The sequence below is a fragment of the Umezawaea sp. NPDC059074 genome (assembly GCF_042738955.1).
GTDB lineage: Bacteria > Actinomycetota > Actinomycetes > Mycobacteriales > Pseudonocardiaceae > Umezawaea.
In genome coordinates, this window is the sequence record NZ_JBHYHC010000035.1 from 1 (window position 1) to 57,671 (window position 57,671).

46 protein-coding genes and 1 pseudogene (1 of these 47 running past the window's edge) are annotated in these 57,671 nt (G+C 72.1%); 16 read left to right on the forward strand and 31 right to left on the reverse strand.

The window, feature by feature from the left end; translation table 11 throughout:
* The 3 genes and pseudogenes from ACFWW9_RS18010 to ACFWW9_RS18020 form a co-directional block, all read right to left on the reverse strand.
* Positions 1–306 (reverse strand): hypothetical protein (locus ACFWW9_RS18010; RefSeq protein WP_390378471.1); only part of this gene is annotated, 306 nt, incomplete at its 3' end.
* Positions 307–425: 119 nt separating this feature from the next.
* A complete protein-coding gene (locus ACFWW9_RS18015; RefSeq protein ID WP_390378660.1) occupies positions 426–821 on the reverse strand; it encodes a carbohydrate-binding protein in 396 nt (131 codons plus the stop codon).
* 24 nt (positions 822–845) lie between these two features.
* Positions 846–2,654 (reverse strand): annotated as a pseudogene (locus ACFWW9_RS18020) (glycoside hydrolase family 3 protein); the annotation flags it as partial.
* Positions 2,655–2,792: 138 nt separating this feature from the next.
* Between ACFWW9_RS18020 and ACFWW9_RS18025 the strand changes: the two are divergent.
* The gene (locus tag ACFWW9_RS18025; RefSeq protein WP_390378473.1) at positions 2,793–3,431 is read left to right on the forward strand and encodes a GTP pyrophosphokinase family protein; all 639 of its coding nucleotides are present in this window, start codon (positions 2,793–2,795) and stop codon (positions 3,429–3,431) included.
* 29 nt (positions 3,432–3,460) lie between these two features.
* Here ACFWW9_RS18025 and ACFWW9_RS18030 read toward each other — a convergent pair whose 3' ends face one another.
* The 11 genes from ACFWW9_RS18030 to sbnB all read right to left on the reverse strand — a co-directional run bounded on the left by ACFWW9_RS18030 (position 3,461) and on the right by sbnB (position 26,446).
* Positions 3,461–3,619 carry a DUF4241 domain-containing protein gene (locus tag ACFWW9_RS18030; protein ID WP_390378475.1) on the reverse strand — a complete coding sequence of 53 codons (159 nt, stop codon included), beginning with the start codon at positions 3,617–3,619 and terminating at the stop codon, positions 3,461–3,463.
* Positions 3,620–3,744: 125 nt separating this feature from the next.
* Positions 3,745–4,005, reverse strand: coding sequence for a hypothetical protein (locus ACFWW9_RS18035; RefSeq protein ID WP_390378478.1), 261 nt, complete (start codon positions 4,003–4,005; stop codon positions 3,745–3,747).
* A gap of 159 nt (positions 4,006–4,164) precedes the next feature.
* Complete coding sequence (locus tag ACFWW9_RS18040) at positions 4,165–4,680, reverse strand: flavin reductase family protein (RefSeq protein WP_390378481.1); 516 nt, start codon at positions 4,678–4,680, stop codon at positions 4,165–4,167.
* A complete protein-coding gene (locus ACFWW9_RS18045; RefSeq protein WP_390378484.1) occupies positions 4,677–5,951 on the reverse strand; it encodes a cation:proton antiporter in 1,275 nt (424 codons plus the stop codon). Before ACFWW9_RS18045 ends, ACFWW9_RS18040 begins: the two co-directional genes overlap by 4 nt.
* Positions 5,952–6,090: 139 nt before the next feature.
* Positions 6,091–7,032 carry an ATP-binding cassette domain-containing protein gene (locus tag ACFWW9_RS18050; protein WP_390378487.1) on the reverse strand — a complete coding sequence of 314 codons (942 nt, stop codon included), beginning with the start codon at positions 7,030–7,032 and terminating at the stop codon, positions 6,091–6,093.
* A gap of 19 nt (positions 7,033–7,051) precedes the next feature.
* Positions 7,052–7,270: an MbtH family protein gene (locus ACFWW9_RS18055; protein ID WP_390378490.1), complete on the reverse strand. Its 219-nt coding sequence runs from the start codon at positions 7,268–7,270 to the stop codon at positions 7,052–7,054.
* A 115-nt stretch (positions 7,271–7,385) separates the two neighbouring features.
* Positions 7,386–8,603, reverse strand: a complete 1,218-nt coding sequence (locus tag ACFWW9_RS18060) for a cytochrome P450 (RefSeq protein WP_390378493.1) — start codon at positions 8,601–8,603, stop codon at positions 7,386–7,388.
* A 13-nt stretch (positions 8,604–8,616) separates the two neighbouring features.
* Entirely contained in the window at positions 8,617–9,489 is an 873-nt protein-coding gene (locus ACFWW9_RS18065; RefSeq protein WP_390378496.1) for an ABC transporter permease, read from the reverse strand.
* A complete protein-coding gene (locus ACFWW9_RS18070) occupies positions 9,486–24,377 on the reverse strand; it encodes an amino acid adenylation domain-containing protein (protein ID WP_390378499.1) in 14,892 nt (4,963 codons plus the stop codon). The genes ACFWW9_RS18065 and ACFWW9_RS18070 overlap by 4 nt, the downstream gene beginning before the upstream one ends.
* On the reverse strand, positions 24,374–25,381 hold the full coding sequence (gene sbnA / locus ACFWW9_RS18075; protein ID WP_390378502.1) for a 2,3-diaminopropionate biosynthesis protein SbnA: 1,008 nt from the start codon (positions 25,379–25,381) through the stop codon (positions 24,374–24,376). The genes ACFWW9_RS18070 and sbnA overlap by 4 nt, the downstream gene beginning before the upstream one ends.
* 33 nt (positions 25,382–25,414) lie before the next feature.
* Positions 25,415–26,446 (reverse strand): 2,3-diaminopropionate biosynthesis protein SbnB, encoded by a 1,032-nt coding sequence (gene sbnB / locus ACFWW9_RS18080; protein WP_390378505.1) that lies wholly within the window; start codon positions 26,444–26,446, stop codon positions 25,415–25,417.
* A gap of 329 nt (positions 26,447–26,775) precedes the next feature.
* Here sbnB and ACFWW9_RS18085 point away from each other — a divergent pair, with 329 nt between their 5' ends.
* Positions 26,776–28,368 (forward strand): tryptophan halogenase family protein, encoded by a 1,593-nt coding sequence (locus ACFWW9_RS18085; protein WP_390378508.1) that lies wholly within the window; start codon positions 26,776–26,778, stop codon positions 28,366–28,368.
* A gap of 58 nt (positions 28,369–28,426) precedes the next feature.
* Here the strand turns inward: ACFWW9_RS18085 and ACFWW9_RS18090 are convergent, their stop codons facing one another.
* Positions 28,427–28,990 (reverse strand): hypothetical protein, encoded by a 564-nt coding sequence (locus ACFWW9_RS18090; RefSeq protein ID WP_390378511.1) that lies wholly within the window; start codon positions 28,988–28,990, stop codon positions 28,427–28,429.
* A gap of 122 nt (positions 28,991–29,112) precedes the next feature.
* Between ACFWW9_RS18090 and ACFWW9_RS18095 the strand changes: the two genes are divergently transcribed.
* A complete protein-coding gene (locus ACFWW9_RS18095; RefSeq protein WP_390378514.1) occupies positions 29,113–30,174 on the forward strand; it encodes a sensor histidine kinase in 1,062 nt (353 codons plus the stop codon).
* Positions 30,171–30,773, forward strand: a complete 603-nt coding sequence (locus tag ACFWW9_RS18100) for a response regulator (RefSeq protein WP_390378517.1) — start codon at positions 30,171–30,173, stop codon at positions 30,771–30,773. Before ACFWW9_RS18095 ends, ACFWW9_RS18100 begins: the two co-directional genes overlap by 4 nt.
* Here the strand turns inward: ACFWW9_RS18100 and ACFWW9_RS18105 are convergent.
* Together ACFWW9_RS18105 and ACFWW9_RS18110 are read right to left on the reverse strand one after the other, a co-directional pair.
* Positions 30,757–31,779: an acyltransferase family protein gene (locus tag ACFWW9_RS18105; protein ID WP_390378520.1), complete on the reverse strand. Its 1,023-nt coding sequence runs from the start codon at positions 31,777–31,779 to the stop codon at positions 30,757–30,759. The genes ACFWW9_RS18100 and ACFWW9_RS18105 overlap by 17 nt on opposite strands.
* A gap of 175 nt (positions 31,780–31,954) precedes the next feature.
* The gene (locus ACFWW9_RS18110) at positions 31,955–32,686 is read right to left on the reverse strand and encodes an MOSC domain-containing protein (RefSeq protein ID WP_390378523.1); all 732 of its coding nucleotides are present in this window, start codon (positions 32,684–32,686) and stop codon (positions 31,955–31,957) included.
* A gap of 133 nt (positions 32,687–32,819) precedes the next feature.
* Here ACFWW9_RS18110 and ACFWW9_RS18115 point away from each other — a divergent pair, with 133 nt between their 5' ends.
* The gene (locus ACFWW9_RS18115; RefSeq protein WP_390378526.1) at positions 32,820–33,914 is read left to right on the forward strand and encodes a calcium:proton antiporter; all 1,095 of its coding nucleotides are present in this window, start codon (positions 32,820–32,822) and stop codon (positions 33,912–33,914) included.
* An 18-nt stretch (positions 33,915–33,932) separates the two neighbouring features.
* Here the strand turns inward: ACFWW9_RS18115 and ACFWW9_RS18120 are convergent, their stop codons facing one another.
* From ACFWW9_RS18120 to ACFWW9_RS18160, 9 genes are all read right to left on the reverse strand, one after another.
* Positions 33,933–35,123 carry an acyl-CoA dehydrogenase family protein gene (locus ACFWW9_RS18120; RefSeq protein WP_390378529.1) on the reverse strand — a complete coding sequence of 397 codons (1,191 nt, stop codon included), beginning with the start codon at positions 35,121–35,123 and terminating at the stop codon, positions 33,933–33,935.
* Positions 35,124–35,125: 2 nt separating this feature from the next.
* Positions 35,126–35,803 carry a DUF2786 domain-containing protein gene (locus ACFWW9_RS18125; RefSeq protein ID WP_390378532.1) on the reverse strand — a complete coding sequence of 226 codons (678 nt, stop codon included), beginning with the start codon at positions 35,801–35,803 and terminating at the stop codon, positions 35,126–35,128.
* Positions 35,800–36,645, reverse strand: coding sequence for a hypothetical protein (locus ACFWW9_RS18130; RefSeq protein WP_390378535.1), 846 nt, complete (start codon positions 36,643–36,645; stop codon positions 35,800–35,802). Before ACFWW9_RS18130 ends, ACFWW9_RS18125 begins: the two co-directional genes overlap by 4 nt.
* 2 nt (positions 36,646–36,647) lie before the next feature.
* Positions 36,648–36,932, reverse strand: coding sequence for an acyl carrier protein (locus ACFWW9_RS18135; RefSeq protein ID WP_390378538.1), 285 nt, complete (start codon positions 36,930–36,932; stop codon positions 36,648–36,650).
* A 30-nt stretch (positions 36,933–36,962) separates the two neighbouring features.
* Positions 36,963–38,249, reverse strand: a complete 1,287-nt coding sequence (locus tag ACFWW9_RS18140; protein WP_390378540.1) for a type III PLP-dependent enzyme — start codon at positions 38,247–38,249, stop codon at positions 36,963–36,965.
* Positions 38,246–39,595: an ATP-grasp domain-containing protein gene (locus ACFWW9_RS18145; RefSeq protein WP_390378543.1), complete on the reverse strand. Its 1,350-nt coding sequence runs from the start codon at positions 39,593–39,595 to the stop codon at positions 38,246–38,248. The genes ACFWW9_RS18140 and ACFWW9_RS18145 overlap by 4 nt, the downstream gene beginning before the upstream one ends.
* Before the next feature lie 10 nt (positions 39,596–39,605).
* Positions 39,606–40,535 carry a 3-oxoacyl-[acyl-carrier-protein] synthase III C-terminal domain-containing protein gene (locus tag ACFWW9_RS18150; protein ID WP_390378546.1) on the reverse strand — a complete coding sequence of 310 codons (930 nt, stop codon included), beginning with the start codon at positions 40,533–40,535 and terminating at the stop codon, positions 39,606–39,608.
* A 91-nt stretch (positions 40,536–40,626) separates the two neighbouring features.
* Entirely contained in the window at positions 40,627–41,148 is a 522-nt protein-coding gene (locus ACFWW9_RS18155) for an SMI1/KNR4 family protein (RefSeq protein WP_390378549.1), read from the reverse strand.
* 20 nt (positions 41,149–41,168) lie between these two features.
* Positions 41,169–42,185 carry a LysR family transcriptional regulator gene (locus tag ACFWW9_RS18160; protein ID WP_390378552.1) on the reverse strand — a complete coding sequence of 339 codons (1,017 nt, stop codon included), beginning with the start codon at positions 42,183–42,185 and terminating at the stop codon, positions 41,169–41,171.
* Between the two features lie 229 nt (positions 42,186–42,414).
* On the opposite strand from ACFWW9_RS18160, the gene ACFWW9_RS18165 reads away from it, so the two are divergent.
* From ACFWW9_RS18165 to ACFWW9_RS18195, 7 genes are all read left to right on the forward strand, one after another.
* Positions 42,415–43,173 (forward strand): ABC transporter ATP-binding protein, encoded by a 759-nt coding sequence (locus ACFWW9_RS18165; RefSeq protein ID WP_390378555.1) that lies wholly within the window; start codon positions 42,415–42,417, stop codon positions 43,171–43,173.
* Positions 43,173–45,665: an FtsX-like permease family protein gene (locus tag ACFWW9_RS18170; RefSeq protein WP_390378558.1), complete on the forward strand. Its 2,493-nt coding sequence runs from the start codon at positions 43,173–43,175 to the stop codon at positions 45,663–45,665. The genes ACFWW9_RS18165 and ACFWW9_RS18170 overlap by 1 nt, the downstream gene beginning before the upstream one ends.
* 51 nt (positions 45,666–45,716) lie before the next feature.
* Entirely contained in the window at positions 45,717–47,750 is a 2,034-nt protein-coding gene (locus ACFWW9_RS18175; RefSeq protein WP_390378561.1) for a prolyl oligopeptidase family protein, read from the forward strand.
* Between the two features lie 60 nt (positions 47,751–47,810).
* Entirely contained in the window at positions 47,811–48,422 is a 612-nt protein-coding gene (locus tag ACFWW9_RS18180) for an RNA polymerase sigma factor (RefSeq protein ID WP_390378564.1), read from the forward strand.
* A complete protein-coding gene (locus ACFWW9_RS18185; protein WP_390378567.1) occupies positions 48,415–49,545 on the forward strand; it encodes a CU044_5270 family protein in 1,131 nt (376 codons plus the stop codon). Before ACFWW9_RS18180 ends, ACFWW9_RS18185 begins: the two co-directional genes overlap by 8 nt.
* An 81-nt stretch (positions 49,546–49,626) precedes the next feature.
* Positions 49,627–50,715, forward strand: coding sequence for an LLM class flavin-dependent oxidoreductase (locus ACFWW9_RS18190; RefSeq protein WP_390378570.1), 1,089 nt, complete (start codon positions 49,627–49,629; stop codon positions 50,713–50,715).
* Between the two features lie 4 nt (positions 50,716–50,719).
* Positions 50,720–51,175, forward strand: coding sequence for a MarR family winged helix-turn-helix transcriptional regulator (locus ACFWW9_RS18195; RefSeq protein WP_390378573.1), 456 nt, complete (start codon positions 50,720–50,722; stop codon positions 51,173–51,175).
* A gap of 17 nt (positions 51,176–51,192) precedes the next feature.
* Here the strand turns inward: ACFWW9_RS18195 and ACFWW9_RS18200 are convergent, their stop codons facing one another.
* From ACFWW9_RS18200 to ACFWW9_RS18210, 3 genes are all read right to left on the reverse strand, one after another.
* A complete protein-coding gene (locus ACFWW9_RS18200; RefSeq protein WP_390378576.1) occupies positions 51,193–51,684 on the reverse strand; it encodes a DUF732 domain-containing protein in 492 nt (163 codons plus the stop codon).
* Positions 51,685–51,750: 66 nt separating this feature from the next.
* Entirely contained in the window at positions 51,751–52,683 is a 933-nt protein-coding gene (locus ACFWW9_RS18205) for a pyridoxal-phosphate dependent enzyme (protein ID WP_390378579.1), read from the reverse strand.
* 3 nt (positions 52,684–52,686) lie between these two features.
* A complete protein-coding gene (locus ACFWW9_RS18210; protein ID WP_390378582.1) occupies positions 52,687–53,553 on the reverse strand; it encodes a LysR family transcriptional regulator in 867 nt (288 codons plus the stop codon).
* Positions 53,554–53,673: 120 nt separating this feature from the next.
* On the opposite strand from ACFWW9_RS18210, the gene ACFWW9_RS18215 reads away from it, so the two are divergent.
* Positions 53,674–54,573 carry an SDR family oxidoreductase gene (locus ACFWW9_RS18215; protein ID WP_390378585.1) on the forward strand — a complete coding sequence of 300 codons (900 nt, stop codon included), beginning with the start codon at positions 53,674–53,676 and terminating at the stop codon, positions 54,571–54,573.
* Here ACFWW9_RS18215 and ACFWW9_RS18220 read toward each other — a convergent pair.
* On the reverse strand, positions 54,570–55,346 hold the full coding sequence (locus ACFWW9_RS18220; protein ID WP_390378588.1) for an isocitrate lyase/phosphoenolpyruvate mutase family protein: 777 nt from the start codon (positions 55,344–55,346) through the stop codon (positions 54,570–54,572). The two genes, ACFWW9_RS18215 and ACFWW9_RS18220, sit on opposite strands and share 4 nt — an antisense overlap.
* A gap of 51 nt (positions 55,347–55,397) precedes the next feature.
* Here ACFWW9_RS18220 and ilvA point away from each other — a divergent pair, with 51 nt between their 5' ends.
* Both ilvA and ACFWW9_RS18230 read left to right on the forward strand, forming a co-directional pair.
* Positions 55,398–56,639, forward strand: a complete 1,242-nt coding sequence (gene ilvA / locus ACFWW9_RS18225; RefSeq protein ID WP_390378591.1) for a threonine ammonia-lyase IlvA — start codon at positions 55,398–55,400, stop codon at positions 56,637–56,639.
* Positions 56,640–56,706: 67 nt separating this feature from the next.
* The gene (locus ACFWW9_RS18230; protein ID WP_390378594.1) at positions 56,707–57,345 is read left to right on the forward strand and encodes a dihydrofolate reductase family protein; all 639 of its coding nucleotides are present in this window, start codon (positions 56,707–56,709) and stop codon (positions 57,343–57,345) included.
* Position 57,346: 1 nt separating this feature from the next.
* Here the strand turns inward: ACFWW9_RS18230 and ACFWW9_RS18235 are convergent, their stop codons facing one another.
* Positions 57,347–57,523, reverse strand: coding sequence for a hypothetical protein (locus tag ACFWW9_RS18235; RefSeq protein WP_390378597.1), 177 nt, complete (start codon positions 57,521–57,523; stop codon positions 57,347–57,349).
* An 18-nt stretch (positions 57,524–57,541) separates the two neighbouring features.
* Between ACFWW9_RS18235 and ACFWW9_RS18240 the strand changes: the two genes are divergently transcribed.
* On the forward strand, positions 57,542–57,671 hold the 5' portion of the coding sequence (locus tag ACFWW9_RS18240; protein ID WP_390378600.1) for a hypothetical protein. Its footprint extends 506 nt past the window's final position; the window shows 130 of its 636 coding nt (coding positions 1–130); its start codon is at positions 57,542–57,544; the stop codon falls past the right edge of the window.

Here is a 57,671-nt window from a genome sequence, read left to right on the forward strand (position 1 = left end):
GTTCGCGCGCTCGGTCGCGGTCAGGTCCGCGACGCCGGTTCGCCGCTCCTTCTCCGCCTGGAGGATCGCGCGGGCCTCGTCGACGGTCAGGCCGAGGTCGGCGACGACCTTCCGGTTCGGGATGACCATGAGCGTGCCGATGAGGGCGCCGAGGCCGACGCCGCCGCGAACGGCGAAGTGGACGTCCGTGGCCACGATCAGCACCACGGCGAGGACGCCGAGCACGACGGTGGCGGTGAGGCCGAGCGCGAGGCGGCGGTTGGACCTGACTAATCGGGCGAGCTCGTCGTCGGTCAGTTGTCGCATGGCGGTTTCCCCTCGGTCGGCGGACCTGACGGCGGACCGTACAACGATCATCGCCGCCCCGTCGACACCTGGGTCCACCTGCGTGAACAGGTGGACCCAGGTGGCCTAAGGGGGTGGTGTCAGCGGTCGAACCGGAACCAGTTCAGGTTGGTCAGGTCACCGCTGCCGGAGCCCGCGCGGGCCACGACGTAGAGCCGGTGCACGCCGGTCGCGGCCGCGTTCACGGTCGCCGTCCGGCTCGCCCACGTCTGCCAGCCGCCGGTGCCGGACGTGCCGACCGACGCGACGACCTGGCCGGTCGGGCTGTCGAGCCGGAAGTCCAGGAACCCGGTGGCCGTGGACGCGGACGCGACCCTGGCCGAGAGCGACGCGGGCGGCGTGGCGCCGAAGTCCACGTCCGCGTAGGCGACGTAGTCGCCCGGCGTCAGGCTGCCCACGTTCTGGCCGCAGCCGGAGTCCGTGCACTTCTCCACGGCCGTGCCGCGCTGCTCGTCGTAGTAGCTCGCCCCGATGATCGAGTACGGGCTCTGGGTGGCCGGGTACCGGTTGGTCGTCCCGAAGGCGAACAGCGGGGTCTTGCCGTCGCCGACGTTGATCGGCTGCTGGCTCGCGGACTGCATCCAGGTGGACGGCAGCGAGCCGGTCGGCTGGAAGTCGCCGAACAGGACGTCGGCGACGCCGTTGCCCTCGGTGCCCGGCAGCCACGCGGCGACCAGGGCGTTCCACTTGGACAGCTCGGCCGAGACGTCCATCGGGCGGCCCGACACGAGCACGACGACGACCGGCACGCCGGAGGCCTTGAGCGTGGCCAGGGTCGCGAGGTCCTCGCTGTCGAGGCTCATGCTCCCCTCGCGGTCGCCCGCGCCCTCCGCGTACGGCGTCTCGCCGACGACGGCGATGGCGGCCTGGTAGCTGCCGTCGATCCCGGTGCCGTTGCGGTTGTAGGTGACGGTCGACGTGGACGACACCGCGGACCGGATGCCTTGCAGCACCGTGGTTCCCGTCGTGACCGCGCCGCTGCCGCCCTGCCACGTCATGGTCCAACCACCGCTCTGGTAGCCGATGTTGTCGGCGGACTTGCCCGCCACGAACAGCTTCGACGCGGTCTTCGACAGCGGCAGCACGCCGTTCTGGTTCTTCAGCAGCACCTGCGACTTGCGGACGGCCTCGCGGGCGATGGCGCGGTGCGCCGCGCTGCCGACGGTGGGCGTGAACGTGCGGTCGGTCAACGGCTTCTCGAACAGGCCCAGCAGGAACTTCTGGGTGAGGATGCGGCGGTTGGCGTCGTCGATGCGCGACATCGGCACGCGGCCCGCGTTGACCTCCTGGCGCAGGAACGTGATGAAGTTCCGCCACTCGGTGGGCGCCATGACCATGTCCAGGCCCGCGTTGATGGCGGTGGCCACCTCGGCGGCGGTGAAGCCGGGCTGGCCGTCGATCTGGTCGATGGCGTTCCAGTCCGAGACGACCAGGCCGGAGAAGCCCAGTTCGTTCTTCAGCACGTCGGTGATCAGGTACTTGTTGGCGTGCGTCTTGAGGCCGTTGACGCTGCTGTAGGTGATCATCACCGAGCCGACGCCGCGGGCGATGGCCTCGCGGAACGGCGGCAGGTGCGTGGCGCGCAGCTCGGCCTCGCTGATCTGGGTGTTGCCCTGGTCGTCGCCGCCGGTCGTGCCGCCGTCGCCGATGTAGTGCTTGGCCGTGGCCAGCACCGAGCCGGGGTCGGAGAGCTTCGCGCCCTGGAGGCCGGTGACGAGGGTGGCCATCGACGAGGCGATCTCCGGCACCTCGCCGAACGACTCGTAGGTGCGGCCCCAGCGGTCGTTGCGGGCGACGCACAGGCACGGCGCGAAGTCCCAGTCGATGCCGGTGCCCGACACCTCCTCCGCCGTGGCGCGGCCGATCCGCTGCACGAGGTCCGGGTCGCGGGTCGCGCCGAGGCCGATGTTGTGCGGGAAGATCGTGGCGCCAGCGACGTTGTTGTGGCCGTGCACGGCGTCCACGCCGTAGATCATCGGGATGCCCAGCGGCGTGGCGATGGCCGCGCGCTGGAAGTTGTCGTACATGTTGGCCCACGACGCCGCCGTGTTCGGCGAGGGCGCGGAGCCGCCGCCGGACAGCAGCGACCCGAGGCGGAAGTTGGTCAGGTCGGCCGTCGTGACCGAGTTGCGCTCGGCCTGGGTCATCTGGCCGATCTTCTCGTCGAGCGTCATGCGCCCGAGGAGGTCGGCCACGCGGGCGGCGACGGGTTGGGTCGGGTCCTTGTAGACGGGGTCCGCGGCGGACGCGGTGCCCGTGTCCACCACCAGGGCGGCGAGGAGGATCGCCGCAGCGGCGAGAGTGCGCATGAACAGCCTCCGGTACGTGCAGGGTGGAGGGGTCCGTGGCGGCGGAGGCCCTTTTGTTGCGGCTCACAACATGTTCCCGCGATCGTAACCCGCAGGTCACGTGATGGTCTAGACCAAGATCGCCGGTACCCTTGACCCATGGACAACGGTGTGCGGGCGAGGGTGGTCGAGCCCGTTCCCGTCGAGCTCGCGCAGCACCTGCTGGTGTACAAGTTCGCGATCGACGAGCTCATGACGAAGCTGCGCATTCTGAGCGAGGAGTTCGACTTCGTCCACCAACATGACCCGATCGAGCACATCACCAACCGGATCAAGCGACCCGAGGCGATCATCGAGAAGCTGCGCCGGAAGGGCCTGGAGCCCGAGCCGTCGCTGATCGCCGAGCACCTGCACGACGTCGCCGGGGTCCGCGTGGTGTGCCCGTTCGTCTCGGACGTCTACCGGGTCGAGGCCATGCTGCGCCGCCAGCACGACGTGGAGATCCTGCGGTCCAAGGACTACATCGCGAACCCCAAGCCGAACGGCTACCGCAGCCTGCACCTGATCGTGCGCATCCCGGTGTTCCTGTCCGACCGGGTGGAGCACGTGAAGGTCGAGGTCCAGATGCGCACGATCGCGATGGACTTCTGGGCGACGCTGGAGCACAAGCTGTTCTACAAGTTCGACGACCAAGCCCCGTCGGACTTCCTCGACGAGCTGACCAGCACCGCCCACATCGCCGCACAGCTCGACCACCGGATGGAGTCGCTGCACCAGCGCGTCCGCCGGGAAGGCTGACCGCCCCGACGGACGGAGCACGACCAGCCTCAGACGGCCGACACCTCCGCGTCGTGCAGGAGCAGCATGTCCGCGACGAAGCACGCGACCGCGCCCTCCGCGGTCCGCCCGCCCCAGACCGGGTAGCTGCCGTCACCCCAGCCGCTGCCGAAAGCGACCAGCGTGGCGCCGGACTTCGGGTCGGACACCTCCGCCGCGCGGTCCCGTCCGGGTCGTGCCGGATCTCCACCCGCTCGGCCCGGTCGTCGAACTCCTGCCGCTCCGGGGAGTCGTAGGTCCACCGGCTGTTCCGGAGCTGGAACAGCCGGTCGTCCTAGGTCCTGCGGTACTCCACGGACAGGTGTCGCCTGACGTGCTCGTCGAAGTACCAGCACCGAGCGAAGTGGTGCCGCCACGCGATTTCGACGAGCACGACGGGCAGCCCCGTCTCGGGGTCGACGAGGCAGACCGCGTACTGCTCCCCCGCCCGGTCGCGTTCCCGCGCCGTCGCCACCGCCAACCGTCCGACGACCGTCCGGTTCGACGGATCCCACCCTTCGCAGTACACGACGTTCACCCGCTCGACCTCGCCCATGTCGCGGACCCTACGACCCCGCACCGACAAAACCGGGCGGGGCAACGGGTTCCGGCGGTCGAGCACCGGTACCGCTCCGGCACGCGGACCGGGGGACGTCCGCGTGCCGGGGCGGTGCGAGGGGACCGGGGGCGCGGGGGTCGCCTCCCGGTCCTGGGTTCAGCGGCCGGGCCAGGAGTGGTACTGGCGCAGGCCGTAGACGAGCGGGGCGTGTTCGTGGCGTTCGGCGACGGCGAAGACCTCGCCGAACACGACCACGTGGTCGCCGACCAGCTCGGTGCGGCTCACCCGGCAGTCGGCCATCGAGTGGGCGTCCTCGTGCAGGTGCGGGCCGCCCGCGTCGGGCGGCATCTCCCACGGGATGAGGTCGAAGCGGTCCGGGGCGCCGGAGGCGAACAACTCGGCCACGGTCTGGGCGCGGCCGTGCAGGAAGTTCACCGTGAACGCCGAGCGGTCCAGGATCGCGTCCAGCGTGGGGCTGCCGCCGCGCAGGCACACCAGCAGCGTGGGCGGGGACAGGGTCACGCTGCACACCGACGACACGGTCATGCCGCGCGGCGAGCCGTCGTCGCCGGTCGTGGTGACGACGGCGACCCCGGTCGGGAACCGCGCCATCAGCGACCGGAAGTCGGCGACGGGCAGGTCGGTCGGCGACTGGACGGGCGACTGCGTCACGGCGTTCCCCCTTGCGGTTCGAGTACCGGCGGCAGCGCCGTGCGGCGGGCGCGCAGGTCGATGAGCGACAGCAGCGGCCCGGTGAGGCCCGTGGTGACCAGCGCCATGATCACCAGCGCCAGGAACAGGGCCGCGGACAGCAGCCCGGCGCTGTACCCGGCTTGCAGCACCACGATCTCGGTGAGGCCGCGGGTGTTCATCAGCACGCCGATGGTGACGGCGTCGCGCCGGGTCTCGCCGCCCAGCCGGGCGCCGAGGTAGCCGCCGCCGACCTTGCCGAGGATCGCCAGCGCGGTGGCCAGCACCGCCGCGACCCACGGCAGCGAGGACGACGGGGTGGAGAACAGGCCCATGCCCGCCACGACGAAGAACACCGGCACGAACAGCCGTCCGAGCGACGCGACCGGCCGGGTGACCTCCTCCCAGCGTTCGGCGCCCTCGCCGTTGGGCATCGCGAGGCCGACCACGAACGCGCCGAACACCGCCGTGAGGCCCCAGTGCTCCATCTCGATCGCGACCACCAGCGCGGCGACCGCGACGGCCACCGACAGCAGGCGGGGGAACCGCGCCGCGAGCGTGCCCGCGGTGGCTCCGCGCAGCAGGATCCGGCCGAGCAGGGCGATCGTGACGCCGACGGCGAGCACGGCGAGCGAGCGGACCACGCCGCCCCAGCCGCCGGAGGCGGTGCCCATCGCGACGACGAGCAGCAGCCACGCGGTGGAGTCGGTGAACACGGCCGCGGCCATCGACAGCTTGCCGTTGCGGCCCGCCATCATGTCGCGGTCCTCGAGGATGCGGGCCAGGACCGGCACCGCGGTCACGCTCAGCGCGACGGCGATCATGAGCACGAGCGAGAGGATCGGCGCGGACCCGCGCAGCACCCCGTCACCCGACCACAGCACCCAGCCCGCGAAGACGAACCCCGTGGCGAGCGCCGGGAAGAACGAGCCGATCGTCACCCAGCCGACGGACCGGGACCCCAGTCCCCCGCCGCCGCGCCGCAACTCGTGGGCCACGCCCACGAGGAACAGCACCAGGCCGACCTTGCCGATGTACTTCAACACGCCGAGCACGTCGGGCGGCAGCAGTGCCGCCAGCGCCCCGTGCCCCGCGACGGCGGCCACCACGGGCACGATCAGGATGCCCGCGAGGATCTCGCCGATCACCTCCGGCTGCCGCGCCGCGCGCGCCGCCAGCCTTCCCAGCAGTGCGGCCGCCAGGACGACCGCCAGCACCGCGACCACGTGCGCGCCCACCAGCAGGCCGCCCATCAGGCGGCGCTCCCGACGGCGTCGGCGCGGCGGGCGGGTCGCCTGACCATCGACAGCGCCCTGCTGCCGGAGAAGTTCTCGATCCGCCGGGTGGTGGTCCTCGGGTGGTTGAACATCTCACTCCCCAGTGTTGGAAGGGTTATTGGGCTCCGTGGCCGACGAGGTTGAAGAACACGTCGTCCAGCGTCGGGCGGCGCATGGCGAAGTCCGCCACCTCGACGCCCGCGTCCTTGAGCGCCACCGCGGCCGCGGCGATCCCGTCCATGCCGTCGCGCAGTTGCAAAGCGATCACGCCCTTGACGGGGTCGGACGTCGGGTGGTCGACGGCGATCGGCGCGAGCACGCGCACGGCGGCCTCGACGGTGTCCGGCAGGGCGACCACGACCTCCAGCCACTCCTGGCCGACCTTGCGCTTGAGCTCGTCGGGCGTGCCGTCGGCGATGACCTTGCCGGAGTTGATCACCACGATCTGGTCGGCGAGGAAGTCCGCCTCCTCCAGGTACTGCGTGGTGAGCAGCACGGTGACGCCGTCGGTCACCAGTCCGCGCACGGTCGTCCACAGCGACTGCCTACTGGCCGGGTCCAGGCCGGTGGTCGGCTCGTCCAGGAACAGCACGGACGGGTCGGCGACCAGGCAGCTCGCCAGGTCGAGCCTGCGCCGCATGCCGCCGGAGTAGGTCTCCACGGGCCGGTCGGCCGCGGCGGTCAGGTCGAACCGCTCCAGCAGCTCGACGGCTCGGGCTCGGGCGCCCGCCCGGCCCAGGTGCAGCAGGGTGCCGAGCAGGACCAGGTTCTCCCGGCCGGTGAGCAGCTCGTCCACGGCCGCGTACTGGCCCGCGAGGCCGATCCGCCTGCGCACCTCGACGGGCTGCTTGACCACGTCGTAGCCCGCGACCAGCGCCCGCCCGCCGTCCGGTTCGAGCAGCGTGGCCAGCACGCGCACGGCGGTGGTCTTCCCCGCGCCGTTCGGGCCGAGCAGCCCCAGCACCGAGCCCTGGCGCACCGACAGGTCGATGCCGCCGAGCGCCTGGTGCTCGCCGTACCGCTTCGTCAGGCCTTCGACCTGGATCGCGACGTCCACGTGCACTCCTCGTCTCGGGTCAGCCCGCGCGGGTGGCGGACTGGTCGCGGAGGCTCTTCGGACGCATGTCCGTCCAGTTCTCCTCGATGTAGGACAGAGCGGCTTCCCTGGTTCCCTCGGCGAGCGCCACGGTCCAGCCGGGGGGCACCACGGCGAACGACGGCCACACGCAGTACTGGCCCTCGTCGTTGACCAGCACTAGGAACGACCCGTTCCGGTCGTCAAAGGGGTTCGTCACTTTCGGCACTCCCGTTGGCTCGAAACTTCACCCGTGCCCCTCGGCCAATGCTGTCCGGGGGCGCTGACCGGGCACTGACGGATTCCTGATCGACGAACGCCTGCGCACGAGCGCACTACGGGACCAGCTCGACGGGCAAGGAGCTGTAGCCGTAGACGAAGTTCGAGTACAGGCGCGTCGGTTCGGCGGGCAGCCGGATGTCCGACACGGTGTCGCGCAAACAGCCCAGCACCGCGCCCACGTGGGCGCGGCCGAGGAACGCGCCGAGGCAGAAGTGCGGGCCGAACCCGAAGGCCAGGTGCTTGTTCGGCGTGCGGGCGAGGTCGAACCGCTCGGAGCCGGGGAACACGGCCTCGTCGAAGTTGGCCGAGCTGTTCCACAGCGTCACGACGTCGCCCTCGCGGACCGTCGTGCCGCCGACCTCCACGTCGGCGACCGCGCGGCGGCCGAAGTGCATCGCGGGGGTGGTCCAGCGCAGCACCTCCTCGGTGGCGCTCTCGATGCTCACGTCGCCGTTCTTGAGCGCGCGCCACTGGTCGGGGTTCTCCGCGAGCGCGCGGATGGCCCCGATGGAGGACATGCGGCTGGACTCGTCCGCGCCGAGGATGAGGCTGTAGCAGTTGAAGACGATCTCGTCGTCGGGCAGCGGCTTGCCCTCGACCAGTCCGGTGGCCAACGCGGACACCACGTCGTCGCCGGGGCTCTTGCGGCGCTGCTCGGCGAGGGTCCCGAAGTACATCAGGATCTCGTTGCGCGCCAGCCACTCCTCCATCTCGCCGTCTTCCGAGCTGTGCCGGGCGAGGGTCTTGTTGTTCCACTCCACGAGCTGCTGCCGGTCGGCCTGCGGCACGTCCATCAGGTCGCCGATGGTGTTGATGGGGATGTTGTCGGCGACGTCGGAGGCGAAGTCGACCTGCCCCTTGCCCACGACACCGGCGAACAGGTCGCGGGTGCGCTGCCGGACCAGCTCGGCGACGTGGTCGAGCAGCCGCGGCGAGAACGACTTGAGCATCAGGTTCCGCACGGCCCGGTGGTGCGCGCCGTCGGTGACGGCGAGCATCTTGCCCGCCGCGGAGTCGTGGCCCTGCAACAACGTCGACAGCACGTTGCCGCGCTCGGACGTGAAGTTCTTGGTGTCCTTGTAGACCGAGACGACGTCGGCGTAGCGGGTGACGGCCCAGAAGCCGGGCACCCCGCCCTTCGGCTCGTTCCAGTGCACGGGGCTGCGCTCGCGCAGCTCCCGCCACAGCCACACCGGGTCGTGGTCGATGTAGGTCTGCGCGTCGGCCAGGTCCAGGGTCGTGGCGTCGGCGGTCCGCTCGGGTGCGGTCATGGCGTCCAGTCCTTCACGCGGAGGCGGTGCGGTAGCGGCGGATGCTGAGCACGGTGGTCACCGCGAACAGCAGGCCGAGCGAGATGACGATGACCGCCGTCGGGTGCTCGGAGGGGAAGCTCGGCGCGACGGTGACCGGGTTGCCCCACAGGTGGCGCAGCGCGGTGATGACGGCGCTGACCGGGTTCCACTCGGCGATCGGCCGGATCCAGCCGGGCAGCTTGTCCACGGACAGGAAACCGTTGGACATGAAGGAGAAGACGACCGCGACGATGCCGGAGATCGACTCGATGGTCTCCAGGTTCTTCGACGCCATGCCGAGCAGCACGCCGACCCACAGCATCGTGTACATGAACACCGCGAGCAGGGCGAACCCGCCGAGCACCGACAGGGCGTCGGCGTGCGAGCGCCAGCCGAACAACATGCCCACGCCGACCACGATCACCAGGCCCATCAGGGTGATCACCAGGTCGGCCAGCGTGTGGCCGACCAGCACGGCGGACCGGCCGATCGGCAGCGAGCGGAACCGGTCGATCAGCCCGCCCTGGAGGTCCAGGCACACCGCCACGGCGGTCGGGCCGATGCTGGCCAGCCCGACCTGCACCGCGACGCCCGCGAAGATGAACTCCATGTAGTTGTTGCTGCCGGGGATCTCGATGGCGCTCTGGAACAGGTAGCCCAGCGCGATCATCGTGATCAGCGGGTTGAGCGTGATGCCGACGAGCCTGCCGGGGTTGCGCTTGAGCCTGCGCATCCGCCGCCCGCCGATCGCGAGCACCTCGGTGAGCGTCGCCAGCGGTCCGGTGGCGGCGGGAGACCTGACGGCGTTCACCGGCACGGGCTCCCCTGTCCGGTTGTCGCCTCCGGCGACGGCAGTGGTGCTCATTCCCCAACTCCGATCTCGGATTCGAGCACCCGGCGGAGGTCCGCCGCGATCGCCGCGCCGATCAGCGCCTGCGGTTCGGGGTGCATCATGTACTCGTGTCCGCAGTGGACCGGGTGCAGCTCGACCGGCCCGTCCACGTGCGGGGCCCAGGCGTCGGCCAGCTCGCCGACCTCGGCCTCGGTCAGGTCCTCCACGGCCGCGAACAGCCGCATCGGACCGGTGTAGCGCGAGGGCGTGAAGCGCTCCATGAGCTTGCCGTGGTTGCGCACCACGGCGAGCATCGCGAGCAGGCGCTCCTCCCCCAGTTCCGCCAACGGGTTGCGGTCGCGGCGCAGCACCTCGACGACGTCCCGCGCGGTCAGCTCCCGGCCGTCGAACTCGGCGCGGTCGTGGCCGATGACCTCCATGACCCGCACGAGCTGCTCGCGGTCGTCGACGTCCTCGTCGTCGTGGCCCGGCCGGTGCGGGTAGCCGTCGAGGTTGACCAGCAGCTCGACGGTGTCGCCCGCCTCCTGGAGCCGGACGGCGATCTCCTGCGCCAGCACGCCGCCGAACGACCAGCCGAGCAGGTTGTACGGCCCCTCCGGGCGGACCTCCTTGAGGTGCCCGATGTAGAGCTGGGCCACCTGCTCCATCGACGTCGGCAGCGGAGCGCCACTCCCGACGCTGGGCGACTGGAGCCCGTAGATCGGGTGGCCCGCGTCGATGTGCCGCGCCAACCCGACGTAGGGCAGCGCGGACCCCAGTCCACTGTGGACGAAGAAGAACGGCGTCCGGTCGCCGGTCGGCCGGATCGGCAGGACCGTGGCGAACGGGTCCTCCTGGCCCAGCTCCTCGATCTCGTCGAGCACGCGGGCGACCGACGCCGCGCCGGACGCGGCCTCGCTGTCCGGCTCGACCTCCGCCGCGGCCGCCAGCGCCCGCACGGTCTTGTGCACGAACACGTCCGCGATGGTCAGCCGCAGCCCGGCCTTGCGGGCCCGGCTCACGACACCGGTCGCGAGCAGCGAGTGGCCGCCCAGCTCGAAGAAGTCGTCGTCGATCCGGACGCCGTCGACGCCGAGCACGTCGCCGAACACCTCGACCAGCAGGTGCTCCGCGGGCGTGTTGGGCTCGCGGGTCGGCGTGCGAGCGCCGAAGTCCGGTTCCGGCAGTGCCTTGCGGTCCACCTTCCCGTTGGGGGTCAACGGGAACGCGGCCAGCACCACTAGCGCGGCGGGCACCATGTACTCGGGCAGCGACCCGCCGAGCGACCGCTTGATCTCGGCCGTGTCGACCGAGCCGTTCGGCACCAACAGATATCCCACAAGACGCTTGTGCCCACCGGCGTCCGTGCCGACGGTCACCACAGCGTCGACCACACCGGCCTCGGCCCGCAGCGCCGCCTCGATCTCGCCCAGCTCGATCCGGTGGCCGCGCACCTTGACCTGGTGGTCCTTGCGGCCGAGGAACTCGATCTCGCCGTGGCGGTCCCAGCGGACCACGTCCCCGGTGCGGTACATCCGGGAACCGGGTTCGCCGAACGGGTTCGCCAGGAACCGCTCGGACGTCAGGTCGGTCCGGTTGAGGTAGCCGCGCGCCAGCCCGTCGCCCGCGATGTACAGCTCGCCCGGAACGTTCGGTGGCACCGGGCACAGCGCGCTGTCCAGCACGTAGACCCTGGTGTTGCTGATGGGCCTGCCGATCGTCGGCGTGCCCGGACCGGCCTGGTCCACGTCGGACACCGTCGACCAGATGGTGGTCTCGGTGGGCCCGTACATGTTCCGCACCTCGTGCGCCGCGGCCCGCAGCGCGTCGGCCAGCGACTCGCTGAGCGCCTCGCCGCCGGTGATCACGACCCGCACCCGGCGCAGCGACTCCGGCGTGACGCCGACGAGCGCCTGCCACAGGCTGGGCGTGGCCTGCATGACGGACGTGCGGCTGGACACCATCAGCTCGCCCAGCACGGCCGGGTCGCGCACGGTGTCGCGGTCGGCCACGACCAGCTTCGCGCCCGCCACCAGCGGCACGAAGATCTCCAGGTTGGAGATGTCGAAGCCGAACGTGGTCACGGCGAGCAGCCGGTCGGCCTTGGTGATCGACAGCCGCTCGCACATGTCCGTGATCAGGTTGGCCAGCGCGCCGTGCGGGATCACCACGCCCTTGGGCCTGCCCGTGGACCCGGAGGTGTACATGACGTACGCCGGGTGGTTCGGGGTCAGGTAGCCGTTGCGGTCGGCGTCGGTCACGTCGACCGCGCCGCCGCGCTTGCGCAGCGCCCGTTCCGCCTCGGCCTCGCCGAGCACGAAGCTCGGCGTGCCCGCCAGGTCGGGGACCCGGTCCCGCGCGGCCTCGTCGGTGATCACCAGCACCGGCTTGGCGTCGTCGAGCATGTACCGCACGCGGTCGGCCGGGTGGTCCAGGTCGACCGGCAGGTACGCCGCGCCGGACTTGAGCACCGCGAGCGCCGCCACGATCAGGTCCGCGCTCCGGGTCAACGCGATGGCGACGACCCGTTCCGGCCCGGCTCCCCTGGCGATCAGCTCGCGCGCCAGCCGGTTGGCCCGCGCGGTGAGCTGCCGGTAGGTGAGCGTCACGTCGCCCGCGATGACGGCGGTGGCGTTCGGCCCGGCCACCGCGGTGGCGGAGATGAGGTCCGGCAGCACGTCCACGCCGATCGCGCGGCCGGTGTCGTTCCACTCCACCAGGATGCGGCGGCGTTCCGAGGCGCCGAGCACGTCCGCCTCGCTCAGCGGCGCGTCCGGCCGGGTCACGACGGCGCGCAGCAGGCGCACCAGGCGTTCGCCGATCTCGTCGATCGTCCGCTCGGTGAACAGGTCCGTGCGGTAGGCCAGCACGCCGTCCATGCCGGTGGGCTCGCCGTCCTCGTGCCGTTCGACCAGCTCGAACTCCAGGTCGAACTTGGAGCGGGTCGCCTTCATCGGCACGAGGCCGGACTCCAGCCCCGGCAGGGCGTCGGCGGGCTCGTCGTTGTTCTGGAACGACAGCATCACCTGGAACAGCGGGTGCCGCGACAGCGAGCGGGTCGGGTTGACCGCCTCCACCAGCGCCTCGAACGGCAGGTCCTGGTGCGCGTACGCGCCGAGGTCCGCCTCGCGCACCCGGTGCAGGAGCTGGCGGAACGTCGGGTCGCCCGCCGTGTCCGTGCGCAGCACCAGGGTGTTGACGAAGAAGCCGATCAGCTCGTGCAGCGCCTCGTCGGTGCGGCCCGCGATCGGGCTGCCCAGCGGGATGTCCGTGCCCGCGCCCAGCTTGGTGAGCAGGGCCGACACCGCGGCCTGCACGACCATGAACACGCTGGCCCCGGTCTCGCGGGCCAGTGCGACGACCCCGGCGTGCAGGTCGGCGGGGACGGCGAACTGGCGCACGTCGCCGTCGTAGGCGCTGATCGCAGGCCGCGGGAAGTCGGTCGGCAGCTCCAGCTCCTCGGGCAACCCGGCCAACGCCCGCGTCCAGTACGCGAGCTGAGCCGACAGGACGCTGTCCGGGTCGGTCTCGGAGCCGAGCCACTCCCGTTGCCACACCGCGTAGTCCGCGTACTGCGCCGGGAGCGGGGCCCACTGCGGGGCGCGCCCGGAGGTGCGGGCCTCGTAGGCGGTGGCGAGGTCGCGGGCCAGCGGCGCGGTCGACCAGCCGTCGAACGCGATGTGGTGGAACACCAGCAGCAGCACGTGGTCGTGCTCGCCGAGTTCGAGGAGGGTCGACCGCATCGCGGTGTCCGAGCCGAGGTCGAAACCCCGGTCGACCTCCGCGGCCACGACGTCGAACAGCTCGGCCTCGGCCACCCGCCGCACGGTCGGCGCGGTGGGCACCTGGGCCAGGACCTCCTGGTACGGCACGCCGTCGACGTCCGGGAACACCGTGCGCAGGATCTCGTTGCGCGCCACCACGTCGCCGAGCGCGGCGGTCAGCGCCGCCACGTCCAGCTCGCCGGTCAGCCGTACCGCGAGCGGGATGTTGTAGGTGCCGGTGGACTCCTCCTCCATCCGGTTGAGGAACCACAGGCGGCGCTGGGCGAACGACAGCGGCAGGCCCTCGTCGCCGTCGCGCTCCTGGGCCCGCAGCGCCGGGCGGGCGCCGTCGGCGCCGTCGACCAGCTTCGCGAGTCCGGCGACCGTGCGGGCCTCGAACAGCGCCCGGACGGGGAGTTCGACGTCGAGCACCGTCCTCACGCGACTGACGACCCGCGTGGCGAGCAGCGAGTGGCCGCCCAGGTCGAAGAAGTCGTCGTCCACGCCGACCTCGACCGCGCCGAGCACCTCGGCGAACACGCCGCAGAGGATCTCCTCGACCGGGGTCCGCGGGCCGCGCACGGCGCGCGGCTGGGCGGTGAAGTCCGCGTCCGGCAGCGCCTTGCGGTCGACCTTGCCGTTGGGGGTCAACGGCAGCGCGTCCAGCACGACCAGCGCGGACGGGGCCATGTACTCCGGCAGCGACCGCGCCAGGTGCGCCCGCACCGCGGCGAGGTCCAGCCCGCCGCCGCCGGGAGCGGGGACGACGTAGCCGATGAGCCGCTTGTGGCCGCCCTGGTCGGAGCTGACGGTCACGGCCGCGTCGCCGACGACGTCGACGGACCGCAGCGCGGCCTCGACCTCGCCCAGCTCGATGCGGTGGCCGCGGATCTTGACCTGGTGGTCGCGGCGCTCCAGGAACTCCAGCTGGCCGTCCGGCCGGAGCACCACGCGGTCGCCCGTGCGGTACATCCGCGCGCCGGGCGCGCCGAACGGGTCGGCCATGAACGCCAGCGCGGTCTTCGTCCGGTCGCCCAGGTAGCCGCGGCCGACGCCGGTGCCACCGACGTACAGCTCACCGGCCACCCCGGCGGGCACGGGACGCAGGTCGTCGCCGAGCACGTACAGCCGGGTGTTGCGCACCGGACGCCCGATCGGCACCCGAGCCTCGCCCAACCGGTCGTCCTTCGTGATCACCGCGTGCGTCACGTCGTCCGAGCACTCGGTGGGCCCGTAGGCGTTGACCAGCGCGATGTCCGGGTACCGGGCGAACCAGCGGCCGCACAGGTCCGGGGGCAGCGCCTCGCCCGTGACGACCAGCCACTTCAGGCCGGGCAGCTCCGGGGCCTCGCCGGTGACGTCCCACGAGTCCAGCGCCGCACGCAGCAGCGACGGCACGACCTCCAGGACGGTGACGCCCTCCAGCGGCACGGTGGCGAACAGCAGGTCCGGGTCGACGGCCGTGTCGCGGCCGACCACGCGGGTCGTGCCGCCGACGAGCAGCGTCGTGAGCATCTGCCAGACGGAGATGTCGAACGTGACCGGCGCGTTGTGCACCAGCTTGTCCGCGGCGGTGACGTCGAGGTCCTCCACCTTGCACAGCAGGTGGTTGACCATGCCCCGGCGGTGCACCATCGCGCCCTTGGGCTTGCCGGTCGACCCGGACGTGAAGATCACGTACGCCAGGTCGTCCGCCGCGCCGAGCGCGGGCGCCAACTCCGCGTCGGAGGCGTCGTCCAGCACGACCACCTCGACGTCCGCCGCCGACGCGATCTCCTCGGCCAGCGCGCGGTTCGCCTCGTCCACGACCAGGCGCGTCGCGCCGCTGTCGGTGAGCAGCGCGGCGATGCGGGCCACGGGCGCGGCCACGTCCAGCGGCACGTAGCCGCCGCCCGCGCCCAGGATGCCGAGCACGGCGGTGACGAACCCGATGCCCGGCGCGGCCAGCACGGCGGACAGGTCCGAGCCGGGGACCCGGCGCGACAGCGCGCTCGCCCGGCCGACCAGTTCCGCGTAGGTTACCTGGGCGAAGTCGTCGACGACGGCGAGGGCGTCCGGAGTGGACAGTGCGAACCCGCGGATCCGCTCCACCACGCCCTCGTACACCTCGGGCTTCACCGCGCCGGTGCCGACGGCCAGCAGTTCCGCGTGCTCGCCCGGCTCCAGCACGTCGACCCGGCTCAGCCGCGTCGACGGGTCGGCGACGACGGTCCGCAGGAAGGCGACCAGTCGCCGGGCCAGCCGCCGCGCGGAGTCCTCGGTGAACAGGTCGGTGCTGTACTCGACGACGCCGCGCATCCCGGCGGGCAGGCCGTCGGCGTACTGCTCCTCCAGCAGCACGGTCAGGTCGAACTTCGACCGCAGCGACCGCACCGGCTCGACCCGACCGGTCAGGCCGGGCAGCAGCAGCGGCGCGTCCTCGCTGGTCTGCAACGTGAGCATGACCTGGAACAGCGGCTGCCGGTTGAGCGAGCGCACCGGGTTCAGCGCGTCCACGAGGTGCTCGAACGGCACGTCCTGGTGCTGGTAGGCGGCCAGGTTCGTGTCCCGGACCCGGTGGACCAGGTCGCGGAAGCTCGGGTCGCCGCTGGTGTCGGTGCGCATGACCAGGGTGTTGACGAAGAACCCGACCAGCTCGGCCAGCTCCTCGTCCGCGCGGCCCGCGGTGGGGCTGCCGAGCGGGATGTCCGTGCCCGCGCCCAGCTTCGTGAGCAGCGCGGACAGCGCGGCCTGGAAGATCATGAAGATGCTCGCCCCGGAGTCGCGCGCCAGCGCCACCAGCGCCCGGTACAGCTCGGGCTCGACGGCGAACTCCAGCTCGTTGCCGTCGTAGGTGCTGACGGCCGGACGGGGGAAGTCCGTCGGCAGCTCCAGCTCCTCGGGCAGGTCCGCCAACGCCCGCGTCCAGTACGCGAGCTGGTGGGCCAGCAGGCTGTCCGGGTCGGCGTCCTCGCCGAGGAGGTCCTTCTGCCACACGGCGTAGTCCGCGTACTGCACGGGCAGCGGCTCCCACTCGGGGGCGTGCCCGGCGGTGCGGGCCTGGTAGGCCGCGCCGAGGTCGCCGACCAGCGGCGCGATCGACCAGCCGTCGAACGCGATGTGGTGGATCACCAGCAGCAGCACGTGCTCGGTCGGCGAGACCGCGAACAGCCGCGACCGCAGCACGGGCTCGGTGGCCAGGTCGAACGCCAGGTCCGCCTCGGCGGTCATGGCGTCGGACAGCTTCGCCTCGGGCAGCCGCTTGAGCGGCAGTTCCGGGTAGCCCTCGGGCGCGTCGAGCACCCGCTGGAACGGCTGCCCCTCCACGTCCGGGAACACCGACCGCAGGATCTCGTGCCGCACCACCAGGTCGTGCAGGGCCGAGCGCAGGGCGTCCACGTCCAGGTCGCCGACCAGCCGCACGGCCAGCGGCACGTTGTAGGTGCCCGTCACGCCCTCTTCGAGCCGGTCCAGGAACCACAGGCGCTGCTGCGCGAACGACAGCGGCACCACCCCGTCCTCGCCCCTCGACGCGGGGACGAGCGCGGGCCGACCGGCTCCGGCGACGCTGTGCACCTGCTCGGCGACACCGGCCACCGTGCGCGTCTCGAACAGCGCGCGGATCGGCAGCTCCACGCCCAACGCGGCACGGGCGCGGCTGATCACGCGGGTGGCGAGCAGGGAGTGCCCGCCCAGCGCGAAGAAGTCGTCGTCGATGCCGACCTGGGGCAGGTCGAGCACGTCGGCGAAGATCCCGCACAGGATGTCCTCGACGGGCGTGCGCGGACCGCGGCCCCGACCGTTGCCGGCGAAGTCGGGTTCGGGCAGCGCCTTGCGGTCCACCTTGCCCTGCGGGGTCAGCGGGATCTCGGGCAGCACGACGATCGCGGACGGCACCATGTACTCCGGCAGCGACTCCACGAGCAGCTCGCGCAGGCCGACCGGCACGGTCGTGCCCTCGTCGACCACCACGTACGCGACCAGGCGCTTGTCGCCGGTCGGGTCCTCCCGCACGATCGCGACGGCCTGCGCCACGGACCCGTGCGACACCAGCGCGGACTCGATCTCGCCCAGCTCGATCCGGAACCCGCGCAGCTGCACCTGGTCGTCGGCGCGGCCGACGTAGTCGAGCTGCCCGTCGGCGTGCCAGCGGACCAGGTCGCCGGTGCGGTACATGCGTTCGCCGTGGCCGAAGAACGGGTCCGCGACGAACCGCTCGCCGGTCAGGCCCGGCCGGTTCAGGTAGCCGCGGGCCAGGCCGCCGCTCACGTACAGGTCGCCGACCACGCCCGCCGGAACGGGCTGGAGCACGGCGTCGAGCACGTACACGCGGTGCGCCGAGGTCGGCGTGCCGATCGGCGGACGACCGCCGCCGGACAGCGGGCCGCCCACGGTCGCGGCGATCACCGACTCCGTCGGGCCGTAGCCGTTGAACATCCGGTGCGTGGCCGACCAGCGCGCCACGACCTCCGGCGGGCAGGCCTCGCCCGCGACCACGATGACCAGGTCGTCGGGCAGGACCGTGCCCTCGGCCAGCCCGCCCGCGACGACCGGCGGCAACGCGGCCAGCGTGACCCCGTTCGAGGTGATCAGGTCGACCAACGGCTGACCGGGCGCGCGCGCCTCGTCACCCGCCACCACGACCGTGCCACCCGCGAGCAGCGGGAGCGCGAACTCCCAGACCGTGGCGTCGAAGCTGTAGGACGCGAACTGGAGGACGTTGGTGGCGGGCGTGATCTCGAACTTCTCGATCAGGCTGGCCGCCATCGCCACGAACCCGCGGTGGTCGACGACGACGCCCTTGGGCTTGCCGGTCGAGCCGGAGGTGTAGATGACGTACGCCGGGTGGTGCTGCTCCAGCGGCTCCACCCGCTCCGCGTCGACGACGTCGTGCGACGGCAGCGCGTCGAGCGCGGCGACCAGGTCGGGCGCGTCGATCGCGAGCACCGGCGCGCCGGTCACCGTCAGGCCGTCCGCCACGGCGGTGGTGGACAGCAGCACGGCGGGGGTGGCGTCGGCGACCATGTAGTCGACGCGGTCGGCCGGGTACTTGGCGTCGATCGGCAGGTACGCAGCGCCGGCCTTGAGCACCGCGAGCACGGCGACCAGCGCTTCGAGGGATCGCGGCATCGCCAGGGCGACCACGCGCTCCGGGCCGATGCCCCGGCCGATCAGCAGTCGGGCGAGCTGGTTCGCGCGGGTGTTGAGCCCGGCGTAGGACAGGCTCGTCCCCTCGAACACGGCCGCGACCGCGTCCGGGGCCTGCGCCGCACGGGCCTCGAACACCTGGGGCACGACCTGGGCCGTGATCGGCGCGGGCGTGCCCGCCCACTCGCCCAGGATCAGCGCGCGCTCGTCCGCGGCGAGGAGGTCGAGTCGGGACAGGGGGACGTCCGGCTCGGTCACCAACGAGGTGAGCAACCGCTGGAAGCGGTCCACAATGGACCCGATCGCGGGGGCGTCGAACGAGTCGGAGCGGTACTGCGCGAGCAGCCGCAAGCGCTTGCCGGGGTAGACCGACAGCGCGAACGGGTACTCGGCGACCAGTCGGCCGTCCGCGGCGACCACCCGGACGCCGGGGACCAGGTCGCTGAGGTCGTCGACGTCGTGCGGGTAGTTGTGGAAGCTGACGACGGTGTCGAACAGCTCGCCGACGCCGACGAGCTGCTGCACGTCGGCCAGGCCGAGGTGGTGGTGCGGGGCCAGGTCGAACTGGTCCTCCTGGAGCCTCGCCAGCAGGTCCGCCAGCGACGCCTTCGGGTCGAGCCTCACCCGGACCGGCAGGGTGTTGAGGAACAGGCCGACCATCGACTCCATGCCGGGCAGCTCGGCGGGACGACCGGAGCTGACCGCGCCGAACGCCACGTCGTGCTTGCCGGTGAGCCTGCCGAGCAGCACGGCCCAGCAGCCCTGCATCACCGTGTTCAGCGTCAGCCCGCGGGCGCGGGCCCACGCCGAGAGCCGGTGCGTCACGTCCTCGGGCAGGTCCACGACCAGCGACTCGGGCATCACCGACACGCGGTCGCGTTCGGCGGGACCGAGCTTCGCGGCCTCGGCGAAACCGTCGAACGCGGTCGTCCACGCGGCGCGGGCCGCGTCGACATCCTGCGCTCCGAGCCAGGCCAGGTAGTCGCGGTAGGGCGCGACCGGCGGCAGCGCCGCCACGTCCGCGCCGTTCGCGCACAGGGTGAACAGCTCGCGGGCGAAGATCGGCATCGACCAGCCGTCGACCAGGATGTGGTGCACGGCCCAGAGCAGCCGGAACCGGTCGTCGCCGAGCCGCACGACGGTGAACCGCACCAGCGGCGGCGCGGTCATGTCGAACCGCTGGGCCCAGTCGGCGTCGGTCAGCCGCGCCAGCTCGGTGACGGCGTCCTCGTCGGCCATGCCGGTCAGGTCCACTTCGGACCACGGCAGCGCCACGGCGGCCTGGATCACCTGCACGGCGTCACCGGCCGGGCGCGAGCGGAAGGACGCGCGCAGGGCCGGGTGCCGCTGGACCAGGGCCTCGGCGGCGGCGCGGAACGCGGCCACGTCCAGCGGGCCCTCGACGTCCACGACCGCCTGGAGGGTGTAGACGTCGCTGCCCTGCTTGTCGTACTCGGCCTGGAACAGCAGGCCCTTCTGCAACGCCGACAGCGGCAGCACGTCGTCGACGCCACCGGAGGTGGCCTCGAACTCCTCGATCTCGGCCTCGGTCAGCGCGACCAGCGGGAAGTCCGAGGGGCTGTGCCCGCCCGCCGTGCCGACGAACGACTCCAGCACGCGGAACCAGGACTTCGCGATGTCGTCCACATCGGACTCGGTGAGCAGGTCGCCCGCCCACAGCCAGTCCGCGACCAGGCGCGGGCCGTCCGGCCGGTCCTCGGTGACGGGCGTGACCGCGAGGACGTGCCGCAGCGGCATGTCCGGGCTCACGCCGGTGCCGATGACGGACCCGCCGCCGTCCAGCGACCACTGGGCGGCGTCCGAGCCCGCGGCGAAGCGGCCCAGGTAGTTGAAGCCGATCTGCGGCACGCCGAAGCGCGCCAGCGCGCCGACCGTCTGCGGGTTGAGGTGCCGCAGCAGGCCGAAGCCGAGACCGCGGTCGGGCAGCGCGCGGAGCTGCTCCTTGACGCGCTTGATCGCCTGACCGGGCCGGTCGACCTCGCCGGGGTCGACGCGCAGCGGGAACACGCTGGTGAACCAGCCGACCGTGCGGGACAGGTCCAGGTCGTCGGACACCTGCTCGCGGCCGTGGCCCTCGACCTCGATCAGCACGCCGGAGTCCCCGGCTCCCAAACGCTTGCGCCGCCACTGGGCGACGGCCAGCGCGAGGCCGGCGAGCAGCACGTCGTTGACCTCGCCGTGGAACGCGGTGGGCACGGTGGTCAGCAGCGCGGTGGTCGTCTCGGCGGGCAGCACCAGGCGCAACGACTTCGCCGTGCCGTAGGTGTCCAGCTCGGGGTCCAGCGGCCGGGAGCCGAGCTGGGGGTCGGCCGGCTTGACCTGCGCCGTCCACAGCGGCAGCTCACGGGTGCGCGCGGCGGCGCGGGCGTTCTCCGACAGCACCGTCGACCAGCGGCGGTAGGACGTGCCCACCGGGTCGAGCGCGACCGGGCGGCCCGCGACGACGGCCTCCCAGGCGGCCTTCAGGTCCGGCACCAGCACGCGCCACGAGACGCCGTCGACCACCAGGTGGTGGATCACCAGCACCAGCCGGTCGCCGACCAGCGCGGCCTGCACGACCCGGCCCTCCTCGGGTACGAGCCGCTGCCGCACCTCGGCGACGGCGGTGTCCACATCGGACGCCTCGACGACGCTCACGGCCACCGCGCCGACGGGCAGCGTCTCCAGGGACCACAGGCCGTCCACCGGGACCGAGAGCTTCGCCCGCAGCACGTCGTGGTGGTCCACGACGGCCTGCAACGCGGTGGTCAGCTCGGCGACCTCGCCGGGAACCCGCACCACGACGTACTGGCTGTACTGGCGGGTGCGGTCGGTCAGCGACTCCAGGTCCTCGCGCAGCTGGTGCGCGATGGGGGTCAGCTCGACCTCGCCCACGCCGTCCGCGACCACGGCGACCGCCGCGTCGGCGGGCCGCGCGATCGTGGCGATGGCGGCCGGGGACCGGTGCTTGAGCACGTCCCGCGAGGTGATCAGCAGGCCGGCCCGGCGGGCGCGGCTGACGACCTGGATGGAGCTGATGCTGTCGCCGCCGAGCGCGAAGAAGCTGTCCTCCACGCCGACCTCGGGCAGGCCGAGCACGTCGGCCATGACCTCGCACAGCACCCGTTCCTCGGAGCTGCGAGCGGTCCGGCCGCGCGGGCCGGTGGAGAAGTCCGGCGCGGGCAGCGCCTTGCGGTCGACCTTGCCGTGCGGGGTCAGCGGCATCGCGTCCAGCGCCAGCAGCGTGGACGGCACCATGTACTCCGGCAGCACGGCCCCGAGCCGGGCGCGCACGTCGTCGGCGTCGACCGGGGACCCGTTGTCGGACACCAGGTAGCCGATGAGCCGCTTGTTGCCGACCGGGTCGGTCACGACCGCGACGGCGGCGTCGCCGATCCGCGGCAGCGCGCGCAGGGCCGACTCGATCTCGCCCAGCTCGATCCGGTGGCCGCGCACCTTCACCTGGTGGTCGCGGCGTTCCACGAACTCCAACTGCCCGTCCTCCCTGCGGACCACCCGGTCCCCCGTGCGGTACATCCGGAGACCGGCGCCGGCGAAGGGGTCGGGCACGAACGTGGTCGACGTCCGGGCGGGGTCGCGCAGGTAGCCGCGGCCCACCCCGAGCCCGCCGACGTACAGCTCGCCGGGGACGCCGGGCGGCACCGGGCCGAGGTCGTCGCCCAGCACGTACAGCCGGGTTCCGCGCACCGCGCGCCCGATCGGGACCCGCGCCGAGGCCACGGCGTCGTCCACGGTGATCGTGGCGTGGGTGACGTCGTCGGAGCACTCGGTGGGGCCGTAGGCGTTCACCAGCGGGATCGACGGGAACCGCGCGAACCAGCGCAGGCACAGGTCCGGCGGCAGCGCCTCGCCCGTGACGACCAGGCGGCGCAACGAGGGCAGCCGCGGGCGGTCGCCGACGACGTCCCACGCGTCCAGCGCGGCGCGCAGCAGCGACGGCACGACCTCCAGGATCGTCACGGACTCGTCGGCCACCAGGCCGAACAGCGCGTCCGGGTCGGCCGCGGTCTCGCGCGTCACCACGCGCACCCGGCCGCCGACCACCAGCGGCGCGAGCATCTGCCACACGGAGATGTCGAACGTGAGCGGGGCGTTCTGCACCAGGGAGTCCGCCGCCGTGAGGGCGAGGTCGTCGACCTTGGCCAGCAGGTGGTTCACCATGCCGCGCCGGTGCACCATCGCACCCTTGGGCTTGCCGGTCGAGCCGGACGTGAAGATCACGTACGCCAGGTCGTCGGGCTTTCCCACCACGGGGGCGAGCGCGTCCGCTGTGTCCTCAGCGTCGTCGAGCGCGACGACGGTGACCGGGTGGCCCGCCTCGCGGACGATCTCGTCGGCGAGCGCGCGGTGCGCGGCGTCGACCACGAGGTGACCTATCCCGTTGTCCGTCAGCAGGTCCGCGCTGCGCCGCACGGGCGCGCGGGTGTCCAGCGGCACGTACGCGCCACCGGCCCCGAGCACGCCGAGCACGGCCGAGACGAACCCGGCGCCGGGCGCGCCCAGCACGCCGACCAGCGCCTCGGGCACGCGGCGGGACAACGCGCTGGCGCGGGCGACGAGCGAGCCGTAGGTGGTCGTGGAGTCGTCCTCCACGACGGCGATCGCGTCGGGGTAGCGGGCGGCCAGCGCGCGCACGGTCTCGACCAGGTCGGCGTCCGCGCCCTCAGCGAACGTGCCGGTGCCCTCCTCCAGCCAGCCCGCGCGCTCGGGCGCGCTGACCACGTCGACGCGGCCGAGCGGCACGTCGTCGGCAACGGTGGCGAAGGTGGCCAGGAACTCGGCGAACCGGTGCAGGTGGTCCTCGACCTCCTGCGCGGTGTACAGCTCGGGGTTGCCGTTGACGTGGACCTCGACGCCGCCGCCGGGCGCGTCCACGACGGTGATCATCAGGTCCTCGATGAGCCCGGTCGACAGGTTGTTCACCTCGACCGCGCACGAGCCCAGCTCGAACGTCGTCCGCTGCGGCAGGATGTTGACGAACGGCCCGAACGGGCGGCGGTCCTCCGAGGACAGCCCCATCTCGCGGCGGATCCGGCTGACCCGGTACCGCTGGTGCTTGAGCACCTGGGCCAGCTCGCGCGAGGTGCTCGCCAGCAGTTGGGCCTTGGTCGCGTCCGGCCGCACGGTCACCCGCAGCGGCAGGTAGTTGGCGATCATGCCGGGGATCGCGCGCATCGACGCGCCCATGCGGGCGGTGGCGGGCAGCGTGAGCAGCACGTCGCCCACGCCGGTCATCCGCTGCGTGTAGACGCCGACCGCGGCCAGCACCACGGCGGGCCACGTGGACGCGGACTTCGACGCCAGCCCGCGCAACGCCGTCGCGGTCTCGGCGGGCACCACGGCGGTGCGGCGCAGGAACCCGCGCACGGCCGCCGCGGTCTGCTCGCGCTGCGACAGGCTCGGCAGGTCCGGCACCTGGTCGAACCGCGCGGCCCAGAAGTCCCGGTCCCGCCGGAACCACACCGAGTCGGTGTACGCCTTCTCCGCGTCCAGGAGTTCCCTCAACGGCGGCAACTGGCCCTCGGTGAGCGACCGGCCGTCCAGCAGCGCCTGGTACAGCTCCGCCAGCCTGCGCCAGTACACGACCTGGCTGTACCCGTCGCAGAGCAGGTGGTGGATGCACATGTAGAAGAAGTGCCGGTCCTCGTCGACCTCCAGGACGGCGAGCCGGAACATCGGGAAGTCGTCCAGCGTGAACGGCTTCGCGAGGTCGGCCGCCATCCACTCGACGGCGTCGGCCTCCCCCAGCTCCAGCTCGGTGATGGCGATCTCGGCCATCGGCTCGACGACCTGGCGGGGCTCGCCGTCCACCTCGACGTAGCGGGTGCGGGCGCACTCGGCCTCGACGATCAGCCGCCGCACGGCCGCGCGGAACACCGGCAGGTCCAACGGCCCCCGGAGGTCCAGGTAGCCCGCGGAGTTGTACGCGACCCCGCGTCCGTGGAACTTCTCGTCGAACCAGATCTCCGCCTGACCGGCGGACAGTGGCAAGCTCGCCGCTGCGGTCATGAGCTACTCCTTGACGTGGCCGCCGGGGGTGCCGACAGTCGGGAACCGTTCTCCGCCAACACCTCCGCGCCGTAGATGTCGGCGATCCACTGGTCGTGGTAGATGGTGTCCAGGTAGCGGTCGCCCAGGTCGGGCGAGATGGCGACGGCGGACAGGTCGTCGGCAGGCGCGTTGCGGGCGAGCCAGTCCATCGCGCCGCTGATGACCGTGCCGGTCGACCCGCCGAACAGGAAGCCGTGGCGCACGAGCATCCGGCAGGCCCGCACGGTGTCGATCTCGGCCACGTGCACGACCTCGTCCACGACGGACTCGTCGAGCAGCGGCGGTCGGACGCTCGTGCCGAGGCCGGGCAGCATCCGCGGCAGCGCGGGCGTGCCGAAGGTGACCGAGCCGACGCTGTCGATCGCCACGATCCGCACCGACGGGCGGTTCTCGCGGAAGTACCGCGAGCAGCCCATGAGCGTGCCGGTGCTGCCCGCGCCGATGAACAGCACCTCGACCTCGGGGAAGCTCTTGAGGATCTCCGGGCCGGTGGTGAGGTAGTGCGCCATCGCGTTGCCGGGGTTGGCGTACTGGTTGAGCCAGACGTACCCCCGCTCGCGGCGCATCCGCTCGACGAACCGGATGCGCGCGCCGAGCAGCCCCTCCTCGGGGTGCGGCTCGGTGACGACGTGCACCTGCGTGCCGAGCGACTGCATCAGCTGGCGCGCGGCCAGCGTGCACCGCGTGTCCGTGACGCAGAGGAACCCGTAGCCCTGGCTCGCGGCCACGAGGCTGAGCGCGACGCCGAGGTTGCCCGACGAGCTCTCGACCAGCGTGTCGCCGGGGCGGAGCTGGCCGGTGCGCACGGCGGTCGCGACCATCTCGGTCGCGGCCTTGAGCTTGATGGACCCGGCGAAGTTGAAGCCCTCGCACTTGAGGAACAACGGGTGCCCGGACAGCGTCCTGAGGTCGACGTACAGATCGTCCACGTTGAACTCTTGCGGCGTGGATATGACTGGCATGAACCGACTCCTACGAGATCGACCAGCGGCGACTCATCGCTTCCCGTAGCGATTGAGGTCAAAGAAGAAGTCCTCCACGGTGGCCAGGTCGCCTCCGCGACCCACCTCGTCGTAGACGAACTTGCCGACGGCCAGGTCCAGGACGCCGAGGCCGAACGGCGAGAAGAACACCGGCTTGTCCGCCGGGAGGTCGACCGCCCCGGACATGACGTCGTACAACGTGCCGGACAGGAACTCCCGGTTGCCCTCGGCCTGCTCGGCCAGGTGCACCGACGTGTTGGCCTTGAGGCAGTGCTCCACGTCGTCGACCACGTTGGTGCCGGACAGCACCACCTCGGGCGACAGGTCGCGCAGGGACACGTGCAGCACCAGGGGGTTGTGCTCGAACCACGTCGGGTCGGTGATGTGCGGCTCGCCCGCGACCGTGGCGAACACGACGAGGTCGCACGCCTTGATCAGGTCCTCGGCCGACTCGTGGATCACCACGGAACCGTCGCCGGTCGACTCGACGTACCCCTGGAACCCGGCGGCGTGGTCGGCGCTGAGGTCGAAGATCCCGACCTCGTCGAACGACCAGCCGGTGCCGACGAGATAGGTGTGGATGTAGCGGGCGATCAGCCCGGTGCCGATGAAGCCGACCTTCGCGGGCCGGGTGCGGCCGCGGGTCAGCCAGTCGGCGGCGAGCGCCGCCGAGGCGGCCGTGCGGACCGCGCTGATGATGGAGCTCTCCACGCACGCGATCGGGTAGCCGGTCTCCTGGTCGTTCAGGATCAGCACGGCGGAGGCGCGCGGGATGCCGCGGGCGACGTTGGCCGGGAAGCTGGAGATCCACTTCACGCCGTGCACGCCGATGTCGCCGCCGACCGACGCGGGCAGCGCGATGATCCGCGACGAGGGGTCCTCCGGAAAGCGGAGGAAATACGAGGGCGGGTTCACGGTGTCACCCGAACCGTGCAGCCGGTAGGCCGCCTCGACCAAATCCAAGAGGTGCTTGTCCCGGCCCTGCAATACCTCGTGAACCTGAGCGCCGGAAATCACCGCGAAGGTCGGAGTCGGTTCCGACATGTGTACCCACGCTCCTCTGCGCTAACCACGGCAGGATGCCGCGGCGACCTGGTGAATATGGTGTCGACCAGGGCTGACGAGGCGCTGACACAGGGCTGACGAGGCCGTTCACCTGCGGATATGGGTCTTCTAGTCGGCTTCTGGAGAAAATATATAGAAAATCGAGTTGTCCACTCGGCCGTCACCTGCCCGGAACATTGACAGGCTCACCGGCCCGTGCCTATGGTCTCCACCAAGTCGAGCGCGCAATTCTCGCAGTGCCGTCGCGCCCCCATCAACAACATTTATCCGCGACTTTTGTCGTGTTGAGACAGGAAGGATCGTCTTCGATGGAAGATCGCAGGATCAAGAATGTCGTCGTCCTGGGTGGCGGCACGGCGGGCTGGATGACCGCGTCGTACCTCGGCAAGGCGCTGGGCCCCGCGGTGAAGATCACCGTGCTGGAGGCGCCGTCGGTCCCCCGGATCGGTGTCGGCGAGGCGACCGTCCCGAACCTGCACAAGGTGTTCTTCGACTTCCTCGGCCTCTCCGAGGAGGAGTGGATGCGGGAGTGCAACGCCAGCTTCAAGATGGGCATCAAGTTCACCAACTGGCGCACCGGCGGCAAGGGTGAGGCGAACCCCCGGCCGTACCGGGACACGACCGACCACTACTACCACCTGTTCGGCCTGCTGCCGAACCACGAGAACGAGCCGCTGTCGGCGTACTGGTCGCACAAGCGCCTGACGGGCCAGACCACCGAGGCGTTCGACTACGCCTGCTACCGCGAGCCCCCGATCCTGGACGCGAAGCTCTCGCCGCGGCACTCCGACGGCACCAAGTGGACGAACTACGCGTGGCACTTCGACGCCGCGCTGGTGGCCGACTTCCTGCGCAAGTTCGCGACGAACAAGCAGGGCGCGGTCCACATCCAGGACGAGTTCATCGACGCCGACGTGGACACCCGCGGCCACGTGACCGCGTTGAACACCAAGGGCGGCCGCAAGATCGAGGGCGACTTCTTCGTCGACTGCTCCGGCTTCCGCGCGCTGCTGATCAACGGCGTGATGCGCGAGCCGTTCCTGGACATGAGCGACCACCTGCTCAACGACCGCGCGGTCGCCACCCAGGTCCCGCACGACGACGAGAAGAACGGCGTCGAGCCGTTCACCGGCTCCATCGCCATGTCCAACGGCTGGACGTGGAAGATCCCGATGCTGGGCCGCTTCGGCACCGGCCACGTCTACGCGAGCCGCTTCACCACGCAGGACGCGGCCACGCAGGAGTTCTGCGACATGTGGGGCTTGGACCCCAGCGAGCAGAAGCTCAACCACATCAAGTTCCGCGTCGGCCGCAACCGCCGCACCTGGGTCCGCAACGTGGCCGCGATCGGCCTGTCGTCGTGCTTCCTGGAGCCGCTGGAGTCCACCGGCATCTACTTCATCACCGCAGCGCTCTACCAGCTGGCGAAGCACTTCCCGGACAAGAACTTCGACCCGATCTTCGCCGACCGGTTCAACACCGAGATCAACACGATGTTCGACGACTCGCGCGACTTCCTCCAGGCGCACTTCAGCCTGGCCGCGCGCAACGACACCGAGTTCTGGCGCGCCTGCAAGGACCTGGTGCTCGCGGACGACATCAAGGAGAAGATCCGGATGTACAAGGCGGGGCTGGCGATCAACATGCCGGTCACCGACGAGAACACCTACTACGCGAACTTCGACGCGGAGTTCCGCAACTTCTGGACCAACGCCAGCTACTACTGCGTCTTCACCGGCCTGGGCTTCGACCCGCAGCAGACGCTGACGAAGCTGACGCACCACCCGTCCATGCTCGACTCGGCGGAGCACGTGTTCGCCGACATCAAGCGCAAGCAGGCGGAGCTCCTCCAGACGCTGCCGACGACCTACGACTACCTGAAGCAGTTGCACGGCAAGTAGGTCGCGGCGACGACGACGCCGGAGCGGTCCCCCGACCCGCTCCGGCGTTTCCGCGTCTTCAGACCAAGACCCGTTCCCTGGCACGGCCGAGCACGGCGGTCGCCAGCCAGACGAGCGAGCCGCCCACGCCGACGTGCAGCAGGCTGGTCGCCGGGCCGTCCGGCAGCCGCGCGGCGACGGCGAACACGGCGAGCAGCACCGTGTAGCCCCACACCGGGACCGTCGGGTACACCTTCGCGCGCAGCATCGCGACGCCGAACAGCACCGTGCCGACGGCGAACACCAGCGCGCTGCCCAGCAGCCCCACGGCGGTCGGTGGCGCGGGCTTGACGCCGTCGAGGAAGAACAGCACCAGGTTGAGGCTGAAGGCCGCACCGCCGAACAGGCCGAGCCCGATCAGGTTGACCAGGTAGGCGACGTCGCCGAAGCGGCCCGCTCGGTCGGCCTGGCCCTGGTGCAGGGCGATCAGCAGCGGCGTGGCCAGCGCCGGGGTGAGGGCGAGCAGGACGCTGGTCGGGGCGGTCTCGCCGAGGACGGCCTCGGCTCCCCCGGTCAGCGCGATCGTCAGGCCCGCGGCCGCTCCGGACCACGCGCTCAGCCTGGTCACCGTTGTCGAGGACATGGTCGACTCCGTTCAGTGGGATGGCCGGAACGCTAGGAATCCCGGCGCGCGCCCGGAAGTGGCGACCGGCACGTGCCGGTCGGCACTTCTCCTCCCGGCCGCGACGCGCGAGAGTGGTCCCGGTGCGCGTCTCCTGGGTGTCCGGACTCGTCTACGGCCTCGTCCTCGTGGCCGGGCTCTACTACGCCCTCGCGGGCCTAGCGCCCGACCCGAATCTGTTGCGGTTGGCCGGTTTCGTGGTGTGCGTCGGGCTGCTGTACGCCGTGGAACTGCTCGAACCGCGGCACGTCGTCGCCCTGCTCGCCGCGCGGCTGGTCCTGTTCGCGGCGGTGGCCGTGCTGGACGAGTCGGGGCTGTCGCGGGTGCTGTTCCTGCTGGTGCCGTTCCTCGCCTACCTGCGGCTCGGCCGTCGGGTCGGGCTGGCGCTGGGCGCGTTGTCGCTGGTCCTGCTGCTGGGGAGCTACCTGGTCTGGGTGCCCGGCTGGTACACCGACGCCGCCGCGGTGTCCGACGTGCTGATGTTCTGCGTGGGCCTGGTGCTCGCGCTGGCGATGGCCGCCACCGCGACGAGCGCGCGGGACGCGCAGCAGGAGGTGACCGAGCTGTCCGTGGCGATGGAGCGGACGCGGCTCGCGCGGGACGTGCACGACGGGCTCGGGCACCACCTGACGGCCATCGCCGTGCAGCTGGAGAAGTCCGAGGCGTTCCGCGAGCGCGACCCGGAGGCGGCCGACCGGGCGGTGGCGGACGCGCGCCGGGCCGCGCGGCAGGCGTTGGAGGAGGTGCGGTCGTCGGTGCGGGCGATGCGGGCGGACACCGAGCCGTTCCACCTGCCGTCGGCACTCGCCGACCTGGTGCGCGACACCGACGTGGTGCTCACCGTCGTGGGCGCGCAGAACGGGGCCGACCGCGCCGCGCTCACGGCGCTCTACCGCGCGGCGCAGGAGTCGCTGACCAACGCGCGGCGGCACGCGGGCGCGACGGCGGTGTCGGCGACGCTGACGTTCGGGCCGCGGGACGCCCGGCTGGAGGTGGCCGACGACGGGCGCGGGTTCGCCGTGGACGCGGCCGAGGGGTTCGGGCTGAAGGGCATGCGGGAACGGGCGCGGCTCGTCGGCGGCCGGGTCGAGGTGGCCAGCGCGCCCGGCGCGGGCACGCGCGTGACCGTTACCGTGCCGTCGTGACCGTGCGCGTGCTGGTGGTCGACGACCAGGAGCTGATCCGGGACGGGATCGCGTCGCTGCTGGGCATCCAGCCCGGCATCGAGGTGGTCGGCGTGGGCGGTGACGGCCGCGAGGCGATCGACCTCGTGCGCCTGCACCGGCCGGACGTCGTCCTGATGGACGTGCGGATGCCCGTGCTGGACGGCGTGGCCGCGGCGGCGGAGCTGGCGTCGACGTGCAAGGTGGTCATGCTGACCACGTTCGACGACCACGACTACGTCGTCCGGGCGCTGCGCGCGGGCGCGGTCGGCTACCTGCTGAAGGACCTGCCGGTGCGGGAGCTGGCCGAGGCCGTGCGGCTGGCGCACGCGGGCGTCGCCCAGCTCGACCCGTCCGTGGCGCGCTCGCTGGCCCGGCCGAGCGCCGACGCCCTCACCGCGCGGGAGACCGAGGTGCTGCGGCACGTGGCGACGGGCGCGACGAACCGCGAGATCGCCGCCCGCCTGCACCTGAGCGAGGGCACGGTGAAGAACCACGTGTCCCGCATCCTCACCCGGCTGGGGCTGCGCGACCGCGTGCAGCTCGCCCTCCACGCGCGCGAGGTCACCAACGGTCGGTGAGGCGCCGCGCCAACCGCATGGACGGGCGTTCGACGTACCGGTGCACGACCTCGACGCCGAGCATCGTCACGGCGAGCCCGGCGGCCAGGGCCACCGGGTAGCCGACCACCGGGTAGAGGGCGTTCAGCACGACGACCGCCAGCAGGCCGTGCAGCAGGTACAGCGAGTAGCTCCGGTCGGCCAGGTAGCCGAACCACGCGGTCGGCCGCAGGGTCCGCTCGGCGGCCAGCGCGGCGAGGAACACGACCAGGCCCAGGGCGAGGTCGAGGTCGTAGCGGTAGACGGTCGCCTGCCTGCCCAGGCCCGGCAGACCGGCCCACGCGTACTCGCCCCAGGCGAGCGCGGCCAGCGGGAGTCCCGTCCACAGTGGAATCCTCTTGCTCGACACCGCCCAGGCGATCTGGCCGAGCAGCAGCGCGGGCAGGTAGCCGACGTTCTCCACGACCCGGAGCGGCACCAGGCCCAGCGGGGCGCTCGCCAGCACGGCCGCGACGACCGCGAGTTCGCCGAGGACCACCGGCCACGCGGTCCGGCGCAGCAACGGCAGCGCCACCAGCAGCAGGGCGTAGAACAGGATCTCGACGACGAGCGACCAGGCCACGTCGACCAGCACCACGCGGGGCCGCAGCAGGTAGTTGACCAGCGACGCGTTGGTCAGCAGGATGGTCGGCGTGATGGTCGCCGGGTCGCCCGTGGTCAACGGGTGCAGGCCGACCTCGAACAGGCCCGCGGACAGCAGCACCGCCGCGGCCAGCATCGGGTAGATCCGCAGCAGCCGCTTGACCACGTACTGCCCCGGCCGCTCGGCGACCCCGGTGTGCGTGACGATGAAGCCGCTGACCAGGAAGAACAGCACGACCCCGAAGTTGCCCACGTTCAACGTCAGCGCCAGCGGGTTCCACTCGTGGGCCGCGGCGGCGACCCCGGACAGGTCCCCGCGCTGGTTCAGCCAGATCCCCACGACGTGGCTGTAGACCACGAGGCAGACCGCGATGGCCCGCAGCACGTCGAGGAAGACGAAGCGGACCCGTGGGCGCGCGGCAGTGGAGGAGGGTGACGCGGTCGTGGTGTCGATGGCCGAACGCTACCGGCAGCGGGACATCGAGGACTGGCAGAAAAATGCCTGCGCGACAAGGAAAGCGACGTCGAACCGTGCCGACTCGGCAAGAATTCGCCAGTCCTCACCGATCGCCGAACGGCACGAACCCGATCGGCTCGCCCTGCGTCATCGTCCCGCCCTTGGCGACCATGCCCACGTACCCCCGGTGGCCCTGGGCGACCCGGACGAACCGCTTCACCAGCCCGCCGACCGGCCGCGGGTAGTACTTCTCGATCATCTTCCCCGGCGAGGCGCACGGCGTGTTCACCCGCGTGATCACCACGGCCGCGTCGGTGAACTTCCGCCGCGCCAGGTCGTACGGCCCGAAGTCCACGCCCGCGGGCAGCGCGAGGAAGTCGCCGACGGCCCCGGAACCCTGGAAGCCGCCCACGACCACGTTGACGCCCAGGCACTGCGCCAGGAACAGCCGGACAGCCTGGCCGTCGTCCAGGTCCTCCAGCCGGGCCGCGTGCGCGGGCACGTCGACCCCGTCGGTGTCCACGTGCGCCGCGCCCACCGCCCGCAGCCCGTGCAGGCAGGCGCGCGGGTCGAGTTCGAGCCCCGCCGAGATGTGGTCGAGATCGGTGTCGCTGATCAGCGACACCGACTGCCGGTTGAGCACCTCGGCCCCGCGCCGGAACGACGGGCTGCGCACGTCCGCGCCGATGACCTGCCCGCCGTTGCGGACGCTGCCGACCATCCGGTTGGCGACCAGGTCGAACTCGGCGGTCCCCACCGGGAAGGTGCAGAACTCGGCCGAACTGGGCGCGACCAGCAGCAGGTCCACCCGGCCGGTGGGAGGGGGCGTCGACATCCGTGGAGCCTACCGAGGGTCGACTTCACCACAGCCCGCCGGCATCGGCCCAGGTCGGAGCACGGGTCGGCGTGCGAAGACCGGGCGGACCGGCGATGCTGGGAGGCGTCCGTCCCCGAGCGCGTGAGGAAGTATGGCGAACCCGACCCGCACCGCACTGCTGCACTGGACCGTCGTCGTCCCGATCATCGCCGTCGCCGCGTTGGCCCTCACGTGGGGTCGCGCCCTGCCGATAGCCGCCGTGGTCGTCGTGGCGCTGCTCCTGGCGGGAGCGGTGCTGGCCGCCGTCCACCACGCGGAGGTGGTCGCGCACCGCGTGGGCGAGCCGTTCGGATCGCTGGTGCTGGCGGTCGCGGTGACCGTGATCGAGGTGGCGCTGATCGTCACGCTGATGGCCGACGGCAAACCGGGCAGCGAGACGCTGGCCCGCGACACGGTGTTCGCCGCCGTCATGATCACCACGAACGGGATCATGGGCATCTCGCTGCTCGTGGGCGCGCTCCGGCACCGGGTGGCGACGTTCAACCCCGAGGGCACGGGCGGCATGTTCGCCACCGTCACGACCATCACCACGCTGAGCCTGGTGCTGCCGACGTTCACCACGACGAAGCCCGGCCCGGAGTTCTCCCCCGCGCAGCTCGCGTTCGCGGCAGTCGCGTCGCTCGGGCTCTACGGCCTGTTCGTGGCGATGCAGACCGTCCGGCACCGCGACTACTTCCTGCCCCTCGACGAGCACGGCGAGGTGCTGGAGGAGCACGCCGAGCCGCCGACCGCCAAGGCCGCCGGGATCAGCCTGGGACTGCTGCTGGTGTCGCTGGTGGCCGTCGTCGGCAACGCCAAGGCCGTGTCGCCCGCGATCGAGGCGGGCGTGGAGGCGGCCGGGCTCCCGCTCGCCGTCGTCGGCGTGATCATCGCCCTGCTCGTCCTGGCTCCGGAGACGCTCGCCGCCGTGCGCGCCGCCCGCCGCGGCCGGGTGCAGACCAGCATCAACCTGTCGCTGGGCTCGGCGATGGCCAGCATCGGCCTGACCATCCCGGCCATCGCCATCGCGTCGATCTGGCTGAGCGGGCCGCTGGTGCTGGGCCTCGGCCCGACGCACATGGTGCTGCTCGCGCTGACCGTCGTGACCGGCACCCTGACCATCGTGCCGGGCCGCGCCACCCTGCTCCAGGGCGGCGTCCACATCGGACTGCTGGCCGCGTTCCTGTTCCTCGCCGTCAGCCCGTGACGGCGAGGAACAGGCGCGTCACACAGCCAGAGGTGCCGTGCGGAACGGGTCGTCGCGGTCGAGCTTGCCGGTGAACAGGCCCTGGAACAGGTTGAGCTTCTGCATGTTCGAGGTGCCCTCGATGAACTCCATGCCCCGCGCGTCGCGGACCAGCTTGTCCAGCACCGGGTGCTCCAGCCGCGCGCCCGCCCCGAAGAACGTGCACGCCTCCTGGGTGGCGTCGTGGGCGAGCTGCGCGGCGCGCACCTTCGCCGCGGACGCCAGGTAGCCGTCCCCGGTGCGGGCGTCGACGGCGGCCGCCGCCAGGTGCACGAGCCTGCGGGCGCCGTCGATCCGCCGCCCCAGCACGTCCAGCCGGTCGCGCTCGTCGCGCCGCAGCGCGCTGCGGTGGGTGATCACGTACTCGTGCGCGGCACGGGCGATCCCCAGCGCGATGGCGGCGACGCCGGGCCGCAGCAGGTTGAACGTCTGCACGAACGCCCACATGCCGCGCCGCGACGGCGACAGGTGGCGGCCGAGGAACCGGTCCGGCGCGATCTCCACGTCCTGCATGGTGATCGCGCTGATCCGCGCGCCCCTCAGCCCGATGGTCTCCAGCGCCTCGGCGTGCAGGCCGGGGCTGGGGTTCTCGACCAGCACGGCGTTGATGCCGAGCGGGCCGGGGCTGGTGCGGGCGAACACGACGCCGAGCTGCGCGCGGGCCGCGTTGCCGACGTACCGCTTGGCGCCGCTGAGCAGGGCGGGCTTGTCGCCGGTCGCGGGCACGACGGTGGTGCTCAGCGCGCCCGCGTCGGAGCCCCGGTCCGGCTCGGTCAGCGCGAAGAACGTCCACAGCGGACTCTCCAGCATCCGCCCGTAGAACCAGTCCTTCTGCTGCTCGTCGGCGAGCAGGTCGATCAGCACGCCCGCGAGCAGCGGCCCCGGCGAGGCGACCAGCATGCCCACGTCGGCGCACGCCAGCTCCTCCATGATGATCGCCCGCTCCAGGGCGAGCGTCCCGTAGAACCTGTTGCCCGCGATCGGGATCGGCACGTTGCCGTACTCCGGCGGGATGCCCATCGTGGACAGGTACCGCACGGCGGGCAGGTCGAAGTGCTCCCGGATCAGCTCCGGGTCGCGGTCGAGCGCCAACCCGAGCGCCCGGAAGTCGGCGCCCCACTCGCGGACCTGCCCGCGCAGCGCGAGCAACCGGTCGTCCAGCTGGATCATCGTCACACCTCCGGACGGCAGTAGGCCTCGGCGAGCAGCTCCGAGACGTGCGCCACCTGGCCGGGCCCACCGGCCAGGTAGCCGCTGGCGCCGAGCAGTTTCACCAGCGCGCGGTCCGCGGTGGTGAGCTGGGCGTGCAGGTGGTTGAGCACGGTGTCGGGCAGTTCGCCGGGGCCGACGCCGGTCAGGACCGCGCGGACCTCCAGGTGCTCGATCAGCCCGTCGGCGACCGTGGACTTCACCATCTGCTGCTGGAGCAGCGTCGAGTTCCCGGTGCGCCTGCCGTTGAGGTAGCGCATCGCGGTCTCCCGCAGCTCCTCGGACAGCCCGAGCCGCAGCCACACCAGCCCGAGCGTCCACGCGGCCCGCTGCGCGGGGACGAACCCGTTCACGCCGTCCGCCGTCCGGTGGCGCAGCAGCTCGACCGCCCCACCGGGCAGGTCGACCACGCCGAGCCGTGTCTCCACGCCGACGGCGCGGACGACCGTGACGCCGTCGACCCAGACCAGCGGCGCGCCCGCGGCGATCTCCGGGGGCGCGATGGCGTGCCCCGCGGGGCCGCACGGCAGCAGGCCGGGCAGCACCGCGGAGGCGAGTTCGGTCAACGCGGCGGCCACGCCGTCCGCGCGCGCGACGCGGTGGCACCGCGACCACTGGTCCGCGGGGGCGAGCGTGGTCACGGTCCCCCCACGACGCAGTAGCCGAGGTCCCCGGTGCTCGGGTCGTGGTCGATGAGCACCACGGGGTCGGCGTCCACGCCGTGCGCGGCCAGCAGCGACCACGCGGCCGTGCACGGGTAGCCCGGTTCCGCGACGAGCACGGGACCGCTGTGCCGCACGAGTTCCGGGTCGATGCCCGCGCCGACGACGACCGTGGCGGCCGAGTCCGGTCCGAGCAGCGAGCCCAGCGCGGCGTCCACCGCGCCGGGCAGGTCGGCCGACCGCACGCCGATCTCGTGGCCGACCGACAGGGACCCGTTGTCCTCCAACAGGATCGCGACCCCCGCGTTGCCCGCGGGAGCCGCGCCGTCGATCTGGTACGGCAGCGTGGCCTGGTCGAGCACGAGCACCAGCGCCCGGTGGTAGCCGTGCCTGCGGGCGTAGTCGCCCGCCAGCTCCAGCGCGGTGAACGGGGCGCAGGTGCCGCTGTCGGACAGCGCGAACACCAGCGGCCCGTTGGTCAGCTCCTCGGACAGGTAGGTCGCCGCGGACAACCGGCAGTCCAGGTCCGGGGTGCTGTGCGCGACCATCGCGAGGTCGACCAGGTCGTCGCCGAGGTCCAGCTCCGCCACGAGGTTCTGCGCCATGGCGGTGAACGTCGTCCCGGCCACCAGCACCTCGGGGCGCACGGCGACGCCGTACCCCTTGGTGAGGTCCGCGAAGTGGCGCTGGGAGAACTCGTCGTCGATCCGGCGGTCCCCGCCGTCGAACTTCCTGTGCACGACCCGTGCCACCCCGAGCGGGGACCGCACCAGGCGGGAGCGCCTGGTCGTCTCGGGGACGGGTGCCGCCGTCCGGTACATGCTCAGGCGTCCTGCTCGGCCACGACGAAGTCGGCGAGCGACGCGACCGTCTCGAAGTGCGCCATCTCCAGGTTGTCGGTGTCGAACTCGACCTCCAGGACCTCCTCCAGCTGCATCAGCAGCTCGAAGACGCCGGTCGAGTCGAGACCCAGCTCGTCGAACAGCCGCGACGACTCGGTCAGCTCGGGCAGGTCGTAGTCCAGCACCTGCGCCAGCACGGTCGTGATGGCGGAGACGATCCGGGCCCGCTCGGGCGCCGTCGTCCGGATGTCGGCCGTGTCACTCATGGTCCTCGGTCCTTTCGGGGAAAAACGGGTCTATTCCGGCGTCGCCACGGCCGTGAGGTTCGGGAGCCGCTGGTGGCGCAGCAGGTCCTCGGTGGTGTCGCGCTCGCGCACGAGGTGCGCGCGGCCGTCCTGGACGAGCACCTCGGCGGGGTAGCCGTGGCTCAGGAACAGCACCGGGGAGGCAGTCGGGCCGTACGCGCCGGAGCGCAGCACGCCGACGAGGTCGCCGACCTGGACCGGCGGCAGCGCGATCTTCTTGCCGAGGGTGTCGTTGGGGGTGCAGAGCGGGCCGGTGACGTGCCAGCTCTCGACGGCGGGCTCGTCCATCCGGTTCAGCACGGCCATCGGGAAGTTGCGCTTCACGAAGGAGCCGATGCCGACGGCGGCCATGTGGTGGTTCGTGCCGCCGTCGGCGACCGCGAACTTCTCCCCCATGGACTCCTTCACGTACCGCACCCTCACCACGTACGTGCCGGACGTGGCCGTGAGGTAGCGGCCGAGTTCCATGACCAGCCGGGTGTCCGGGTGCGCGTCGGCGAACTCCGCGATGATCGGGTTCACCCGCGCGGCCAGCAACTCCAGGTCCAGGTCCCGCTCGCCGTCGAAGTAGGCGACGCCGAGCCCGCCGCCGATGTCGACCATCTCCAGCGGGAAGCCGAGCGCGTCCGACACCCGGTTCGCCAGCTCGAAGATGCGCTCGGTGTTCTCGGCGACGGCCTCCTCGCTGAGGATGCGGGTGCCCATGTAGACCTGCACGCCCATCAGCCGCACGTTCGGGTGCCGCGCGGCGAGGTCGGCGTTCGCGAAGACCTGCGTCTCGTCGATGCCGAACTGGCGGGGCTTGCCGCCCATGGTGAGGCCGGAGCCCTTGACGGCGAAGCTCGGGTTGATCCGCAGCGCGACCGGCGCGACGACACCGCGTTCGCGGGCGAAGGCGTCGATCAGCTCCAGCTCGCCGAACGACTCGCAGATGATCGTGTAGACGCCCTCGTCCAGGCAGGCCTGGATCTCCCGCTCGCTCTTGCCGGGCCCGAGGAACACGATGTTCTCCGGGGCCGCGCCGGAGCGGCGGACGGTGATCAGCTCCGCCATCGACGACACCTCGACCCGCGCGCCCGCGGCCTGGAGCACCGCGCACACGCCGATGTTCGGGTTCGACTTGAGGGAGAAGAAGAACTCCAGCCTCGGGTGCAGGTGGGCCTTCAGGCCGTGCACGCGCGACGACAGCTCGTCGCCGTCGTAGAGGTACATCGGCGTGCCGAACTCCTCGGCCAGCTCGGTGATCGGGATGCCCTGGACCTCGAACTCGGCCGTCATCGCCGCTCCTGTTCAACCAGTCGGGTGGTGATCTCCGCGTCCACGGCCGCGATCTCGGCGTCGCTCGCGCCGACGACGATCCCGTACAGGCGCCCGTCGAAGGCCGCGTCGGCGCGGGCGCCCGCGTTGACCGTGGCGAAGTTGTTGACCAGCAGGCCCGTTCCGCCCGGCCGGTCCAGCACGAGGCCGTCGAGCAGCGCGCGCACGGTGCCGAAGCCGAGTTCCCCGGTGAGCCGCAACGGGTAGTGCCGGGCGAGGGCGATGAGCCCCTCGCCGACGAACCGCTCCTGGAGGGGGACCTGGTAGGTGGACATGTTGTAGCGCGCGTTGATCTCGATGACGGGGTAGAGCCCGTCGTCGGGGTCGACCATCGCGTCCACGCCGACGACGCCGAAGTAGCCGTCGGCGGCCAGCTTCTTGCCCAGCAGCTCGGCCGTGGCGACCAGCTCGTCGGTCTGCGCGCCGGACAGCCGCGCGGGCATCCGGTGTCCCTTGTGGACACCGCCCTCGGTGTACAGCTCCTTGACGAAGTCGAAGTGCGTCGCGCCGTCGCGGCCCACGGTGAACTGGTAGTTGAGGTCGGTCTTCTTCGCGACCCAGTTCTCCACGCAGAACGCGATCCGCTCCTGGCCGGACTTCTCCACAGACTTGGCGATCATCCGGAACAGCCGGTCGATCCGGCGCGGGCTCTCCAGCACGGCGATGCCCTTGCCGGACACGCCGAGCGCCTCCTTGACCACGACCTTCTCGCCGCGCTCGACCAGCGGCGCGGCCTCGGCGAACGCCTGCCGGAGCTGCTCCAGCGTGTCGCACGCCCAGCCCGCGGGCTGGCGCAGGCCCAGCTCGTCGGCGACCCGGCGGCTGTACACCTTGCTGTTGACGGTCTTGCAGGTCGCCGCGTCCGGGGCCGCGAGCGGCAGGCCGGTCGCCGCGGCGAGCCGTTCCTCCACTTCGGACACGCCGTGCGCGACGAGGTGGGCGTCGAGGCCGCTCAGGGTCTCGACCAGCGCGGGGTCGACCAAGGCGTCCTCGGTGACGTTGCGCAGCGGGTCCTGCTCGGCGACCACGTGCACGGTCGGCAGCTCGACGCCCAGGCCGGTCAGGTAGGCGAGGTGGTCGGCGTCCGGGGCGGCCTTGAGCACGACGTGGTCGTCGGGCCCGGCGAGCAGCAGCGCGAACTCGTCCATGTGGTTCACCACGGCACTGCCGCCCGCGGCGGACACGCGCGGCAGCGTGTGCTCGCCGCGCGCCCACTGCTCCTCGACCTCGAAGTTGCCGAGGAACACCAGCGGCGCGTCCGGCCGCCCGGTGACGGCCCGCTTGAGGCGGGTGTTGAAGTTGTCCATCGTCGACGTCCTAGTGCTGGAAAACGGCGGCGGAGAACGTCTGGCCGAGCCCGGCCGACGTCATCAGGTACTTGTCGCCCGGCTTGAGCAGACCCAGCTCGCGGACGGTCTGGTAGTTGATGAACGGGTCCGCGCAGAAGCAGTGCCCGGTCTTGTCCAGGTTGTCGAGGAAGAACTTCTCGTTCGGCAGGCCGAGGTTCTTGGCGGCCACCGTCCACGACACGCGGTTCACGTTGTGCGGCAGGACGAGGTCGATGTCCGCGAGGGTGAGCCCGGCCTCGCCGAGCGCCCCGAGGATCACCTCCTCCAGGGCGTCCTGGTAGATCTTCCGGGCGTACTTGGCGACGTCCGGCGTCATGTCGATCACGCCGTCGTCGCGGCCGTGGATGCGCGTGGCGTAGCCGAGCAGGTGGTCCCGGTCGCCCTTCGCGGACACCAGGACGGCGGCGACGCCCTCGCCCATGATCGACACGTCCTCGACCCACTGGGTGAAGGGCGTGAACGTCTTGTCCCCGGCGAGGATCAGCGCCAGCGCGTCCGGGTCCCCGTCGGCGGCCAGCAGCGTCCCCGCCACGTCCAGCGCGAGGAGTCCCGTGGCGCACCCGTGGTCGGCCACGGCGAACGTCTTGGCGTGCGACAGCCCGAGCGCGGCGCGCACGTCCTGCACCGGGCTGACCGGGTAGGGCGCGGTGGTCCGCATCCCCTTGGCCCGGATGACGTACCGGACCCGCTCCTCCTGGCCGATGAGCGCGTCGAGTTTCCCCGCCGCCGCGATCATCAGCTCCGCTTCGCTCTGCCCCGGCGCCTGGCAGATCCGGTCCAGGCCGTACAGCCTGGTGAACCGCCGCACCTGCTGGTCGTTGAGCCCCAACGACTCCCGCAGGTCCGCAACGGACACGGTCTCCGGCAGATGACTCGACACTGCCACCAATGACGTCATGCCCACAGCGTCACCGCCCGTGCTGACCACCCGCTGACACGAGGCTGACCGGGGTCAGGACAGGACGCTCCCCGGCGCTGGTCGCGACTCCTCAGCCCCTCGGGGACCGGGCGCGGCACTCCGCCAGCAGCCGCTGCCACTGGTCGTCTTCCCGAACACCCGCCAGCGCCGGGTAGCCGGGACCGAACACCTGGTCCACGAGGAATTCGCCGAGGTCCGCGGCCAGGCGTTCGAACACGCCGCTCTGCCACCAGGTGATCCCCCGGTCGGGGAATCCCCAGACCGACCCGTCCCGCCGGTCCAGGAACAGCGGGTCCTCGCCGACCTTCCCGAAGCAGAACCACGACTCCCGGCCGAGGACGACCGGCGCGCCGTCCACGCTGTCGGCGGAGTACTGCATCCTGTCGACGAGTTCGGCGCCGAACAGCACCACGGACCCGAAGATCCCGCCGTTCACGACGCGGAGCAGGTCGACGTAGTCGGCCGGTGCGCCGGGCACGTCCGGGTTGGCCGAGGCCGCGGGCACGGCGTTCATCATCGACCACTCCCGGTCCGACCGGGCCACCGTCCTCGCGGCCGCGACCAGCCGCCGGAGTTCGGGAGTGATCACCACAGCGCAGACGATAGCGATCCTCACCCGGACGCCGGAGCCTCGGTCTCGCTCGGGTCGCGTGGCCACCAGCGGCCGGGTCTGGGGAGAAAGTTGGCCAACTCCGGGAAGTCGGTGGGGCGTTCGGTCATCCAGTTCCAGTAGCGCGGGATCGTCCTGGCGTAGTCGCAGTAGTACCTGCGGAGCGCGTCGATCAGCTGCCGCAGCGTGTTCGGGTGGATCGAGCCCGGTCGCCACACCAGCAGCAGGCGGCTGCGCAGGGGTTCCGTGATGGCCACGAGGCTGACGTCCGCTGTGGAGCCGGTGGGGGTCGCCAGTGCCGCCGCGCCCGCGTCGCGGACCCACGCCATCGCCTCGGCGTGGCCGCCCGCGTAGTGCAGGACCTCGGGGGTCGGGTGGTCGAGCTTGCGGAAGAGGTGCTCCTCCACGGGGTGGAACCAGTGGCCCTGGACGTGGTGGACCCAGCTCAGCGCGGCCATGTGCCGCCTGCTCACGGTGGTGCGGCGGGACAGGGCGTGGTCGCGCGGGAGGGCGAGCCAGATCGGTTCGCGGACGATGATCTCCTTCGCCAGCGACGGGTCGAGGGGGCGGACGCCGTCGACGGCCTCGGGGCTGGGGACCAGGGCCGCCGTCAGCTCGCCGCGGTTCACGGCCTCGATGCTCAACGCGGGGTCGAGCGTGACGGTCTGGACCTCCACGGACGGCAGCGACGCCTGCAACGCCCGGCGCAGGGTCACGGGGGTCCACTCGGCGTTGCCGAAGCGCAGGATGCCGCTCGCCAACGACGACGCCTCGGCGACGACGGCGTCGGCGCGGGTGGCGAGGTCGGCGAGCATGGGGATCAGGCGCTCGCCCAGCGGGGTCGGGGTGATGCCGAAAGCCGACCGCACGAACAGGTCCCCGCCCACGGCCTTCTCGATGCGCCGCAGCTGCGCCGTCAGGCTGGGCTGGGGCAGCGACAGCTTGGCCGCCGCCTTCGAGATGCTGCCCGCCTCAGCGAGCGTCATGACCACCCGCGCGTGTCGGATTTCGAGGTGCATGCGATCAACCGTTCACCTGGGACAAGTCAACCTACCCCAGGCGAACCCGGCATTTCGTCGGAGAACCGAAGGTCGAACCACCGACCGATAGGCGAACCCTATCGCTGCCCCCACCAGCGCGAACCCGAACGGGTGAGGATGTTCGGGGGGCCTGCACCAGTGCGACGACTTGCGCACCGTCCGTAATGTCCCCCCGGTGTCGGGAGCGGGAGACGTGGGGAGAGGGACAGTGGACGACGACGTGGTGCGCCTGGAGTCCGTGCGCAAGGTGTACGGCAACGAGCGCAACGGCGTGGTGGCGTTGGCGGGCGTCTCGCTCGGCATCCGGCGCGGGACCTTCACCGCCGTCATGGGCCCGTCGGGGTCGGGCAAGAGCACGTGCCTGCACTGCGCGGCGGGGCTCGACCGGCCGACGTCCGGGTCGGTGGTGCTGGACGGGCACGAGCTGACCGGGCTGAACGAGCGCGAGCTGACGCGGCTGCGGCGGGACCAGATCGGCTTCATCTTCCAGTCGTTCAACCTGCTGCCCGCGTTGAACGTCGTGGAGAACGTCCAGCTGCCGCTGCGCCTCGCGGGCCGCAAGCCCAAGCGGGCGGACGTAGACGAGGTGCTGGCGCGCGTGGGCCTGTCCGACCGCAAGCACCACCGGCCGGGTGAGCTGTCCGGCGGCCAGCAGCAGCGCGTGGCCATCGCGCGGGCGCTGATCACCAAGCCCGCCGTGATCTTCGGCGACGAGCCGACCGGCGCGCTGGACACGCGCACCGCGCTGGAGGTGCTGGCGCTGATGCGCCGCGCCGTGCGCGAGGTCGGCCAGACCGTCGTCATCGTGACGCACGACCCGGTGGCCGCGTCGCACGCGGACCGGGTGATCTTCCTGGCGGACGGCCAGATCGCGGGCGAGCTGCACTCCCCCACCGCGCACGCCGTCGGCGAGCGGATGACCCAGCTCGGCGCCTGGGCCGACGAGCCCGCGGGCACGGTGAACTGATGTTCCGCCTCGCACTGCGCACCCTGCGCTTCCGCAAGGGCGGGTTCGCCGCCTCGTTCATCGCGCTGTTCTTCGGCGCGGCCATCGTGATGGCGTGCGGCGGTCTGATGGAGACCGGCATCCGCGACGCCGTGCCGCCGCAGCGGTTGGCGAACGCGCCGCTCGTCGTGGCGAGCAGCCAGTCGTTCCTCGAACGCGCCCGCGTCGACTCCTCGCTGACGGCCCGGATCGCGGCCGTCCCCGGCGTGGCGAAGGCCGTGCCGGACATCAGCTTCCCCTTGTCCCCGTTGAAGAACGGCGCTTCGACCGGTGAGGCGCAGGGCCACGCGTGGGCGTCGGCCGAGCTGACGCCGTACACCCTGAGGCAGGGGTCCGCGCCCGCGGAGAACAACACCGTCGTGCTCGACGAGGGCGTGGCCACGGCGACCGGTCAGGGTGTCGGCGGCACGGTCGCGTTCGCCGTGGGCGGCAAGTCCCAGGAGTTCCGCGTCGCCGGGATCGCCTCCGCCGCAACGGATTCCGGGGCGGTGTTCTTCACCGACGCCGACGCGACCCGGCTGCTCGGCAAGTCCGGCAAGGTCGACGCCATCGCGGTGCTGCCCGCCGCGGGCGTGTCCCTGCCCGACCTCCAGGAGCGGCTCACGGCCGTGATCGCCGACGGCAAGCTCGCCGTGCTGGCGGGCGACGACCGCGGTCGGGCCGAGGCGAGCGCGGCGGTCGGCGGCAGCGACGACCTGGTCGCGCTGTCGGCGGTGTTCGGCGGCCTCGCGGTCATGGTCGCGATGTTCGTCGTCGCGGGCACGCTGGGGCTGTCCGTCCAACAGCGACACCGGGAAATGGCCCTGCTGCGGGCGATCGGCAGCACGCCGGGCCAGTTGCGGCGGATGATCCTCGGCGAGACGATCGTGGTCGCCGTCCTCGCGACGGCGCTGGCGTACCCGCTCAACCTGGTGCTCGGCGAGTGGCTGCTCAAGCAGCTCGCCGGCGCGGGCGTGACGTCCGAGGCCATCGCGTTCCGCCAGGGCTGGATCCCGATCGCCGCGGGCGTCGGCATCTCCCTGCTCAGCGCCACGATCGCGGCGTTCGTCGCGGGCCGGGGCGCGGCGCTGACCCGCCCGACCGAGGCGCTGGCCGAGGCCAGCCTCCAGGTGAAGTGGTTCAGCTGGGTGCGGCTGTCGTTCGCGCTGCTCTGCCTCGCGGGCGGCACCGCGCTGTCGATCGTGACGGCGCTGGTGATGACCGGCCCGGTCGCCGCGAGCACCGCCGGTCCGACGGCGATGCTGTGGGCGTCCGGCCTGGCCCTGCTGTCCCCCGGCATCACGAAGGTGATCATCGCCGTGCTGCGGTGGCCGGTGCGCCTGGTGACCGGCCTGTCGGGCTACCTCGCCGTGATGAACTCCGACGCCCGGCGCGTCCGGGTCGCGGGCGCGATCACGCCGGTCATGCTCGCGACCGGCCTGGCGACCGCGCTGATCTACCTCCAGACCACGTCCGCGGGCGGCACCCCCGGCTTCGCCGACGACCTCAAGGCGGACGCGGCGGTCACCGCGCAGACCGGCGGCGTCCCGCTCGACCTCGTGTCGACGATCAAGGCCAAGCCCGGTGTGGGCGCGGTGTCCGCGCTCGTCGACAGCACCGTGATCTTCCGGGCGGGCGAGGACAACGACGACAGCGCCACCGCGCTCGGCGTCACCGGCGACGGCGTCGAGGGCACCCTGGGCCTCACCCCCACCGCGGGCCGGTTCGCCGACCTCACCGGAACGACCGTGGCACTGACCACCGACCGCGCCGACCGGCTGCACCACTCGCTCGGCGACAGCGTGCAGCTCAAGATGGGCGACGGCGCGAACGTGGACGCGAAGCTGGTCGCGCTGTACTCGGGCTCCGGCGAGGAGACGCTGCTGCTGCCCGCCGACCTGGTCGCCAAGCACACGACGACCGGCCTGGCCTCGCAGATCCTGGTGGGCGCGGCGGACGGCACGTCGGCGTCCGCGCTGATCACGACGCTCGAGGGGCTGTCCACCACCGACCCGGACCTCCGGGTCGGCGACCGCGAGTCGCTGATCAGCTCCGGCGGCGGGGGTGGCGGCGAGCAGACCGGCGCGTGGGTGAACTACCTGCTCGTCGGCATGATCCTGGCGTACACGGTGATCTCGCTGGTCAACACGCTGGTCATCGCCACCGGCGAGCGGCGGCGCGAGTTCGCGCTGCAACGGCTGATCGGCGCGACCCACGGCCAGATCCTGCGGATGGTGGGCGTGGAGGCGGTGCTGATCAGCCTGGGCGGCATCCTGCTCGGGGCGTTCGTCTCGGCGATGACCCTGATCCCGTTCGCCTACGCGGTGTACGGGTCGCCGTGGCCGAGCGGGCCGCTGTGGATCTACCTCGCGGTGATCGGCGGCGCGTCCGGCCTGACGCTGCTGTCCACCGTGCTGTCGACCACCTACGTCCTGCGCACCCCGCCCGTGGAGGCCGCGGCGACGATCAGCTGATCATCACCGGTCGGGCCCACGAAGCCGATCTCCTGAGGCAGACTGGCCGGTATGACCGAGGAACTCGCCGCGCGCGCCGAAGACCCGTACCTCTGGCTGGAAGACGTCACCGGCGAGGAGGCCCTCGCCTGGGTGCGGGAGCGCAACGAGCGCACGATCGCCGCGTGGACCGGGTCCGAGGAGTTCGACCGGCTGCGCGGCGAGGTCCGGGCGGCGCTGGACTCCGACGCCCGGATCCCGTTCGTGGGGCGGCGCGGCGAGTTCCTCTACAACTACTGGCAGGACGCCGAGCACCCGCGCGGCCTGTGGCGGCGCACGACGCTGGAGTCCTACCGCACCGACCAGCCGGACTGGGACGTGCTGCTCGACCTCGACGCGCTCGCCGCCGCGGAGGACGAGAACTGGGTGTGGAAGGGCGCGGCCGTGCTGCGGCCGGAGTACCGGCGGGCGCTGCTGCAGCTGTCGCGGGGCGGCGCGGACGCGACGGTCGTGCGCGAGTTCGACCTGGAGGACCGCGCGTTCGTCCCGGACGGCTTCACGCTGCCGGAGGCGAAGTCGCAGGTGTCGTGGCTGGACGCCGACCGGATCCTGGTCGGCACGGACTTCGGCCCGGACTCGCTGACCAGCTCCGGGTACGCGCGGCTGGTCAAGGAGTGGCGTCGGGGCACCCCGCTCGACGAGGCGGTCACCGTGTACACCGGCAAGGCCGACGACGTGCTCGTGCGCGGCAGCCACGACACGACCGAGGGGTTCGAGCGGACGTTCGTGCGGCGGGCCATGACCTTCTACACGACCGAGGCCTTCCTGGTCGCCGACGACGGCGACCTGGTCCGGATCGACGTCCCGGACGACGCCGAGGTCGACGTGCACCGCGAGTGGCTGCTCGTCACGCTGCGGCTGCCGTGGACGGTCGGCGACGTCACCCACCCGGCGGGCTCGCTGCTGGCCACGCCGTTCGAGGACTTCCTCGCGGGCGGCCGGGAGCTGACGGCCCTGTTCACGCCGGACGCGCACACCTCGCTGACCGGCCACGTGTGGACGCGCAACCACCTGATCGTGAGCACGTTGAGCGACGTCCGGACCCGCATGGAGGTGCTCACGCCCGGCCCCGACGGCTGGACGCGCGAGCCGCTGGCGGGCGGGCACGAGTTCGAGACCGCCGACGTCATCGGCACGGACCCGCACCGCAGCGACGAGTACCTGCTCACCTCCAGCGGGTTCACCCGGCCGACGGAGCTGCGGCTGGGCCACGTCGGCGGCGACGTCGAGGTGCTCAAGCGGGCGCCCGCGTTCTTCGACGCCGAGGGCATGACCGTGGCGCAGCACTTCGCGACCTCGGACGACGGCACGAAGGTGCCGTACTTCGTCATCACCCCGCCCGGCGGCCCGCAGGGCCCGACGCTGCTCTACGCCTACGGCGGCTTCGAGGTGTCCCAGGTCCCCGGCTACAACCTCCACGCGGGGCTGGGCTGGCTGTCGCGCGGCGGCACGTACGTGGTCGCGAACCTGCGCGGCGGCGGCGAGTACGGGCCCGAGTGGCACCAGTCGGCGCTGCGGGAGAACCGGCCGAGGGCGTACGAGGACTGCGCGGCCGTGGCCCGCGACCTGGTCGCACGGGGCATCACCTCTCCCGAGCGGCTCGGTTTCCGCGGCGGCAGCAACGGCGGCCTGCTCGCGGGCGTGATGCTCACCCGCTACCCCGAGCTGTTCGGCGCGATCGTGTGCCAGGTGCCGCTGCTGGACATGAAGCGCTACCACCTGCTGCTCGCGGGCGCGTCCTGGATGGCCGAGTACGGCGACCCGGACGAGCCCGCCGACTGGGAGTTCATCAAGCGGTACTCGCCGTACCAGAACGCGGAGGCGGGCAGGCCGTACCCGCCCACGCTGTTCATGACGTCCACCAGGGACGACCGCGTCCACCCCGGACACGCGCGCAAGATGGTCGCACGGCTGCTGGAGCTGGGCTACGACGTGCCGTACCACGAGAACATCGAGGGCGGCCACGGCGCGGCGGCCGACAACGAGCAGTCCGCGTTCATGTGGGCGCTCACGTACACCTTCCTCCAGGACACGCTCACGAAGTGACCCCGGTCACATAGTTAGGCCGTTCGGGGACGCCAGCGCGACCCCCGGACAAGAACTAGCGTGAACCGGATCGAGGAACGCAGAGCAGAGCAAGCGCAGCGCGCTCCGGACGTCGACGACACACGTCCCGACCTGGCGAACGCGGACCCCACCACCGCGTTCGCCAGGCTGTTCGACACGCACGCCCGTGCACTGCACGGCTACCTGGCGGGCCGGGTCGGCGTCGACATCGCCGACGACCTGGTCGCCGAGACGTTCCTGGTCGCCCTCCGCAGGCGGGCCAGCTACGACCCCGAGCAGGCCCCCATCCGCGGCTGGCTGTACGGAATCGCGACCAACCTGGCTCGCAACCACATCCGTACCGAGATCCGCGGCTTCCGGGCCTCCGCTCGCGTGCACGCCCTCCGGGACGCGGGAGTCGAGCACGACGCGCAGATCGTCGACCGCCTGGACGCCCAGCGGACGTCCAGGCACCTGGCCGACGGACTGGCCTCGCTCACCGAGCAGGAACGCGACGTGCTGCTGCTGACGTCGTGGGCCGGGCTCGAACCGACCGAGGTCGCCGCCGCTCTCGGCGTGCCCGCCAGCACTGTCCGGTCACGTCTGCACCGGGTGCGCCACAAGCTCCAAGCACACCTCCGCACCGCCCAAGAGGAGAACCGCGATGACTGACCGCGGCGACCACAACCCCGATCGTGAACTCGACGAGGCGCTCGCCTCGTTGCACCTGGAGGCACGCATGTCCAACCGATCACTCGACGACGCCCGCGAGCAGTTGATGCGGGAGGCGGCCGCGGAGGGCTCCTCGGCGTCGCTGCCGCCGAAGTCGCCCTTTCGTCGCCGTGGCCTGGTCGTCGGCGTCGCCGCGGCGGCGGCCGCGGTCGTGGGCGCCGCCGTGGCGTTCGGCGGCGGGACCGGCGCTCCCGCGGAGCAGCAGGCCCAGCAGGGGGCCAAGCGCGACGTCTCCCTGCTCTCGGCCTCCAAGGTGCTGAACGACGCGGCCGACAAGATCACCGCGAAGGACGCCGAGCTCAAGCCGGGCCAGTTCCGGTTCGTGGAGTTCAAGGAGCAGAGCTCGCGCAGCGTCGCGAAGCTGTCGGAGGCCGGGAAGAACACCCCGACCACCGGCTACACCTACCTGGTCGACATCACCCGGCAGCGGTGGATCCCGGTCGACCCGACGCAGGAGTGGCTGGAGAAGCGCTCCTCGGGTGACGCGAAGCTGCTCGGCAGCTCCCAGCCCGCAGCCGAGGTCCCCGCCTACGAGCCGCTGCCGACCGACCAGGGCGACCTGCGCGGCGCGTGCGGCGACTTCTTCCCGAAGAGCCAGGACAAGAAGGTCTGCGGCGACCCGAACGACACCGAGCAGCCGCAGTTCTACGCCGCGCTCCCCCACGACCCCGACGCCCTCGTGGCGTGGCTGAAGGACTTCACCGCCCACCGCGGTTCGGCCCCCGGCACGATGTTCCACTTCGGCATCTCGATGCTGGACTCCGGTGTCATGCCCGCGAGCCTGCGGGGCGACTTCCTCCGCGCGCTGGCGAAGATCGACGGCGTGAAGGTCGTCGAGGAGGCCACCACGACCGACGGCCGCAAGGGTCTCGCGCTCGGCCTGGAGACCGAGAACGAGCGCCGCGACCTGATCGTGGACCCGGCCACCGGCGACGTCATCGGCGAGCGCAGCGTCGCGGGCCCGAAGCCGTACGACCCGTGGATCAAGCCCGGCACCGTGACCAGCAACATCTCCGTGACCACAAAGGTCGCGGACGCGATCGGCCAGGTCCCCGCGAACTAGTCCCGACGCGGGAATAGACGCCGGTCTGCGTGGTGTTGACGCCAATGTTCATGCAAACGCATCGACTTTGGAAGAGGCACCATGCAGATCGGCGTCTTCACGGTCGGGGACGTCACCCCGGACCCCACCACCGGCACGACGGTGACCGAGCACGAGCGGATCAAGGCGATGGTGACCATCGCCGAGCACGCCGAGCAGGTCGGCCTCGACGTCTTCGCCACCGGTGAGCACCACAACCCGCCGTTCGTGCCGTCGTCGCCGACGACGCTGCTCGGCCACATCGCGGCCCGCACCGAACGGCTGATCCTCTCCACCTCGACGACGCTCATCACCACGAACGACCCGGTGAAGATCGCCGAGGACTACGCGATGCTCCAGCACCTCGCGGACGGCCGGATCGACCTCATGCTCGGCCGCGGCAACACCGCGCCCGTGTACCCGTGGTTCGGCAAGAACATCCAGGACGGCATGGGCCTGACGGTCGAGAACTACCAGCTGCTGCGCGCGTTGTGGGACAACGAGATCGTGGACTGGGAAGGCAAGTTCCGCACGCCGTTGCAGGGCTTCACCTCCACCCCGCGCCCGCTGGACGACCTGCCGCCGTTCGTGTGGCACGGCTCCATCCGCAGCCCGGAGATCGCCGAGATCGCCGCCTACTTCGCCGACGGCTTCTTCGCCAACAACATCTTCTGGCCGAAGGAGCACTACATCCGGCTGATCAACCTCTACCGCGAGCGCTTCGAGCACTACGGCCACGGCACCGCCGCCCAGGCCATCGTGGGCCTGGGCGGTCAGGTGTTCATGCGCCGCAACTCCCAGGACGCGGTCCGCGAGTTCCGCCCGTACTTCGACAACGCCCCCGTCTACGGCCACGGCCCGTCGCTGGAGGACTTCACCGCGCAGACGCCGCTGACGGTCGGCAGCCCGCAGGAGGTCGTCGAGAAGACGTTGACGTTCCAGGAGTTCTTCGGCGACTACCAGCGCCAGCTGTTCCTGCTGGACCACGCGGGCCTGCCGCTCAAGGTCGTGCTGGAGCAGCTGGACATGCTCGGCGAGATCGCCCCGGAACTGCGCCGCGAGTTCGACGCCCGCAGGCCCGCCGACGTCCCGTCCGACCCGCCCACCCACGCCTCCCGCAAGCTCGCCCGTGACGCCGCCCCCGTCGCCTGAGCCGGTGGGCCCGCACCTGACGGAACTCGCCGCGGAGTCGTGGGAAGCGCTCTTCCGAGCGCAGTCCGCGCTCCTGCGGCGGTTCGCGGCCGACGACGTGTGGGACCCGATCAGCCTGCGCGAGTACGACGTGCTGTTCACACTGAGCCGCTGCCCCGACCACCGCGCGCGGTTGCGCGACCTGAACCGCGAGGTGCTGCTCAGCCAACCGTCCCTCAGCCGCATGGTCGAACGGATGGAGGCCGCGGGCTTGGTGAGCCGCGAACCGGACCGCTCGGACGGCCGCGGCACGGTCGTGGCCCTCACAGCGGACGGCGAGGCGATGCAGCGCTCCGTGGGCCGCCGCCACGCGGCCAGCATCCGCCGCTTCGTCGGACCCGCTCTCGACGAGGCCGAACTCCGGACCCTGCAACGGTTGTGCGACAAACTCCGGCTGGCCCAAGCGTCCATCCCGGACTGACGCGCTCTTACCCGGCGTCAGCAGTAGGTCGACTGGGCCGCCGTGACGATGGCCTCGGCGTTGTCCTCGGTGAGGAGGCCGCCGATGCCCGCGATGTCGGTCACGAGCTTCGCTCGTGGTGTGCCGGCGGCCAAGCCGTTGCACACGCCCTGGGCGATCTGGAGTTCCGTCGCGCCCGTGGTGCTGGTCGGGACGCCCGCCGCCGTCAACGCGGCCAGGAACGCCTTCCCCTTGTCGCCCGACGGCGGGGGCGCGGCGACCGGGGTGGACGGCGGGGCCAGCACCGGGGGCTGGGCCGCGGGCGGGACCCCGGTGGACGCGCCCGGAGCCGAGGGGGCCGCCGCCGCGCTGGACGGTGACGAGGACGCGGGCGAGGAAGACGACGGCGAAGCGGACGCTGTCGCGGAGGCCGAGCCGCTTGGCGTGGGGGCCGAGGTGGACGACGAGTCGCCGCACCCGGTGGCGACGAGCAGGACCACTGCGACCGGAACGACGAGGCCGTACCTCAAGGGGGAACTCCAGACCGTTGCGCGAACCCGAGCGTGTGCGCACCGACCGTAACGGTCAGCTGCCCGTCAGGACCACGGTTCGTCGACAGCGCCCGCCAACGCCCTGGCCACGGCCTCGGGGTGGCCGAACAGACCGGGCAGTCCCCCGGTGTGCAGGAACACCGTCCGCCGACCGGCCGCCACGCTCCCCTCCCGCACCGCGGCGACCAGCCCGGCCATCGCCCGGCCGGTGTAGACCGGGTCCAGCACGATCCCCTCGGTGCGGGCCGTCAGCTCCAGTGCGGCCATGACCGGGTCGCTCAGCACCCCGTACCCGGCCCCGACCTGGTCGAGCCGGATCCGCGGCTCCACCACCGCGCCGTCGACGCCCGCGACCAGGTTGGCGACGACCCGGCCCGGCTCGTCGACCGCGCCGCAGTGCACCCCGAGCACCCGGTCCACACCCAACGCCACCACCAGCCCGGCCATCGTGCCGCCGGACCCGACGGCGACCACGACCTCGTCGACGTCAGGCACCTGGGCCAGCAGCTCCCGCCCGCCGTCGACGTACCCGCGCGCGCCGACCGGGCTGGACCCGCCGAACGGGATCAGCACCCCACCACCCGACGCCGCCACGTCGGCCGCGACCGCGGCGGGCTCGGCGTCGCCGCTCCACACGACGGTCGCCCCGAACAGCCCGTCCAGCACCAGGTTCCCCGCGCCCTCGCCGCGTGAGCCGGGGAACACCAGCACGACGTCCAGCCCCAGCCGCGCCGCCGCGGCGGCCGTCAGGCGGGCGTGGTTGCTCTGCGGCGCGCCGGTGGTGACGACAGTGGTCGCGCCCTCGTCGATGGCAGCGCCGAGGGTCCACTCCAGCTTGCGGACCTTGTTGCCCCCGCCGCCGAGCCCCACGAGGTCGTCGCGCTTGATCCAGAGGTCGTCGTCGCCCAGCCCCAACGCCCGCGCCAACCGGGGCATCGGCTCCACGGGCGTGGGCCACGAACCGAACAGAACCACCACGGGTCAGTCCTCCTGAGATCGGGTGAAGAGGGATCGCGCGGCGTCGTGGAACGCCGCGACGAGGGGGCCGCGCTCGTCGGCGCGCACCGCGAGCACCACCCGGCACGGCGCGATCCCGTCGACCGGGATGGCCACGAGGTCCGGTCGCGGGGGTCCGTTCCCGGCGGGGGCGAGGGCGAGCGCCCGGCCGCCCGCGACCTGCTCCAGCTTGTCCTCGTGCGCCCCGACCAGCGGCCCGTCCGGCGCGCGGCGGCCGTCCGGGCGCGGGTCGACCCGCCAGAACGCGTCGTAGGCCGGGTCCGCGTACCGCACGAGGGGTTCGTCGGCGAAGTCGTCGAGGCTCACGGAGTCCTTGCCCGCCAAGCGGTGCGCGTCCGGCACGAGCAGCACGCGGGGTTGCTCGGCCAGCGTCGTCACACGCAGCCCGTCAGTCGCGAACGGCTCCCGCGCCACGGCCACGTCCACGCGGCGCTCCAGCAGGGCCGCGCGCACGTCGTCCCAGTCGAGGTGCAGGGTGCGCACCTCGACGTCCGGGCGGCGGTCGCGCAGGTCCCGCACCGCGCCCGTGACCAGCAGCCCGCCCGCGTGGCCGACGGTGATCACCTCGGCGGCGGCGCGGGCCCTGGCGGCGGCCAGGTCGGCGGAGCGCAGCAGCGCGTGCGCGTCGGGCAGGAACGCGCGACCGGCGTCGGTGAGCCTGCTGCCCTGCGGGGTGCGGTCGAGCAGGCGCACGCCCAGCAGTTCCTCCAAGCGCTGCACCTGGCGGCTCAACGACGGCTGCGCGACGCGCAACTCCTCCGCGGCGCGGTGGAACGTGCCGTGCTCCGCCACGACCGTGAAGTACCGCACCAGGCGGAGATCGAGGTCCACCCCCGGATCGTACGGGTGATGCCCGAACCGCATCACGCGGTGCGAAACGGGTCTTGGACGCGCGACCGTCCCCACTCCTACCGTCGAGGCACCAAATCCGTTGCCACCGAAGGACTTCCCTTGCGCGTATTCGTCACCGGGGCCACCGGCCACGTCGGTTCGGCCGTCGTCCGCGACCTGCTCGACGCGGGCCACGAGGTCGTCGGGCTCGCCCGGTCCGACGCCTCCGCCGCCGCACTCGCGGAGGTCGGCGCGGCCGTGCACCGCGGCGACGTCGACGACCTCGACAGCCTGCGCGCCGGAGCGGCGGCGGCCGACGGCGTGGTGCACGCCGCGAACAAGCACATCACCGAGACCACCGACCAGGCCGCGCGGGCGCGGGCCGAACTGGCGGCCGTCGAGGCGATCGGCCGGGAGCTGGAGGGCACCGGCAAGCCGTTCGCGGTCACCTCCGGCGTCATCGGCCGCACGCCGGGGACGCTGCTGACCGAGGAGACCCCGACCGTCCCCAACGCCCTCACGGCCCTGCGCCTGCCCGTCGAGACGGCGACGCTGGCGCTGGCCGGACGGGGTGTCCGGTCGTCGTCGATCCGGCTCGCGCCGACCGTGCACGGGCCCGGCGACGCCCGCGGGTTCATCGCGCTGCTGGTCGGCACCGCCCGGACCACGGGGGTGTCCGGCTACGTCGGCGACGGGGCGAACCGGTGGCCCGCGGTGCACCGGCGGGACGCCGCGACCCTGTTCCGGCTGGCCTTGGAGTCCGCGCCGGCGGGCACGCGGGCGCACGCCGTCGCCGAGGAGGGGGTGCCGTTCCGCGCCATCGCCGAGGCCATCGGCCGCGCGCTGGCGCTGCCCGCCGCGAGCGTGCCCGCCGAGGAGGCGAGCGGGCACTTCGGCCTGCTCGCCCCGCTCGTCTCCCTCGACAGCCCGACGTCCAGCGTCCTGACCCGCGACCTCCTCGGCTGGCGGCCCCGGCACCCGGACCTGCTCGCCGACATCGCCGCAGGCGTGTACGGCTAGTTGAGGCGGCGCACGTTCTCCGGCAGTCCGCCGCCCGCGACCACGTCGATGGCCAGGTCCGCCAACGCCGTCAGCGCCACCTGCTGGCTGAACGGCCCGTAGGACACGCGGGCCACGCCGAGTTCCTCCTGCCGGGCCAGCGGCAGGCTGCCCGGCGCGCCGATCGTCGTCAGCTTCCGCGGCCCGAACGCCTCGACCAGCGCGACGACGGCAGGCTCGTCCAGCTTGCCGGGCACGAACACCACCGGCGCGCCCGCGTCCAGGTAGGCCTTGCCGCGCTCGATCGCGTCGGCCAGCACGTCCGCCGGGTCGCGGTCGCGGCCGAGCACGAAGGCGTCGGTCCGCGCGTTCAGCACGAACGTGATCCCCTCCGCCTCACCAGCCTTGACGACGGCCTCGACGGCGGCGACCGACTCCTTCAGCGGCTTCATCTGGTCCTCGATGTTCGCGCCCACGATCCCGACGCCGATGGCCTTGCGGACCGTCTCTCCCGGATCGCCGTACCCGGCCTCCAGGTCGGCGGTCACGGGCAGCGACACGGCGGCGGCGATCCGGCCCACGGCCTCGATCATCAGGTCGACCGGAATGTTCTCGCCGTCGGGGTAGCCGTAGGAGGCGGCGATCGAGTGGCTGGCGGTGGCCAGCGCCGTGGTCCCCTCCACGTCGGCGACCACGGTCGCGCTGATCACGTCCCACACGTTCACCACCTTCAGCAGGGCGGGCGCGGTGTGCAGGTCGAGCAGCGTGGTGGCCTTGGCGGCGAGTGAGCTCATGGTCACGACCCTATTCGCGCGGGCAGGGCCGCGCGGAGGAGAATCGCGCCCATGTCCTTCGCAGATGACGTCTCCGCGGCCGCCGCACGGCTGTCGGGCGTCGCACTGACCACTCCGCTCCAGCGCAACGACCGCCTGTCCGCGGCGACGGGCGCCGACGTGTGGCTCAAGCGCGAGGACCTCCAGGTGGGCCGCTCCTACAAGCTGCGGGGCGCGTTCAACCTGCTGAGCCAGCTCGACGCCGCCGAGCGCGAGGCGGGCGCGGTGTGCGCCAGCGCGGGCAACCACGGCCAGGGCGTCGCGTACGCCTGCGGCCGCCTCGGCGTCCACGGCCGGGTGTACGTGCCGAGCACGACGCCGCGGCAGAAGCGGCAGCGCATCGCCTCGCTGGGCGGTGACCAGGTCGAACTCGTCGTCGAGGGCGACACGTACGACGACGCGGCCACAGCCGCCGCGGAGTACGCCGCCACGACCGGGGCCACCGTCGTCCCGGCGTTCGACGACCTCCGCACCATCACCGGCCAGGGCACGGTGGCGCTGGAGATCCTCGCCCAGCTCGACCGCGCCCCCGACGTCGTCGTGGTCCCGGTCGGCGGCGGCGGGCTGCTGGCGGGCCTCGGCACGCTGCTGAAGGAGCTGCACCCGTCGACCCGGCTGGTGGGCGTGGAACCGGCGGGCGCGGCCAGCATGATCGCCGCGCTGGCGGCGGACGGCCCCGTGCGGCTGCCGGAAGTCGACACGTTCGTGGACGGCGCGGCCGTGCGCCGGGTCGGCGACGCGAGCTTCCCGCTCGTCCGCGACTCGGGCGCGGAACTCGTCACGGTCTCCGAGGGCCAGATCTGCACCGAGATGCTCGACCTCTACCAGGTCGACGGCATCATCGCCGAGCCGGCGGGCGCGATGGCGTCGGCGGCGCTCGCCGAGTCCGTGGTCGTCGAACCCGGCCAGACCGTGGTCTGTCTGCTCTCCGGCGGCAACAACGACGTCAGCCGGTACGCCGAGGTCGTCGAGCGCTCGCTGGTGCACCGCGGCCTCAAGCACTACTTCCTGGTGGAGTTCCCGCAGGAGCCGGGCGCGCTGCGCCGCTTCCTGGACGAGGTGCTCGGACCGGACGACGACATCGTGCTGTTCGAGTACGTGAAGCGCGACAACCGCGAGACCGGCGCGGCGCTGTGCGGCGTGGAGATCGGCGGCCGCGAGGACTACGACCCGCTGTGGGCCCGCATGAAGGCCAGCCCGCTCAAGATCCAGCACGTCGCGCCGGGCTCGACGGCGTACCGGTTCCTGATCTAGCGATGAGTTCTCGGGCGTCCTCGGGTCTCACCTCCGACCAGGACGACCGCACCCACCGGGAGCACGCATGGGCCTCATCCACCTCGAGCTGTTCGCCACCCTCGACCTCGTCGGCCAGGCGCCCGGCGGCCCCGACGAGGACCCCGAGGGGTTCCCGTTCGGCGGCTGGCAGGCGCCCCTGATGGACGAGGTCGCCGGGGCGCAGGTCGGCGCCGCGTACGAGGGCACGGACGCGCTGCTGCTCGGCAGGCGCACCTACGACATCTTCGCCGGCTTCTGGCCGCACCAGGACGAGAGCGGCCAGGACGGCGAGATCGCCGCGCTCTTCAACCGCATCCCGAAGTACGTGGCCTCGCGCGGCACGCCCGACCTGACGTGGGCCGGGTCCACGCAGCTCGGCCCGGACCTCGCGACCGCGGTGCGGGACGTGCGCGACCGGCACGAGAACATCAAGGTCGTCGGCAGCCTCGACCTCGTGCAGACGCTGCTGCGCGAAAGCCTCTTCGACCGCATCGACCTGTGGGTGCACCCGATCCTGCTCGGCGTCGGCAAGAAGGTGTTCGACGACGGCGTGGTGCCCGCGAACCTGACCCTGCTCGAACCGGCCGTGACCAGCCCGAAGGGCACGATCCACCTGCGCTACGGGCTGGCGGGCGGCACACCGGGCACGGGCGACATGAGCGCGCCCGACCGCGGAGCCGGCTGACCTAGGACTTCGCGGGCTCGACCGGCTCGGGTTCGGCCTCGGCGATGCGGGCGTGCAGGCGGTCGCGGATCTCGTCCGGCGTGTACGCCTGCCGCTTGCGCTCGGCGCGCACGACGACCGCGCCGGTCGCCGCGACTCCGACGACGCCCGCGAGTCCGAGCAGCTTCCACAACTTCATTTGCCTAGGCTACCGGTCATGGCCGAAACGCGGATCACCCTGGACGAAGCCGTCAACCTCACCCGCACGGGCGATGTGTGGCTGTTCCGCGGCGACTCGGCGGCCGACCGGGCGATCAGGATGACGACGAACAGCCCGGTCAACCACG

Coding starts and splice junctions, on each gene's coding strand:
- ACFWW9_RS18160 (WP_390378552.1), bottom strand. CDS start 42,185: ATGCACCTCGAAATCCGACACGCGCGGGTGGTCATGACGCTCGCTGAG.
- ACFWW9_RS18140 (WP_390378540.1), bottom strand. CDS start 38,249: ATGACGGCCGAGTTCGAGGTCCAGGGCATCCCGATCACCGAGCTGGCC.
- ACFWW9_RS18185 (WP_390378567.1), top strand. CDS start 48,415: ATGACTGACCGCGGCGACCACAACCCCGATCGTGAACTCGACGAGGCG.
- ACFWW9_RS18090 (WP_390378511.1), bottom strand. CDS start 28,990: ATGTCCTCGACAACGGTGACCAGGCTGAGCGCGTGGTCCGGAGCGGCC.
- ACFWW9_RS18045 (WP_390378484.1), bottom strand. CDS start 5,951: ATGGGCGGCCTGCTGGTGGGCGCGCACGTGGTCGCGGTGCTGGCGGTC.
- ACFWW9_RS18220 (WP_390378588.1), bottom strand. CDS start 55,346: ATGAGCTCACTCGCCGCCAAGGCCACCACGCTGCTCGACCTGCACACC.
- ACFWW9_RS18235 (WP_390378597.1), bottom strand. CDS start 57,523: ATGAAGTTGTGGAAGCTGCTCGGACTCGCGGGCGTCGTCGGAGTCGCG.
- ACFWW9_RS18110 (WP_390378523.1), bottom strand. CDS start 32,686: ATGTCGACGCCCCCTCCCACCGGCCGGGTGGACCTGCTGCTGGTCGCG.
- ilvA (WP_390378591.1), top strand. CDS start 55,398: ATGTCCTTCGCAGATGACGTCTCCGCGGCCGCCGCACGGCTGTCGGGC.
- ACFWW9_RS18070 (WP_390378499.1), bottom strand. CDS start 24,377: ATGACCGCAGCGGCGAGCTTGCCACTGTCCGCCGGTCAGGCGGAGATC.
- ACFWW9_RS18175 (WP_390378561.1), top strand. CDS start 45,717: ATGACCGAGGAACTCGCCGCGCGCGCCGAAGACCCGTACCTCTGGCTG.
- ACFWW9_RS18025 (WP_390378473.1), top strand. CDS start 2,793: ATGGACAACGGTGTGCGGGCGAGGGTGGTCGAGCCCGTTCCCGTCGAG.
- ACFWW9_RS18060 (WP_390378493.1), bottom strand. CDS start 8,603: ATGACCGCACCCGAGCGGACCGCCGACGCCACGACCCTGGACCTGGCC.
- ACFWW9_RS18115 (WP_390378526.1), top strand. CDS start 32,820: ATGGCGAACCCGACCCGCACCGCACTGCTGCACTGGACCGTCGTCGTC.
- ACFWW9_RS18065 (WP_390378496.1), bottom strand. CDS start 9,489: ATGAGCACCACTGCCGTCGCCGGAGGCGACAACCGGACAGGGGAGCCC.
- ACFWW9_RS18085 (WP_390378508.1), top strand. CDS start 26,776: ATGGAAGATCGCAGGATCAAGAATGTCGTCGTCCTGGGTGGCGGCACG.
- sbnB (WP_390378505.1), bottom strand. CDS start 26,446: ATGTCGGAACCGACTCCGACCTTCGCGGTGATTTCCGGCGCTCAGGTT.
- sbnA (WP_390378502.1), bottom strand. CDS start 25,381: ATGCCAGTCATATCCACGCCGCAAGAGTTCAACGTGGACGATCTGTAC.
- ACFWW9_RS18230 (WP_390378594.1), top strand. CDS start 56,707: ATGGGCCTCATCCACCTCGAGCTGTTCGCCACCCTCGACCTCGTCGGC.
- ACFWW9_RS18135 (WP_390378538.1), bottom strand. CDS start 36,932: ATGAGTGACACGGCCGACATCCGGACGACGGCGCCCGAGCGGGCCCGG.
- ACFWW9_RS18145 (WP_390378543.1), bottom strand. CDS start 39,595: ATGGACAACTTCAACACCCGCCTCAAGCGGGCCGTCACCGGGCGGCCG.
- ACFWW9_RS18130 (WP_390378535.1), bottom strand. CDS start 36,645: ATGTACCGGACGGCGGCACCCGTCCCCGAGACGACCAGGCGCTCCCGC.
- ACFWW9_RS18170 (WP_390378558.1), top strand. CDS start 43,173: ATGTTCCGCCTCGCACTGCGCACCCTGCGCTTCCGCAAGGGCGGGTTC.
- ACFWW9_RS18190 (WP_390378570.1), top strand. CDS start 49,627: ATGCAGATCGGCGTCTTCACGGTCGGGGACGTCACCCCGGACCCCACC.
- ACFWW9_RS18035 (WP_390378478.1), bottom strand. CDS start 4,005: ATGGGCGAGGTCGAGCGGGTGAACGTCGTGTACTGCGAAGGGTGGGAT.
- ACFWW9_RS18120 (WP_390378529.1), bottom strand. CDS start 35,123: ATGATCCAGCTGGACGACCGGTTGCTCGCGCTGCGCGGGCAGGTCCGC.
- ACFWW9_RS18150 (WP_390378546.1), bottom strand. CDS start 40,535: ATGACGTCATTGGTGGCAGTGTCGAGTCATCTGCCGGAGACCGTGTCC.